Source organism: Agromyces sp. NPDC056523 (assembly GCF_042794545.1).
Taxonomy (GTDB): Bacteria; Actinomycetota; Actinomycetes; order Actinomycetales; family Microbacteriaceae; genus Agromyces.
In genome coordinates this window covers 56,618-111,417 of sequence record NZ_JBHTTM010000006.1, presented here as the reverse complement: position 1 = coordinate 111,417, position 54,800 = coordinate 56,618, and the positions used below count along the sequence as shown (strand labels likewise).

General features: G+C 72.0%; 57 protein-coding genes and 1 pseudogene (2 of these 58 running past the window's edge). 21 read left to right on the top strand and 37 right to left on the bottom strand.

All coding sequences use genetic code 11. The annotated features are described in order from the left end of the window. From ACFQ58_RS17215 to ACFQ58_RS17200, 4 genes are all read right to left on the bottom strand, one after another. Positions 1-1,195 carry the 5' portion of a M28 family metallopeptidase gene (locus ACFQ58_RS17215; protein ID WP_376952404.1) on the bottom strand. The gene continues 410 nt to the left of window position 1, outside the view, so only the first 1,195 of its 1,605 coding nucleotides appear in the window; the start codon lies at positions 1,193-1,195; its stop codon lies beyond the left edge, outside the window. A 133-nt stretch (positions 1,196-1,328) separates the two neighbouring features. Next, positions 1,329-1,949, bottom strand: a complete 621-nt coding sequence (locus tag ACFQ58_RS17210; RefSeq protein WP_376952403.1) for a hypothetical protein — start codon at positions 1,947-1,949, stop codon at positions 1,329-1,331. Positions 1,950-1,958: 9 nt separating this feature from the next. Beyond that, entirely contained in the window at positions 1,959-2,855 is an 897-nt protein-coding gene (locus tag ACFQ58_RS17205; protein ID WP_376952402.1) for an LLM class flavin-dependent oxidoreductase, read from the bottom strand. A gap of 9 nt (positions 2,856-2,864) precedes the next feature. Next, positions 2,865-3,869: a DMT family transporter gene (locus tag ACFQ58_RS17200; protein ID WP_376952401.1), complete on the bottom strand. Its 1,005-nt coding sequence runs from the start codon at positions 3,867-3,869 to the stop codon at positions 2,865-2,867. Between the two features lie 94 nt (positions 3,870-3,963). Here ACFQ58_RS17200 and ACFQ58_RS17195 point away from each other — a divergent pair, with 94 nt between their 5' ends. The 4 genes from ACFQ58_RS17195 to ACFQ58_RS17180 all read left to right on the top strand — a co-directional run bounded on the left by ACFQ58_RS17195 (position 3,964) and on the right by ACFQ58_RS17180 (position 7,158). Beyond that, positions 3,964-4,524, top strand: a complete 561-nt coding sequence (locus tag ACFQ58_RS17195; protein WP_376952400.1) for a CGNR zinc finger domain-containing protein — start codon at positions 3,964-3,966, stop codon at positions 4,522-4,524. Between the two features lie 103 nt (positions 4,525-4,627). Then, complete coding sequence (locus tag ACFQ58_RS17190) at positions 4,628-5,764, top strand: aminopeptidase P family protein (RefSeq protein ID WP_376952399.1); 1,137 nt, start codon at positions 4,628-4,630, stop codon at positions 5,762-5,764. Positions 5,765-5,792: 28 nt separating this feature from the next. Beyond that, positions 5,793-6,896, top strand: coding sequence for an NAD(P)-binding domain-containing protein (locus ACFQ58_RS17185; RefSeq protein WP_376952398.1), 1,104 nt, complete (start codon positions 5,793-5,795; stop codon positions 6,894-6,896). Positions 6,897-6,963: 67 nt separating this feature from the next. Further along, positions 6,964-7,158, top strand: coding sequence for a hypothetical protein (locus ACFQ58_RS17180; protein WP_376952397.1), 195 nt, complete (start codon positions 6,964-6,966; stop codon positions 7,156-7,158). Between the two features lie 116 nt (positions 7,159-7,274). On the opposite strand, the gene rpsO is transcribed toward ACFQ58_RS17180, so the two are convergent. Then, positions 7,275-7,544: a 30S ribosomal protein S15 gene (rpsO, locus tag ACFQ58_RS17175; protein ID WP_376952396.1), complete on the bottom strand. Its 270-nt coding sequence runs from the start codon at positions 7,542-7,544 to the stop codon at positions 7,275-7,277. 198 nt (positions 7,545-7,742) lie between these two features. Between rpsO and ACFQ58_RS17170 the strand changes: the two genes are divergently transcribed. From ACFQ58_RS17170 to ACFQ58_RS17160, 3 genes are read left to right on the top strand one after another with little or no spacing between them, the layout of a single operon-like run. Next, positions 7,743-8,576, top strand: a complete 834-nt coding sequence (locus ACFQ58_RS17170) for a hypothetical protein (protein WP_376952395.1) — start codon at positions 7,743-7,745, stop codon at positions 8,574-8,576. Between the two features lie 38 nt (positions 8,577-8,614). After that, positions 8,615-8,986, top strand: coding sequence for a DUF488 domain-containing protein (locus ACFQ58_RS17165; protein ID WP_376952394.1), 372 nt, complete (start codon positions 8,615-8,617; stop codon positions 8,984-8,986). 46 nt (positions 8,987-9,032) lie between these two features. Then, positions 9,033-9,497 carry a hypothetical protein gene (locus ACFQ58_RS17160; RefSeq protein ID WP_376952393.1) on the top strand — a complete coding sequence of 155 codons (465 nt, stop codon included), beginning with the start codon at positions 9,033-9,035 and terminating at the stop codon, positions 9,495-9,497. Positions 9,498-9,572: 75 nt separating this feature from the next. Here the strand turns inward: ACFQ58_RS17160 and ACFQ58_RS17155 are convergent, their stop codons facing one another. Both ACFQ58_RS17155 and ACFQ58_RS17150 read right to left on the bottom strand, forming a co-directional pair. Then, a complete protein-coding gene (locus ACFQ58_RS17155; RefSeq protein ID WP_376952392.1) occupies positions 9,573-10,562 on the bottom strand; it encodes an NAD(P)-dependent alcohol dehydrogenase in 990 nt (329 codons plus the stop codon). Beyond that, a complete protein-coding gene (locus ACFQ58_RS17150) occupies positions 10,559-11,401 on the bottom strand; it encodes a CPBP family intramembrane glutamic endopeptidase (RefSeq protein ID WP_376952391.1) in 843 nt (280 codons plus the stop codon). The genes ACFQ58_RS17155 and ACFQ58_RS17150 overlap by 4 nt, the downstream gene beginning before the upstream one ends. A gap of 81 nt (positions 11,402-11,482) precedes the next feature. Here ACFQ58_RS17150 and ACFQ58_RS17145 point away from each other — a divergent pair, with 81 nt between their 5' ends. Together ACFQ58_RS17145 and ACFQ58_RS17140 are read left to right on the top strand one after the other, a co-directional pair. Further along, complete coding sequence (locus ACFQ58_RS17145) at positions 11,483-12,631, top strand: M4 family metallopeptidase (RefSeq protein WP_376952390.1); 1,149 nt, start codon at positions 11,483-11,485, stop codon at positions 12,629-12,631. 10 nt (positions 12,632-12,641) lie between these two features. Further along, entirely contained in the window at positions 12,642-13,007 is a 366-nt protein-coding gene (locus ACFQ58_RS17140) for a protealysin inhibitor emfourin (RefSeq protein WP_376952389.1), read from the top strand. On the opposite strand, the gene ACFQ58_RS17135 is transcribed toward ACFQ58_RS17140, so the two are convergent. The 7 genes and pseudogenes from ACFQ58_RS17135 to ACFQ58_RS17105 all read right to left on the bottom strand — a co-directional run. Next, on the bottom strand, positions 12,946-13,653 hold the full coding sequence (locus tag ACFQ58_RS17135) for a lysoplasmalogenase (RefSeq protein WP_376952388.1): 708 nt from the start codon (positions 13,651-13,653) through the stop codon (positions 12,946-12,948). The genes ACFQ58_RS17140 and ACFQ58_RS17135 overlap by 62 nt on opposite strands. Positions 13,654-13,656: 3 nt before the next feature. After that, positions 13,657-14,436, bottom strand: coding sequence for an anti-sigma factor domain-containing protein (locus tag ACFQ58_RS17130; RefSeq protein ID WP_376952387.1), 780 nt, complete (start codon positions 14,434-14,436; stop codon positions 13,657-13,659). Then, entirely contained in the window at positions 14,414-14,983 is a 570-nt protein-coding gene (locus tag ACFQ58_RS17125) for an RNA polymerase sigma factor (RefSeq protein WP_376952386.1), read from the bottom strand. The genes ACFQ58_RS17130 and ACFQ58_RS17125 overlap by 23 nt, the downstream gene beginning before the upstream one ends. A 120-nt stretch (positions 14,984-15,103) precedes the next feature. Continuing rightward, positions 15,104-15,775 (bottom strand): class F sortase, encoded by a 672-nt coding sequence (locus tag ACFQ58_RS17120; RefSeq protein ID WP_376952385.1) that lies wholly within the window; start codon positions 15,773-15,775, stop codon positions 15,104-15,106. Between the two features lie 5 nt (positions 15,776-15,780). Next, a complete protein-coding gene (locus ACFQ58_RS17115) occupies positions 15,781-16,614 on the bottom strand; it encodes a DUF4397 domain-containing protein (RefSeq protein WP_376952384.1) in 834 nt (277 codons plus the stop codon). Between the two features lie 175 nt (positions 16,615-16,789). Further along, complete coding sequence (locus tag ACFQ58_RS17110; protein ID WP_376952383.1) at positions 16,790-17,161, bottom strand: FKBP-type peptidyl-prolyl cis-trans isomerase; 372 nt, start codon at positions 17,159-17,161, stop codon at positions 16,790-16,792. A gap of 204 nt (positions 17,162-17,365) precedes the next feature. After that, a pseudogene (locus ACFQ58_RS17105) lies at positions 17,366-17,598 on the bottom strand (aldehyde dehydrogenase family protein); the annotation flags it as partial. Positions 17,599-17,687: 89 nt separating this feature from the next. Here ACFQ58_RS17105 and ACFQ58_RS17100 point away from each other — a divergent pair. Further along, positions 17,688-18,002 (top strand): hypothetical protein, encoded by a 315-nt coding sequence (locus tag ACFQ58_RS17100; protein WP_376952382.1) that lies wholly within the window; start codon positions 17,688-17,690, stop codon positions 18,000-18,002. 14 nt (positions 18,003-18,016) lie between these two features. On the opposite strand, the gene ACFQ58_RS17095 is transcribed toward ACFQ58_RS17100, so the two are convergent. Together ACFQ58_RS17095 and ACFQ58_RS17090 are read right to left on the bottom strand one after the other, a co-directional pair. Then, positions 18,017-19,174, bottom strand: coding sequence for a PrsW family intramembrane metalloprotease (locus ACFQ58_RS17095; RefSeq protein WP_376952381.1), 1,158 nt, complete (start codon positions 19,172-19,174; stop codon positions 18,017-18,019). Positions 19,175-19,183: 9 nt separating this feature from the next. Continuing rightward, complete coding sequence (locus tag ACFQ58_RS17090) at positions 19,184-20,605, bottom strand: FAD-binding oxidoreductase (RefSeq protein ID WP_376952380.1); 1,422 nt, start codon at positions 20,603-20,605, stop codon at positions 19,184-19,186. 74 nt (positions 20,606-20,679) lie between these two features. Between ACFQ58_RS17090 and ACFQ58_RS17085 the strand changes: the two genes are divergently transcribed. Together ACFQ58_RS17085 and ACFQ58_RS17080 are read left to right on the top strand one after the other, a co-directional pair. After that, positions 20,680-22,173: an AlkA N-terminal domain-containing protein gene (locus ACFQ58_RS17085; RefSeq protein ID WP_376952379.1), complete on the top strand. Its 1,494-nt coding sequence runs from the start codon at positions 20,680-20,682 to the stop codon at positions 22,171-22,173. Between the two features lie 95 nt (positions 22,174-22,268). Beyond that, a complete protein-coding gene (locus tag ACFQ58_RS17080; protein WP_376952378.1) occupies positions 22,269-23,144 on the top strand; it encodes a fumarylacetoacetate hydrolase family protein in 876 nt (291 codons plus the stop codon). A 31-nt stretch (positions 23,145-23,175) separates the two neighbouring features. Here ACFQ58_RS17080 and ACFQ58_RS17075 read toward each other — a convergent pair whose 3' ends face one another. From ACFQ58_RS17075 to ACFQ58_RS17065, 3 genes are all read right to left on the bottom strand, one after another. Beyond that, the gene (locus tag ACFQ58_RS17075; RefSeq protein WP_376952377.1) at positions 23,176-24,687 is read right to left on the bottom strand and encodes an aspartate ammonia-lyase; all 1,512 of its coding nucleotides are present in this window, start codon (positions 24,685-24,687) and stop codon (positions 23,176-23,178) included. Positions 24,688-24,837: 150 nt separating this feature from the next. Beyond that, complete coding sequence (locus ACFQ58_RS17070) at positions 24,838-26,193, bottom strand: adenylate/guanylate cyclase domain-containing protein (protein WP_376952376.1); 1,356 nt, start codon at positions 26,191-26,193, stop codon at positions 24,838-24,840. Between the two features lie 104 nt (positions 26,194-26,297). Then, complete coding sequence (locus ACFQ58_RS17065; RefSeq protein ID WP_376952375.1) at positions 26,298-27,902, bottom strand: amino acid permease; 1,605 nt, start codon at positions 27,900-27,902, stop codon at positions 26,298-26,300. Between the two features lie 222 nt (positions 27,903-28,124). Here ACFQ58_RS17065 and ACFQ58_RS17060 point away from each other — a divergent pair, with 222 nt between their 5' ends. The 5 genes from ACFQ58_RS17060 to ACFQ58_RS17040 are packed head-to-tail and all read left to right on the top strand — an operon-like array spanning position 28,125 to position 33,307. After that, positions 28,125-29,492, top strand: a complete 1,368-nt coding sequence (locus ACFQ58_RS17060) for a glutamine synthetase family protein (protein WP_376952374.1) — start codon at positions 28,125-28,127, stop codon at positions 29,490-29,492. Next, a complete protein-coding gene (locus ACFQ58_RS17055; RefSeq protein WP_376952373.1) occupies positions 29,473-30,282 on the top strand; it encodes a gamma-glutamyl-gamma-aminobutyrate hydrolase family protein in 810 nt (269 codons plus the stop codon). The genes ACFQ58_RS17060 and ACFQ58_RS17055 overlap by 20 nt, the downstream gene beginning before the upstream one ends. After that, on the top strand, positions 30,279-31,652 hold the full coding sequence (locus ACFQ58_RS17050) for an aldehyde dehydrogenase family protein (RefSeq protein WP_376952372.1): 1,374 nt from the start codon (positions 30,279-30,281) through the stop codon (positions 31,650-31,652). The genes ACFQ58_RS17055 and ACFQ58_RS17050 overlap by 4 nt, the downstream gene beginning before the upstream one ends. 41 nt (positions 31,653-31,693) lie before the next feature. Then, positions 31,694-32,485 carry a 3-oxoacyl-ACP reductase gene (locus tag ACFQ58_RS17045; protein ID WP_376952371.1) on the top strand — a complete coding sequence of 264 codons (792 nt, stop codon included), beginning with the start codon at positions 31,694-31,696 and terminating at the stop codon, positions 32,483-32,485. A 9-nt stretch (positions 32,486-32,494) separates the two neighbouring features. After that, complete coding sequence (locus tag ACFQ58_RS17040; protein WP_376952370.1) at positions 32,495-33,307, top strand: FadR/GntR family transcriptional regulator; 813 nt, start codon at positions 32,495-32,497, stop codon at positions 33,305-33,307. A gap of 58 nt (positions 33,308-33,365) precedes the next feature. Here ACFQ58_RS17040 and ACFQ58_RS17035 read toward each other — a convergent pair whose 3' ends face one another. From ACFQ58_RS17035 to ACFQ58_RS17005, 7 genes are all read right to left on the bottom strand, one after another. Next, entirely contained in the window at positions 33,366-33,680 is a 315-nt protein-coding gene (locus tag ACFQ58_RS17035) for a hypothetical protein (protein ID WP_376952369.1), read from the bottom strand. 160 nt (positions 33,681-33,840) lie between these two features. Further along, positions 33,841-35,352 carry an NCS2 family permease gene (locus ACFQ58_RS17030; protein ID WP_376952368.1) on the bottom strand — a complete coding sequence of 504 codons (1,512 nt, stop codon included), beginning with the start codon at positions 35,350-35,352 and terminating at the stop codon, positions 33,841-33,843. Positions 35,353-35,451: 99 nt separating this feature from the next. Next, positions 35,452-35,793 carry a peptidase gene (locus tag ACFQ58_RS17025; protein WP_376952367.1) on the bottom strand — a complete coding sequence of 114 codons (342 nt, stop codon included), beginning with the start codon at positions 35,791-35,793 and terminating at the stop codon, positions 35,452-35,454. Continuing rightward, positions 35,790-36,968, bottom strand: a complete 1,179-nt coding sequence (locus ACFQ58_RS17020; RefSeq protein ID WP_376952366.1) for an anion permease — start codon at positions 36,966-36,968, stop codon at positions 35,790-35,792. The genes ACFQ58_RS17025 and ACFQ58_RS17020 overlap by 4 nt, the downstream gene beginning before the upstream one ends. 90 nt (positions 36,969-37,058) lie before the next feature. After that, complete coding sequence (locus ACFQ58_RS17015) at positions 37,059-37,568, bottom strand: 8-oxo-dGTP diphosphatase (protein ID WP_376952365.1); 510 nt, start codon at positions 37,566-37,568, stop codon at positions 37,059-37,061. Positions 37,569-37,571: 3 nt separating this feature from the next. Continuing rightward, entirely contained in the window at positions 37,572-38,603 is a 1,032-nt protein-coding gene (locus ACFQ58_RS17010) for a 6-phosphofructokinase (RefSeq protein ID WP_376952364.1), read from the bottom strand. Positions 38,604-38,711: 108 nt separating this feature from the next. Continuing rightward, complete coding sequence (locus ACFQ58_RS17005; RefSeq protein ID WP_376952363.1) at positions 38,712-40,835, bottom strand: DEAD/DEAH box helicase; 2,124 nt, start codon at positions 40,833-40,835, stop codon at positions 38,712-38,714. A gap of 264 nt (positions 40,836-41,099) precedes the next feature. Here ACFQ58_RS17005 and ACFQ58_RS17000 point away from each other — a divergent pair, with 264 nt between their 5' ends. Beyond that, positions 41,100-41,312: a hypothetical protein gene (locus tag ACFQ58_RS17000; RefSeq protein WP_376952362.1), complete on the top strand. Its 213-nt coding sequence runs from the start codon at positions 41,100-41,102 to the stop codon at positions 41,310-41,312. A gap of 17 nt (positions 41,313-41,329) precedes the next feature. Here the strand turns inward: ACFQ58_RS17000 and ACFQ58_RS16995 are convergent, their stop codons facing one another. After that, positions 41,330-43,222: a DUF2207 domain-containing protein gene (locus tag ACFQ58_RS16995; protein WP_376952361.1), complete on the bottom strand. Its 1,893-nt coding sequence runs from the start codon at positions 43,220-43,222 to the stop codon at positions 41,330-41,332. Positions 43,223-43,305: 83 nt separating this feature from the next. On the opposite strand from ACFQ58_RS16995, the gene ACFQ58_RS16990 reads away from it, so the two are divergent. Together ACFQ58_RS16990 and ACFQ58_RS16985 are read left to right on the top strand one after the other, a co-directional pair. Continuing rightward, on the top strand, positions 43,306-43,584 hold the full coding sequence (locus ACFQ58_RS16990) for a metal-sensitive transcriptional regulator (RefSeq protein WP_376952360.1): 279 nt from the start codon (positions 43,306-43,308) through the stop codon (positions 43,582-43,584). A gap of 3 nt (positions 43,585-43,587) precedes the next feature. Next, the gene (locus ACFQ58_RS16985; RefSeq protein WP_376952359.1) at positions 43,588-44,157 is read left to right on the top strand and encodes an O-acetyl-ADP-ribose deacetylase; all 570 of its coding nucleotides are present in this window, start codon (positions 43,588-43,590) and stop codon (positions 44,155-44,157) included. A 12-nt stretch (positions 44,158-44,169) separates the two neighbouring features. On the opposite strand, the gene ACFQ58_RS16980 is transcribed toward ACFQ58_RS16985, so the two are convergent. From ACFQ58_RS16980 to ACFQ58_RS16950, 7 genes are all read right to left on the bottom strand, one after another. Then, the gene (locus tag ACFQ58_RS16980) at positions 44,170-45,129 is read right to left on the bottom strand and encodes a glycerophosphodiester phosphodiesterase (RefSeq protein ID WP_376952358.1); all 960 of its coding nucleotides are present in this window, start codon (positions 45,127-45,129) and stop codon (positions 44,170-44,172) included. Positions 45,130-45,195: 66 nt separating this feature from the next. Next, complete coding sequence (locus ACFQ58_RS16975) at positions 45,196-46,677, bottom strand: SDR family oxidoreductase (protein WP_376952357.1); 1,482 nt, start codon at positions 46,675-46,677, stop codon at positions 45,196-45,198. Positions 46,678-46,739: 62 nt separating this feature from the next. Continuing rightward, entirely contained in the window at positions 46,740-47,600 is an 861-nt protein-coding gene (locus ACFQ58_RS16970) for an aldehyde dehydrogenase family protein (protein WP_376952356.1), read from the bottom strand. Beyond that, positions 47,597-49,156 carry an aldehyde dehydrogenase family protein gene (locus ACFQ58_RS16965; RefSeq protein ID WP_376952354.1) on the bottom strand — a complete coding sequence of 520 codons (1,560 nt, stop codon included), beginning with the start codon at positions 49,154-49,156 and terminating at the stop codon, positions 47,597-47,599. The genes ACFQ58_RS16970 and ACFQ58_RS16965 overlap by 4 nt, the downstream gene beginning before the upstream one ends. A 22-nt stretch (positions 49,157-49,178) precedes the next feature. Further along, positions 49,179-50,186 (bottom strand): deoxyribose-phosphate aldolase, encoded by a 1,008-nt coding sequence (gene deoC / locus ACFQ58_RS16960; protein WP_376952353.1) that lies wholly within the window; start codon positions 50,184-50,186, stop codon positions 49,179-49,181. Positions 50,187-50,247: 61 nt separating this feature from the next. Beyond that, on the bottom strand, positions 50,248-51,192 hold the full coding sequence (locus ACFQ58_RS16955) for a sugar-binding transcriptional regulator (RefSeq protein ID WP_376952352.1): 945 nt from the start codon (positions 51,190-51,192) through the stop codon (positions 50,248-50,250). Positions 51,193-51,285: 93 nt separating this feature from the next. Then, positions 51,286-52,500, bottom strand: coding sequence for an MFS transporter (locus tag ACFQ58_RS16950; protein ID WP_376952351.1), 1,215 nt, complete (start codon positions 52,498-52,500; stop codon positions 51,286-51,288). Between the two features lie 22 nt (positions 52,501-52,522). On the opposite strand from ACFQ58_RS16950, the gene ACFQ58_RS16945 reads away from it, so the two are divergent. Next, positions 52,523-53,212, top strand: coding sequence for a hypothetical protein (locus tag ACFQ58_RS16945; protein ID WP_376952350.1), 690 nt, complete (start codon positions 52,523-52,525; stop codon positions 53,210-53,212). 6 nt (positions 53,213-53,218) lie between these two features. Here ACFQ58_RS16945 and ACFQ58_RS16940 read toward each other — a convergent pair whose 3' ends face one another. The 3 genes in view from ACFQ58_RS16940 to ACFQ58_RS16930 are tightly spaced (at most 28 nt apart) and all read right to left on the bottom strand, a layout consistent with a single transcriptional unit that may run on beyond the window. Further along, positions 53,219-54,148, bottom strand: a complete 930-nt coding sequence (locus ACFQ58_RS16940; RefSeq protein ID WP_376952349.1) for a bifunctional riboflavin kinase/FAD synthetase — start codon at positions 54,146-54,148, stop codon at positions 53,219-53,221. Then, a complete protein-coding gene (locus ACFQ58_RS16935; RefSeq protein WP_376952348.1) occupies positions 54,145-54,597 on the bottom strand; it encodes a hypothetical protein in 453 nt (150 codons plus the stop codon). Before ACFQ58_RS16935 ends, ACFQ58_RS16940 begins: the two co-directional genes overlap by 4 nt. Before the next feature lie 28 nt (positions 54,598-54,625). Beyond that, a protein-coding gene (locus ACFQ58_RS16930; protein ID WP_376952346.1) for a hypothetical protein crosses the window boundary here: on the bottom strand, positions 54,626-54,800 show its 3' end. The gene runs 194 nt beyond the window's last position; 175 of the gene's 369 nt are visible here — the last part of the coding sequence; its start codon lies beyond the right edge, outside the window; its stop codon occupies positions 54,626-54,628.

Genomic DNA, 54,800 nt, shown 5'->3' with positions numbered 1-54,800 from the left:
AGACGTCCTCGATCTCGATCGAGCCCTCGGGAACGACAACCGGAGCCTCGAAGCTCGACTCGTCGCCGTCGTACACCATGTAGATGAAGTTCGGCGAAGCGACCATGTCGAAGTTCAGGTAGAGCGCGATCCGGTCGAGTTCACCGGGCATCGTCGCGAGCTCGTCGACGTAGGCCTGGGAACCCAGGAGTCCGGACTCCTCAGCACCCCACCACGCGAAGCGCAGCGTGTTCTCCGGCTTGAGCTTGGAGAGCGACTCCGCGATCTCGAGCAGCGCGGCCGACCCGCTGCCGTTGTCGTTAATGCCGGGGCCCGCCTGCACCGAGTCGAGGTGTGCGCCGGCCATCACGACGTTGTCGTCGTTCTTGCCGGGCAGCTCGGCGATCACGTTCTTCTGCGGACGCTCTTCCGGCTCGGGCACCACGATGCGCGCCGTCGAGCCGGCCTGCGCCAGCGCCACGCCCTGCTCGTAGCTCGCGCCCACGACCGGGATCGTGATCGGCAGCGTGTTCGCGCCGATCAGCGTGCCGACGATCAGGCCCGAGCGCTCGGGCGTATTGCCCTGGTTGAAGATGATGACTGCCTCGGCACCGGCCTGCTCGGCGAGACCGGCCTTGATCCCGAACTCGCACGTGCCGCGCTGGATGAGCGCGATGTCGGCGTCGCCGCTCCAGTCGATGCCGGCGTAGTCGGATGCCTCGCAGCCGCTGGTCACGACCGTGTCATTCGGCTGGCCGAGCACGATGTCGATCGGGATCACGTTGCCCTCGACCGTGCCCGAGCCGGACGCCGTGAAGGGTCCCGTCTCGTAGGTGGCGTTCACCGGGTCGAGCTGCTGCAGCGTGGACGGGCCGACGAACGTGAAGTCGAACTCGTCGATGGTGACGTTCCATCCGGCGGCCTCGAGGCGCTCGACGACGTAGTCGACGCTGTCCTCGTAGCCCTCGGTGCCGGCGGCGCGGTTGCCGCCGTTCGCGTCGGCGATCGCCTGGAGCGCCTCGAGGTGCTCCCACGCGCCGTCGGCGTCGATGCACTCGAGCGCCTTCGCGACCGTGTTGTTGTTGCGTGCGTCGCACGTGTTCGCGGGTGGCGCGGCGAGCGCACCCCCGGCAGGGACGAGTGCCAGTGCGCCGACGACCGCGGTTGCGGTCGCGAGCACTCCGGCACGGCGGGAAATCCTTGCTGTTCGGGACATCGTCACTCCTGTTCAGGGCATCCTCGTCGACACCCCTGAGGCGAAACCCTAGTTCTTGCGTCACCAGCAGCAACAGACTTGACAACCGCTCACATCCGGCATAAGGAGGGACGTCTGGCCCGAAACTGGCGGGTCATTCCGGACGCGCGTCCTCGACTCCGAAGAGCGCGGCGAGCCCGCTGAGGTCGAGGTCCACGCGGAACGGCCGTGCAGCGCCCTCGATCCGTGCGGGAACGCGCACGTACACCCCGCGCACACTGAGCGCGTCGAGGTCGTCGCGCCAGCGCGCGTCGGCGGCATCCGCGACGAAGCCAGCATGCCGTGGGTGGTCGAAGCCGACGAGCTGCACGCCTATCCGGTAGCGAGGCGACAGCCAGCGCCGCGCGCGCGGAACGAGTACCGCGTGCTGGTCGATGCCGCCGTGCACTCGTGCGATCTCGATCGCGGCCTGGTGGCGGTACACGTCCGCGACCGGCACGACCATGCGGACCGCGCCGGCCGCCGACGACGCGTCGACGATCTCCAGGCCGTCGAGGCTCGTCAGGTCACCCATCGGGTCGGGGTTCCGCATGCGCCGCTCGCGGAGGAAGCCCATCACCAGCCATGCAGCGGCCAGCCCGATCCCCGCGAGGAGGAGCACGTAGCCGAGCCCGGACTCTGGCCGCACGGCTCCCGTCAGGACGAGCAGCATGACGAGGACGAGGTACGGTAGCGGCTCCCAGCGGAGGGGCGACACGAAACGGGGCGCGGACACCTCGACAGGCTAGCGGAGCGCCTCCAGGCGGGACCCGACCTCCTCCAGCACGTCCTCGCTGCCGGCGTAGATGCCCTGCTCGCGCGGCCGGTGGACCACCACGTCGGTGAAGCCGAGTTCGCGCGCCTGCCCCACCGCATCCTCGAACGCGCCGACGCTCCGCATCGAGTACCGGGCCTCGTCGTCGAGCGAGAGCACGCGGTCGAGGTCGGCCGGGTCGCGTCCCTCCGCCACGCATGCGTCGTCGAGTCGCGTCACCAGCTCGGCGACGCCCGACCACCACGCGTCATCGGCATCGGCCTGCGGACCGGTCGTGACCCAGCCCGACCCGAAGCGTGCGGCGAGGCGCATCGACCTCGGCCCGTTCGCGGCGATCAGGAACGGCGTGCGCGACTCCTGCGCCGGCGCGCCGACCATGCGCGCGTCGACCGCCGAGAACCAGTCGCCCGAGTAGGAGATGCCGCGTCCCGAGCCGCGCGACCCGCCCTCGAACCGGAGCAGCACGTCGAGCGCCTCGGTGAACTCGCGGAAGCGGTCGAAGCGCTCGCGCGCGGTGAGTTCGCCCCGGCCGAGTACGAACGCGTCGAACCCCGTGCCGCCCGAGCCGAGCCCGAGCACGACGCGGCCGCCCGAGATCTGGTCGAGGGTCGCGACATCCTTCGCGAACGGCACCGGATGCCGGAAGTTCGGGCTCGCGACGAACGTGCCGAGCCGGATCCGGTCGGTCGCGATGGCCGCGGCAGTGAGCGTCGGGATGGTCGCGTGCCATCGCTCCCCCGCCAGCCCGCGCCACGAGAGGTGGTCGTACGTCCAGGCGTGGTCGAAGCCGAGCCGCTCGGCATCGCGCCAGAGCCGCGCCGCCTCGGGCCACTCGTACTGGGGCAGGATGACGAGTCCGAAGCGCATGGCGCGAGCCTACGGCGTGCGCGCGCCGATCGCGTCGGTCGGCCGGCTCGGAGTGGGATCGACGGCCACGGGCACCAGGTCGATGTCGAGGGCGACGGATGCCGCGTCGGCGGGCTTGCGCTCCATGCGCACGAGCACGATCCCGCCCAGGATGAGCGCGCCGCCCAGGATCTGGAGCGGTCCGAGCGCCTCGCCGAGGAGGATCCATCCGATGATCCCGGCGAACACCACCTCGGACAGGCCGAGGAACGACGACAGTCGCGCCCCCAGCATGCGGATCGCCGCGATGCCGGCGAGGTACGCGAACGCCGTCGAGATCGCGCCGACGGTGAGCAGCAGGACCCACCACGGCGCGGTGCCGCCGAGGAACGGCACGTCGGTGAACGTGGCCTCCATCGGCAGCAGGCCGACGGCGCCCGTGATCGCGAGCGCGACGGCGCCGACCACGAATCCCGCGGCGACGAGGGCGACCGGCGGCAGCTGGTCGCCGGCGCGCTCGCCGATGGCGTAGTACACGCACACGCCGATCATCGCCGCGGCCGCGAATGCGAGGCCGAGCGGATCGAGGTCGCCGCCGCCGGGGCCGATCACGAGGACGAGGCCGCCGATGGCGAGGACGGAGCCGCCCAGCACGATGAGCTGCGGCATCCGGCGCGTGCGGGCCCACGCGAAGAGGACGAGCGCGATCGGCGCGAGGTACTCGATGAGCAGCGTCATCGACACCGGGATGCGCTCGAGCGAGGCGTAGAACGCGAACTGCACGCCCGCCACGGCGACGAGGCCGTAGAGCAGGATGGTCCAGCGGGCGCGCCAGAGGGGACGCAGGTCGAAGCGCAGCGCGATGAGACCGGGCACTGCGAGGAGCAACGCGGCGATCGAGATGCGCGCGAGGACGGCGGCGCCGGGCGACCAGCCGCTCTCGAGGAGCGGCTTGACGAACACGCCGCCCGCGCCGAACGCGAGGCCGGCGCCGAGGCCGAGCACGATGCCGACGAGTCCCCGTGATCCGCGCACGGCCGCCCCCTTCCGAGTCCGCATTTGTTCGGCCACGTCATGCCCGAACAACGTTATGCTCGTGACAGTACTCGCCAGCAGTGTCAGGAGTCAAATGATTTTCACTGATGACACGGTCGCGTCGCTCGGGTTCGTGGCGGCACTGTCCGACACGGTCGAGGGCGCCTCCGAGTCCGGCGAGGACGAGCTGGTCGAACCGGCCCAACTGACCGCGCTCCTCGACGCGTGGTACTACTCGGGACGACGGGACGACGACGCACGCGAGCTCGCCCAGGTCCGCTCGGCCCGCACGCGGCTCCGCGGCATCTGGGACCTCAGCCGCGACGACATGGTCGACGAGGTGAACGCGATCCTCGCCGAGGCGCGCGCCGTGCCCCGCCTCGTGCGTCACGACGAGCTCGACTGGCACATCCACGCGACCTCGCTGCAGGCACCCCTCGCCGAACGGATCCTCGTCGAGGCCGCCATGGCCCTCGTGGACGTCATCCGCGCCGACGAGACGCGTCGGCTGCGGCACTGCGCCGCCGACGACTGCACCGGCGTCTACCTCGACCTGTCGAAGAACGCGTCACGTCGCTTCTGCAGCACGCGCTGCGGCAATCGCATGGCGGTGCGCGCCTACCGTGCCCGTGCGGGCGACGGCGTCGCCTCCTGAGCCACGCGGACGCCGAAGACCCGGGTCGGCGGGCCGAAGTGCCCGACACGGGCCGGCACGTCTTGCTAGCGTCCGTCGCGTCGCCACGCGAGGAGGACGAGAGATGACCGATTCCCTGGGCTCGGACGAGCCCGTCGCCTTCACCATCCACGACTTCGCCGCCCGGCTGCGGCGGGCCGCCGACGCCGCGGCCGCCGAGGGCCTCGATGGCGTGCTCGTCACACCGGGACCCGACCTGCTCTACCTCACCGGGTACGCACCCGTCGCGATCACCGAGCGGCTGACGCTCCTCGTCGTGCCCGTCGACGGCGAGCCGAGCATGGTCGTACCGAAGCTCGAACGGCCCGACGCCGAGGAGGCCGTGGGCGCTCCGGCGCTGCGCCTGCTCGACTGGACCGACGGCAGCGATCCGTATGCCACCGCCTCCCCGCTGCTCGGACCCGGACGCTACGCGGTGTCCGATTCGGCGTGGGCGATGCACCTGCTCGGACTGCAGGATGCCCTGCCCCGGACCTCGTACGCCGCGATGACGGCCGTGCTCCCGATGCTCCGCGCGATCAAGGACGACGACGAACTGGCACGGCTCGCTGCCGCGGGCGCCGCGGCGGATGCCGCGTACGGCGAGATCCTCAAGGTCAGGTTCGCGGGTCGCAGCGAGCGGGAGGTCGCTGCCGACCTCGCAGGGCTGCTCCTGCGGTTCGGGCACTCGCAGGTCGACTTCACCGTGGTCGGCTCCGGCCCCAACGGCGCGAACCCGCACCACGAGATCGGCGACCGGATCATCGAGGAGGGCGACATGGTGGTCCTCGACTTCGGCGGACTCAAGCACGGCTACGGTTCGGACACCACGCGCACGGTGCACGTGGGCGAGCCGACCGACGAGGAGCGGCGCGTCCACGACATCGTCCGGGAGGCGCAGCAGACGGCGTTCGAGGCGGTGCGCCCGGGCATCGCGTGCCAGGAGATCGATCGGGCCGCTCGCGCCGTGATCGCCGATGCCGGATTCGGCGAGTTCTTCATCCATCGCGTGGGTCACGGAATCGGCCTGACGACGCATGAGCCGCCCTACATGGTCGAGGGCGAGGAGCACCTGCTCCAGCCCGGCATGTGCTTCTCGATCGAGCCCGGCATCTACCTGCCGGGGCGGTTCGGCGTGCGCATCGAGGACATCGTCACGGTCGAGCCCGACCGCGGCCGACGGCTGAACGGCACGCCGCACGAGATGGCGATCGTGGAATAGCGGGACATGCCGCGCCGTTTCCATGCACATGGATACGACGCTGGTGGAGGTCGCCGTCATCGGCGCCGGGCAGGCCGGGCTGTCGGCCGCCTATCACCTGCGACGTCGCGGCTTCGTGCCGGCCACGACCGATCCGACCGCCCCCGAGACGTTCGTCGTCCTCGATGCCGATTCGGCGCCGGGCGGTGCCTGGCAGCACCGCTGGGCGTCGCTGCGCATGGCCACCGTGAACGGCATCCATGAACTGCCGGGTTTCGCGGTGCCGCCGGCCGACCCGCGGGCGGCGAGCCGTGACGTCCTGCCGCCGTACTTCGCCGAGTACGAACGACGCTTCGGCCTCGACGTCCAGCGGCCGGTGAAGGTGCGGGCCGTCCGCCGAGCCGGCGACGACGTCGACGGCCGCCTGCTCGTCGAGACCGACCGCGGCACGTGGGCCGCCCGCTACGTCATCAACGCGACCGGCACCTGGACCCGCCCGTTCCGCCCCTACTACCCCGGCATGGAGCGCTTCCGCGGCCGCCAGCTGCACGTCGCCGACTTCGTGTCCGCCCACGAGTTCGCCGGGAAGCGGGTGGTGATCGTGGGCGCCGGGGTCTCGGCGGTCCAGCTGCTCGAGGAGATCTCGCACGTCGCCGAGACCGCCTGGATGACGCGACGCGAACCCCACTGGATCGACGAGGGCGGGTTCGACCTCCCCGCGCGCAGCGCGGCGATCGCGGGCGTCGAGGCACGAGTGCGCCAGGGCCTCCCGCCCGGCAGCGTCATCTCGGTGACGGGCATGCACTGGACGCCGTGGGCGCGGGCGGCGCAGGCGCGCGGCGTGCTGGTGCGCCATCCGATGTTCACCTCGATCGAGGAGCACGGCGTGCGGATGCCGGACGGCTCGTTCATCGAGGCCGACGCGATCCTCTGGGCGACCGGCTTCCGTCCCGCCGTGGACCATCTCGCCCCGCTCAAGCTCCGCACGCCGGCCGGCGGGTTCCGGGTCGCCGACACCCGTTCGCTCGACGAGCCGCGGCTGTTCCTCATCGGGTACGGTCCCTCGCAGTCGACCATCGGCGCCAACCGAGCGGGGCGAGCGGCCGTGCAGCAGATCGTCGCCGAGCGGCAGGCCCAGCCGGCCGCCGCCTGATCCTTGTGCGCGCGGTGCGCCCGGCGTAGCGTGCGGCGCACCCGGTCCAGGAGAAGGGAGTCCCCACGTGCGCAGACCCGTCCTCGTCGCCGTCGGCGTCATCGTCGCACTGATGGGTGCCGTCTTCACGTTGCAGGGGTTCGGCATCATCGGCGGCAGCCCGATGACCGTGTCCACGCTCTGGGCACTCCTCGGCCCGATCATCGCGCTGCTGGGGATCGTGCTCGTCGTGTACGGGCTGCGGAGCGGTCGTCGGAGGTGATCCGCGCATGACGAAGGCCCCCGGCCTGCGTGAGCAGGGCGGGGGCCTTCGCAAGAAGTTCGCGTTGTCGTCGAAGACTCACGACACAGTGTCGAGAGCCGCGCGGAGTACGTCGCTTAGCGGCGCAGCCCGAGACGCTCGATGAGCGAGCGGTAGCGCGCGATGTCGACGTCGGCGAGGTAGCCGAGCAGTCGACGACGCTGACCGACGAGGAGCAGCAGGCCACGACGCGAGTGGTGGTCGTGCTTGTGCGCCTTGAGGTGCTCGGTGAGGTCTTTGATCCGCTTGGTGAGGATCGCGATCTGGACCTCGGGGGATCCAGTGTCACCGGGGTGCGTCGCGTACTCTTCGATGATCGCCTTCTTGTTCTCTGCATCCAGAGCCATAGATGGGATCCCCTTCCTTCTCGTTGCGCGCTGCCCGGGGCCTTGTGCCTGGGCTCTCTTGATGCGCGGCCGATTCACGGCAACCTCAAGAGTTTAGCAGAGCGGATGGCGCGGCCTGACCGCGTGGCGACCTGCGTTGCGGCCCGGCCTGTCGTCTCGCCCCGGCCGGGTGTACCGTGCGAATCGGATGGTTCGGGCATGGCGATCGACGACGTGGAACGGTCGGAGCTCGAGGCCCGGGTCTACTCCCGGGCCGGGGCCGCTGATGCGCGCGTCGAGCACGTCGACCCGCTGACGGGGCAGACGAGGCTCGTCACGGAGAGCGAGTGGCGGCTGCTCCAGGCGGATCGCGAGGAGGCCGCCGCCGCTGCTGCCGCTGCGCGGTCCGCGCCTGCGGACCGGAGCCGGAGCGATCCCGCACCCTCGCCCGCTCGCGACGACGCGGCATCCACCCGAGCCGCGGTTCGCGGTCGCCGGAGGGCGGTCCCCTGGCGAGCTGCGGTCGCAGGCGCCGCGACAGCGACGGCGATCATCGCCACGTGGTCGTGGATGGCCGACGCCGCGGCACGAGTGCCCGACGTCGAGGTCACGATCGAGCCGGATCCGTCCGCGGCGTTCGCGGTCGCCGCCGGGATCCCGGATGGTGCCGCCCTCGACGTGTTCCGCGATGCGGATCGGGTCTACGGGGACCTGCCCGGATGGCTGAACGTCGTCTTCCCCGTCACCCGGGTGGCGCAGTTGGTGGGGCCGGAGGAGCCGATCCGCGGCGCGTCCGTGTACGCCGCGATCGCCTACGACGAGGTCGCGTGCCTCATCGTCAGGCTCGAGGCGACGGGCATGTCGTGGAACTGCACGTCCGTCGAACGCCTGGTGGGACACGGCATGACGATGCGGACCTCGATCCCCTCGGACCTCGCATCCGGTGAGGACCCCGACGGCGACGGCGTGGCCGGGGTGGCGGAGCGCACGGCCCTCCTCGAGATCGAGTGGAACGCCGACGGCACGTTCCGGATCGCGAGGTCAGCCGGCTGAGGGATGCCTCGGCCGGGCCGGCGCGGCAGACTGGTCGCATGGCATTCGCGATGAAGCGCGTGTACGACGCCCCCGAGGCATCCGACGGCTACCGCGTCCTGGTGGACCGGCTGTGGCCGCGCGGCGTGTCGAAGGAGCGCGCCGAGCTCGACGAGTGGGCGAAGGATGTCGCGCCCTCCCCAGAGCTGCGGACTGAATGGCACCACAGCGGCGACGCAGCCCGCTTCGACGAGTTCGCCGCGCGGTACCGCGACGAGCTCGACACGAACCCCGCCGTCGAGGCGCTCCTCGGGACCGGACGCGCGCACGACCGCGTGACGCTGCTGTTCGGCGCCCGCGACGAGCGGGTCAACCACGTGACGGTGCTGGTCGACTGGCTCGCCGCGCACGGGGCCACCGTCGAGCCCTGAGCCGGGCGGATGGCGCGACGACCCGGGAATGCGGAAGGAGAAGGCGATGACCGCCGGCCGACGCACGGGGGACCGCGAGGGATATCCGCCGCCCGCGCTCACCGTCGTCGTGCTCGCCCTCGGCGCCGTCGTGTTCGCGGTGCTCGCGGTCGTCGCGATCGGCGAGACCACCGCGCGAGCGTTCGCGTCGTATGCGGCGGTCGAAGCGACCGTCGTCGACGCGCACGACGAGGCGCGGGTGGTCGCCGACCGGCGTGGCAGCAGCACGGAGATGGTCCGCGTCGTGCGCGTCGAACTGCCCGACGGCACGCGTGCCGACCTGCGCAACGAGGATCTCGAGGTCGGGGCGACGGCGGAGGTCTACGTCAGCGACTCCGGGGCGGTGTTCGAGGCTCCGCCCGCGCGACCGGGACTCCTCGAATGGGCGCTGTGCGCCGCCATTGCGACGGCGGCGGTCGTGCTCGCGACCCTGTCGGTTCGGGGCGCGCTGCGACTGCGGCCCGGGTCGTGACCCGACGTCACCGACGGTGGTCGAGCGGCGCGACGTGACCCGACGCCGGAGGCGTGAGTCGACTCGGACTCCGCCCTACGGCACGATCACGAGCTTGCCGTGCACCGTCCCCGCGCCGATGCGCGCGAGCGCCTCGGGCACGCGCTCGAGCGGCAGCACCTCCTCGATCACGGGCGTGAGGTCGCCGGATGCCACGAGCGCGCCGAGTTCGTCGAGCCCGCCGTTCGGCTTGGCCGCGAGCAGCCGCAGGGTCCGGCCCTCGGCATCGGGCCGACCGCCGGTGGCTGCGACCGATGCGATCGTCCGCGTCGAGCCGCCGACCACGACGAGCCGGCCACCGGGCCGGAGCGAGCGGCGATAGGTCGAGCGCGGATGCGTCGCGACCATGTCGACGATCACGTCGTAGGCCGCGGCATCCGCGAACGGATCGTCGGCGTCGGCGTCGAGCGCCTCGCCTGCGCCGAGCCGGCGGAGCAGTTCCAGCTTGCCCGCGCGGTCGACCCCGACGATCTCCGCGCCGAGGCGGCGCGTGAGTGCCACCGCGAACGTGCCCGCCCCTCCCCCGGCGCCGACGACGAGCACCCGCTCGCCGGCCGCGACGTGGGCGATGTCCATGAGCGCCTGCCATGCGAGTCCGCCGGCCTGCGGCACGGCCGCGGCGACCGCGGCATCGATGCCCTCTGGTCTAAGCCGGAGCCCCGCAGCATCCACCACCGCGAACTCGGCGAACCCGCCCCATCCGGCTGCGGACACGTCGCCCCACACGTCGTCGCCGACGCGGAACGACGCGACCTCCTCGCCGACCTCGACGACCTCGCCGACCAGGTCGGCGCCGAGCACCGGGCGCGCCGGACGGAACGGGCCCGCGATCCGCGCGTACCACGGACGGCCGCGGAGCAGGTCCCAGTCCCACGAGTTCACCGACGACGCGCGCACCCGCACGAGCACCTGCCCGCTCGCCGGACGCGGCACGTCGACGTCGACCAGGCGCAGCCGTTCGGGACCGCCGTACCGGTCGTACCGCACGGCTCGCATGCGGCGCGGCCGCCCCGCGCCATCCGTCATGCCGGCACCAGCGGGAAGATCGCGGGCCAGCCGTTGTGCGCGTACACGATGACGCAGAACACGACCGCGTCGAAGATGAGGTGCACGACGAGCACGTACGTGAGCGACTTGGTGAGCTTGAACGTGTAGCCCTGGATGAGCGCGAACGGGATGGTCAGCAGCGGACCCCACGCCTGGTAGCCGAGCTCCCACAGGAACGACACGAACACGATCGCCTGCAGCACGTTCGCCTGCCACGTCGAGAAGTGGCGGCGCAGCAGCGCGAACACCGTGCAGATGAAGAACAGCTCGTCCCACGTGCCGACCGCGTTGACGCCGACGAAGAGACGCGCGATCTCGCTCGGCTCGGTGACCGTCGGCCAGTTCTGGTAGACGCCCGAGGTGATGAAGTAGAACGGCAGGATGAGCCATCCGGCGATGGTCACGCCGAGCAGGTAGAGCCACTGGGTGCGCGTCCAACGGCGACCCGTGCGCCACGGGAAGCGGATGACGCGCTCGCGGTACAGGAAGCGCGAGATCAGGAACGGCACCGCGACCGCGAGGCCCAGCACGATCGCGAAGCGCGCCATCGCCGGGAACGAGATGTCGGCCTCGAGCGGCATGGTCGAGATGATCGCCTGGCCGATCGCGATGAGCGCGAGGTCGGCCGTGAGCCGATCGGTGCGGCCCGAGCGGTCGACGAGCCACGCGACCAGGAGCCCTGCGACGAGCATCGCGTACCCGGCCAGGTTGAGCTGGAAGCCGAAGAGCAGCACCGCGGCCGAGCACACGAGCGCCGCGGGCACGAGCGCGATCGGGTGCGTGCGCACCTCGAGGGCGGCGGTGGCGGTCGCGGACACCCTCCTACCTTCGCACGCCGACCCCGTCGACGCGTGGGCGCGGCGCGCGGTCCTGTCGGCGGCGCGTGCCACGATCGACGCATGACCCGGATGCCGCAGGCCCCTGCACCCCGCGACGCCCGACCGCGGCACGGCATCGTGCCGCCCTGGCTGCTCCGGCGGATCGCCGAGGCGGCCGACCACTACGACGTCGCCGCCGACGCGGCGCGACGATCGCTCGGGCGCGACCGGCCGCTGCGCGAGCTCCGTGCCGAGGGTGCGGCCCCGCCGTTCGTCGCCCACGAGCACGAGCGTGCGGAATGGCCCACGCTTCGCGAGGGCGCCGCAGTGGAGGTCGAGGCTCCGGGCGAGGTCACCCCCGCCTCCCCCGATCGTCGCATCTCCGACGCCGAGCACGTCGAGACGCTGCCCGGCCGCCTCGTCCGCCGCGAGGGCGAGCCCGAGGCCGGCGACGCCGCGGTCGACCAGGCGTACGACGGGCTCGGCGAGGTGTTCCGGCTGTTCCACCGCGTCTACGGCCGCGACGCGATCGACGGCTGCGGCGGCGCGCTCGAGGCGACGGTGCACTTCGGCGACCGCTACGACAACGCCTTCTGGGACGGCGAGCGCATGGTGTTCGGCGACGGCGACGGCGAGGTCTTCCGCGGGTTCACGCACTCGATGAGCGTCGTCGGCCACGAGCTCGCGCACGGCGTCACCGAGGCGACCGCGCGCCTGCGCTACCGCGACCAGTCGGGTGCGCTCAACGAGCACGTGTCCGACGTGTTCGGCTCCCTCGTCGAGCAGTACGCGATGGGGCAGGATGCCGCGGCCGCGAGCTGGCTCATCGGCGAGGGCGTCTTCACCGAGCTCGTGCAGGGCCGCGCGCTGCGGTCGCTGATCGAGCCCGGCACGGCGTACGACGACGACGTGCTCGGGCGCGACCCGCAGCCCGCCCACATGCGCGACTTCGTGCGCACCGACGACGACAACGGCGGCGTGCACCTGAACTCCGGCATCCCGAACCGCGCGTTCGCGCTCGCGGCGACCGAGCTCGGAGGGTTCGCGTGGGAGCACGTCGGACGCGTCTGGTATGAGACGCTCACCGGCGGGGTGCTGAGGCCGAACACCGGGTTCGACGCCTTCGTCGCCGCGACGGTCGATGCCGCGACGGCCCGGTTCGGCGCGACCTCGCCCGAGGTGCGTGCGGTCGCCCGCGGCTGGCGCGCCGTCGGACTCGACGCCGAGTAGCATCGGCCCCATGGACGTCGAGGTCGTGCGCAGCGGCGGCATCGCGGGGCTCCGGCTCTCGTGGACGGTGAACGTCGACGACCAGCCCGACCCCGAGGAATGGGTGCTCCTCATCGAGCGCCTCCCGTGGGGCGAGACCCCCGAGGCTCCGCTGGAGCCCGATCGCTACACCTACCGGATCCGCTGCGAGCCGCACGAGGAGACCCTCGCCGAACGCCAGGTCACGGGCCCGTGGCGCGACCTCGTCGATCGCGTCCGCCACGTCGCCGAACCCGAGCGCGCACCCCGGCGCAGCGCAGACGACCGCCCGCCGACTACCTCGGATCCGTCGTCCGCACCGCCGTCGACGCGACGTCGTCGGAACCCGGGCTGCTGATCGCACGCGCTCGATCGCGCGAACGACCCAGCACGCCGAGCGCGATCAGGCCCTGCGCGCCGAGGTACGTCGACATCACGACGAGGTCGTGAAGCGCGAACTCGTAGCCCGGCAGGAAGCGACCCAGTGCCAGCACCGTGTCCGACACGACGAACAGCGCACCCCCGACGGCGACGAGCCCGCCGACGCGACCCGCGAGCACCGCCATCGCGCCGAGCACGAGCCCGTACACGGCGACCGGAGCGCGGAGCGCGCCGAGGTGCGGCGCAAGGAGGGCGAGGAAGCCCGCGTACCAGCCGACGTACACCGCTGTCCACGCCGGGAACCGCCGACCGCGGGACTCGCGTGCGAACAGCACGACGTAGGCGATGTGCGCGGCCAGGAAGCAGAGCAGGCCGGCGACGAACCAGATCGCGCCGGAGCCGGTCAGCGCGGCATCCCCCGCCCACGAGAGCACGATCGCCGCGAGCAGCAGCGCGATCGTCGCGGAACGACGACCTCGCCTCGCAGACCAGAGCACTGCGAGAGCGAGCGCCGGCATGAGCACGAGCTTGGTGGCGGTCACGGCCGCGCCGCCGAACCCTCCGACGAGCACCACGAGGTGCACTGCCGAGAGCGCGAAATAGGGCAGGAATGCGAGCGGCATGCGTCAGGTCTCCGTCAACTCGCCGCGCACGATGGAATCGCCCGAGTGGGCAGGATCGCCGTCGACGGGTTCGGCGGACACGTCCACGAGCGAGTACTCCGCGAGGTCGATGCCGTCGGGTATCGCGAAGCGCCCCGATGAACCCTCGAGCAGCCCCAGGCTCACGAGCCCCGAGGCATCCGACCGGATGAGCCAGACCTCGCGGACGTCGCCGGCAGGCGCCGTCGCGTCGAGGTCGACGACGATCGATCGAGCGCCGTCGGGATCCTCCTCGACCGTCGCCTGGCCGGTCGCGTCGTCCCAGCCCGGGAACGCGGCGAGGTCGGCACTCGCGAGCACCGCGGGAGTGGGCTCGGGTGCGGGCGCACCGTCGTTCGTGCCCAGCCCCGCGAGCGCGACGCCGAGTCCGACGCCGACGAGGACGCCACCGACTGCGGCCGCGAGCGCGACCGGCCACCACGCGCGACGCCGTTCGCCGATGTCGGCGACCGGGGCCGGCTCTGGAGGCTCCTCCGCGAGCGGGTCGGCCGCGAGCTCGGGCGCGAGGCCCAGCTCGGCATGGATGCCCGCCCAGACGGACGACGGCGGCGCCTCGAATCCGGCGTCGGCCGCGCCGACGCGACCGGGCACGCCGCTCCGCCCCAGCGCGACCGTCCGCGCAAGTGCGTCGTACTCGGCGCGGCATTCCCCGCAACCGTCGAGGTGTGCGCGGACCGCGTCGTCGGGTTCGTCGCCGTCGAGCGCGAGCACGGCGAGCTCGTCAGGCTCGATGTGGTCCATCATCCACCTCCCATCGGGTGCGCAGCCGAATCAGGCTGCGTCGGACATGACTCTTCACCGTGCCGATCGGAAGCCCGAGGGTCTCCGCGATCTGCGAGTGACTGAGCTGGTCGTAGAACGCCAATTGCATCACGCGTCTCGGCACGGGCTCGAGCCGGTCGAGTTCCTCGGCCACCATGACGCGTTCGGCGAGGTCGTCGTCGCCGACCGGCGGCGCAACCGACGCCTCCGAGACCAGCGTCTCCTCGAGGCGGCGGGTTCGGGCGCGGGCCTCGTGGGCGTCGGCGATGCGGTGCTTCGTGATGCCCACGAGCCACGCGCTGAGGCTCGCGCGCGTGAGGTCGAAGGTGTGCCGGCCCCGCCACGCCGAGATGTACACCTGCTGCGTGACGTCCTCTGCATCGGCGCGATCGCCGAGCGACCGGAGCGCGAGACGGAACACCAGCGCCGACCACCGGGCGTACGCCTCGCGGAGCGCGCGTTCGTCACCCGAGGCGAACGCGCTCGCGAGCGCGTGATCGTCGAGGTCGGCGAATGAGGTCGTGGTCACCGCGTGACGTTCACTCCTTCGTGGACCGTCGAGATGCCCCGCGTCGGGGGCGACGGGCGCGGGCGGTGCGGGCAGTCTCGCCTGCGGCACCGGCACCAGCATAGCCACGCTCCATCCGGTTCAGGCGAGGGGGATCGCGGTGACGACGACGTTCGAGAGGTAGCGGCGATCGGCATGGTCGAAGTCGCCGCCGCAGGTCACGAGGGTCAGCCGTGGCGCCCCCGATCGATCGAACGCGGCGTCCCAGTCGACGTCGGCCTTCTCGATGACCTGCACCGAATCCACCGCGTACGCGCGACGCTCGCCCGCAGCATCCGTGACGACCACCTCGGTGCCCGGCGCCGCGTCCTTCAATCGCGCGAATGGGAGCACGTCGTACGTGAGCGAATCGACGTGGGCCGCGATGACGGTCGAGCCCGACGCGCTCGCGGGCGCGGGCCCCCACCGGTACCAGGCGGCGATGGCCGGATCGTCGAGGAGGCCCATGCGCCCCTGGCCGTCCAGGCCGACCGGTCGCACGGCGACATCGATGCCGAGTGCCGGCACCTCGAGACGCGTCGGCTCGGGCGGCGCCGTGGGCTGGTCCTCGAGTGCAGCCGAATGACGCGGGATGTCGGGCAGCGGAGCCGGCGACGCGACCGCCGCCCGCTCCGAGGCCTCGTGCGGCGGGTCGGATGCCACCGCGCCGCCGATCCCCTCGGGCGACGCGGTGCACCCGGCCGTCAGGCCGACCATGACGGAGACCGCGACCAGGGACCCGATCCCCGCGGCCGCGACCCCCGGACCCGGCATGCGGATCAGCGCTCCGCCTTCGCGGCCGCGATCCGCCGGACGCCCGCCACAGCGAGCGCGAGCACGGCGAGCACACCGAGGCCGATCGCCGCCCAGAGCCGCATCTGCTGCTCGGGCGAGTTCGCGGCGACCAGTCCTGCGGAGCCGGCCGGAACACCGTCGGGGCTCGAATGCATGCCCGTCACGGTCTGCACCGCGAGGGCCAGGTTGCCGTCATCCAGGCTGCCCCACGCGTAGGCGATGGTGAGCGCGCCTTCAGCGACCTCGACGTCGGCGGGACCGAGCACGGGCTCGGTCGTGCCCGCCGCGGCGATCGACGCGGAGACGGTGCCCGTCGGCAGGTCGAGTGTCGCCTCGTCCGGGTTCTCGAGGCCCGAGACGACGGCCTCGCCGCCGGCGAGGACGTCCACCGCCGGAGCGGCGGCGACATGCCGCACCGTCAGCCGGCCCTGTCCGGCCGGGATCTCGGACACGTCGTTGGTGAAGAGGGTCGCCGTCGGGTTGCCCTCGGCGTCGAGATGCGCGACCGCGGTGTAGTTCCCGCCGGCATCGAGCGGGAGGTCGACGGGCCCGATCGCCGGCTCGGACGCGTTCGTGGCGTCCGCTGCCGTGATCGCGACCGAGTAGGTGCCCGCGGGCAGTTCGAGCGGGCCGGCGAGGTCGCCGGGCGCGAAGTCGTCGAGCGTGAGCTCATCGTCGACGTACACGTCGACGGTCAGGTCGGGCACGCCGTGGAGCACCGAGAGCATCGCCGCATCTTCGGCGGCGTGAGCCGGTGCGACGGCACCCAGCGCGACGAGCGCGCCCGCACCGATCCCGGCGATGAGGATCTTGTTCATGGTTCCCTCCAGGTCGGCTCCGCGATGCGGAGCATCGAGATTGCCTGTCACCACCTCCTTCCGGAGGGCGTGATGGATCGGATGCACCTGGATGGACGCGATGTCGTGAACACGACGGAGGCCGGCGGACCATCTGGTCCGACCGGCCTCCGGATGAAGCGGATGTCGCGGCGCGTCAGCTCACGCCGAGCAGGTCGATCACGAAGATCAGCGTCTTGCCCGACAGCTGGTGCCCGCCGCCCGCAGGGCCGTACGCCTTGTGCGGCGGGACGGTGAGCTTGCGGCGACCGCCGACCTTCATGCCGGGGATGCCCTCCTGCCAGCCGGAGATGAGCGCCTGCAGCGGGAAGTTGATGGACTGGCCGCGGCTCCACGACGAGTCGAACTCCTCGCCGGTCTCGTACTCGACGCCGAGGTAGTGCACGTCGACCGTCGAGCCGGGCGTCGCCTCGGCGCCGTCGCCCACGACGATGTCCTCGATGACGAGGTCGGCGGGGGCCGGGCCCTCGGGAGCGTCGACCTCGGGCTTGCTGTTGGTGTCAGTCATGCGCACCATCCAAACGGAAACCGGACCCGGCGGACAACCGTCCACCACGCTCTTGCGCCAACCGCGAACATCTTGCAGTCTGAAGCCCTAAAGACTCGTCGCCCCGTAGAGATGTCGGCATTGCCACACCACAGGGCGACGAGTTTTTTCGTGTCGGAAGAACAGGCAGGCGGGCGATCGCCGCCCCGTGGTGCGGTGTCTGGATCAGAAGAACCCGAGCGGGTTCTCGCCGTAGCTGACGAGCAGGTTCTTCGTCTGCTGGTAGTGGTCGAGGGCCTGCTTGTTGTTCTCGCGGCCGATGCCCGAGGACTGTAGCCGCGGAAGGCCGCGCCCGCGGGGTACGCGTGGTAGTTGTTCACCCACACCCGGCCGGCTTGGATGTCGCGGCCCGCGCGGTACGCCTCGTTGCCGTTGCGGCTCCACACGCCGGCGCCGAGCGGTCGGCATGCTCACGCCGCCTCCGATCGCCCCCGATTCCGGATGCGGCAAACCGAGACCGCGCATCCTCGCGAGTAGGCTGCGCCGCATGATGCGAATCGTCGCTGCCGGTGCCCTGCTCGCCGTGCTCGGCTTCACCGGATGCTCCGGGCCGGCCGCCGAGACCGAGCCGACCGGTCCGTCGACGGAGTTCGGCGGCAGCGGGACCTTCGTCGTCGGCGAGGACGTCGCACCCGGCTACTACCGGCAGGACGAACCGGAGCCTGCGTGCCGTTACACACTGGAGAACGCGAACGGCGAGGCGATCACGTACGGGCGCGGCGACGCCGTACTCCTGGCGGAGGACGGCCAGGCGGTCACGCTCGAGGGCTGCGGCACCTACGAGTGGTATCGAGAGCCCTGAGCGCCCGATACGACTCAGGCGGAGATCGCCTGCCGGTCGCGGGTCACCGCGTCGAGCAGCACCCGCTCGTCCTCGAAGCGGCGGACGTCGCCGCGACCGGTCGCCAGCGCGTTCCGGGTGAACGCCAGGCGCGTGGCATCCGCGATGAAGCGCTTCACCTCGGCGGTGCGCGGCGGGCGCTGCGCCCGCGCCCAGGCGAGTGCGGCACGGCGCCCCGCCGGAGTCGACAGCCCGGCGACCTCGTCGGCGTTGAACCATCCGGCCGCGGCGTACTCGGCGAGTCTCCGCCGCGTGACGGCCTGCTCCTGCCGGCGCAGCAGGATCGTGACCACGATCGCGGCGATGAAGATCGGCACCTGGATCGTGAAGTAGAGGGCGAACGCGTCGGCGAAGGCGAGCGAGCCGTTCCAGAAGGCGTGCAGCAGGATGGCGGCGATCAGGCCGAGGAGGAACCAGCCGATCACGCGCGGCCCACCGCCGCGGCTCGCGGCGATGCCGATCGCGATGCCGGTGCAGGCCGTGAAGAGCACGTGCGCGAACGGCGAGAAGATGCCGCGCACGAGGAAGGTCATGCCGAGCTCGCCGGCGCCGCCCTCGATGAGCGCGACGCCGAAGTAGAGGATGTTCTCGGTGAAGGCGAAGCCGGCCGCGACCGTCGCGGCGTACACGAGTCCGTCGATGGGGCCGTCGAAGTGCGATCGCGAGAACGCGTAGATGAGCAGGATGCCGACGCCCTTGGCGAGTTCCTCGACGATCGGCGCCTGCACGACCGCTCCGATCGCCTCGTCGCCCGTGGCGCCGGCCGGTCCTGACATCGCGGTGAACAACTGGACGCCGAGGTCGACGACGAGCGCGATCGCGACCGACACCGCCGCGCCCCAGAGGAACGCGAACCAGAGCGCCCAGCGCGGCTCGGGCTCCCAGCGGTCGATCCAGCGGACCGCGAGGAGCACGATCGCGAGCGGGACGAACGCGAGCAGCGTGCCGGTCGCGACGACCGAGAGGCCGAGCGCGACAGCCAGGTAGCCGAGCACGAGGAGGCCGACGAGCAGCGCGATCGCGAAGGCCACGATCCATCCGGCACCGACACCACGGCGCCGCGGCGCGGCGGGCGGCCACGCGGGCACGTGCGACTGCGGACCGGGGGCGGGGCTCGGCGGCGTGAGGCTCACGCCCGAAGCCTAGCGAGGGCCGCCCACCTCGGCGCCGGACTCGACCGGACCGAACATCACGCCGGGGTTCAGGATGCCCTGCGGGTCGAACACCCGCTTGATCCGGCGCTGCAGGTCGACGGAGGCGTCGCCGACCTCCTCGGCGAGCCAGCGGCGCTTCAGCAGGCCGACGCCGTGCTCGCCGGTGAGGGTGCCGCCGAGCCGGACGCCGGTGCGGAACAGTTCGTCGGCGGCTGCCCAGATGCGCTCGGGCACCTCGTCGCCCTCGAACACGAAGTTGGGGTGCAGGTTGCCGTCGCCAGCGTGTGCGAGCGTGGGGATCTCGACGTCGTAGCGCGCGCCGATCTCGGCGATCGCGCGGAACATCTCGGGCAGGCGCGAGCGCGGCACCGCCACGTCCTCGATGAGCACGTTTCCGCGCGAGGCGAGCGCGGGGTGCATGGCGCGCCGGATGTCGAGCAGCCGCTCGCCCGTCGCCGCATCCGTCGACCGGGTCACGCGCCCCCCGGCGGCCTCGAAGACGCGGGCGACGGTCTCGGCCTCCGCGGCCGCGTCACCGGCATCGCACTGGGCGAGCAGGAAGGTCTCGCCGGGCGCGAAGTCGGCCAGTGGCGTGCCGACGAGCGCGGCGGCGCCGAGGTGCTCGGTGACGCGTGCGAGGCCGATCGGGTCGATGAGCTCGAGCAGGGCGGGCCGGATGTGCGCACCCGCGACGCCGCCGACCGCGGCACCGGCGGCCTCGACATCGGGGAACGCGGCCGCGACCGTGTGGGTCTCGCCGCGCACGAGCGGGCGCAACCGCACGGTCGCCTCGACGATGACCGCGAGCGTCCCCTCCGAGCCCGTCAACAGCGCCGTGAGGTCGTAGCCGGTGACGCCCTTCACCGTGCGATGCCCGGTGCGGAGCAGCGTGCCGTCGGCGAGCACCGCGGCGAGGCCCAGGACGGACTCGCGCGTCACGCCGTACTTCGCGCAGAGCAGGCCGCCCGCGTTGGTCGCGATGTTGCCGCCGACGGTCGAGATCGCGCGGCTTGCCGGATCGGGTGCGAACCAGAGGCCGCGCTCCCTGGCGGCGCGGTCGAGGTCGCCGTTGAGCACGCCCGCCTCGACGACCGCGAGCTCGTCGACCTCCGATATCTCGAGGATGCGATCCATCCGCGTCAGGTCGAGCACGATCGCGCCGTCGCTCGAGATCGCGCCGCCCGCGAGCCCGGTGCCGGCCCCGCGCGGGACCAGCGGGGTCCGCGTCGAGCTCGCGATGCGCATCACGGCCTGCACGTCCTCGACGGATGCCGCGTGCACGACCGCGAGCGCCGGGTGCGGGCTGCGCCAACCGGACCGGTCCTCGCGCACCGCGGCGAGCTCGGGCCCGTCGGTCACGACCGCGTCGCCGAGGAGGGAGGTGAGCTGGTCGACGGCGGCGGTGGGCATGCCGCCAGCGTAGCCGCCGCAGTCATGTCCGATTTCCGCTACTCCACGTCGGCGGCACGTGCGACGCTGGAGTCATGACGACCATGACGGCCGAGCCGATCGCCGACCCGCTCGCCGACCCCGCCTTCGCGGAGCGGTACCGCGCGATGCTCGCACGCGACGACCGGTTCGACGGATGGTTCATCACCGGCGTCCACTCGACCGGGATCTACTGCCGGCCGAGCTGCCCTGCTGCGCCGCCGAAGCCGGCGAACGTGACCTTCTACCGCACCGCGGCGGCGGCCCACGAGGCCGGGCTGCGCGCCTGCAAGCGATGCCTGCCCGACGCCGTGCCCGGATCGCCCGAGTGGGACCTCGGGGACGACCTCGCGGCCCGGGCGATGCGCCTCATCGCCGACGGCGTCGTGGAGCGCCAGGGCGTCCCTGGCCTCGCCGCGCGACTGGGCTACACGCCCCGCCACCTCACTCGGGTGCTGGCGGCCGAGCTCGGAGCCGGACCGCTCGCGCTCGCGCGCGCCCACCGGGCGCAGACCGCCCGCGCGCTGCTGACGTCGACCTCGATGCGGGTGTCCGACGTCGCGTTCGCGTCGGGCTTCGGCAGCATCCGGCAGTTCAACGACACCATCCGCGCCGTGTACGAGCGCAGTCCGCTCGAGCTGCGCGCGACGGCTCGGCGCGCGGCCCCCGTCGCGGACGCCGGCACGGTTCGTCTGCGGCTCCCGGCCAGGGCGCCGTTCGATGCGGAGAGCGTGTTCGCGTGGCTGGCCGACCGCGCGCTCGCCGGCGTCGAGGAGGCCGAGCCCACGCAGTACGAGCGCACGCTCGCCCTTCCCGCGGGCCCGGCGCTCGTGCGGCTGGCCGCGGTGCCCGACTCGCCCGCGCTCGACGTCGAGGCGCGGCTCGCGAGCCTCACCGATCTCGCACCTCTCGTCGCGCGCGTCCGACGGCTGTTCGACCTCGACGCCGATGCGACCGCGATCGACGCGGCGCTCGCCGCCGATCCCGTGCTCGCGCCCTCGGTGGCGGCGGCGCCGGGGCTGCGCATGCCCGGCACGCTCGACCCGCACGAGCTCGTCGTACGGGCGCTCGTCGGCCAGCAGGTCTCGGTCGCCTCCGCACGAACCGCCCTCACGCGGCTCGCGGCCGAGCTCGGCGAGCGCGTCGAGTTCGACGGCCGCACGCGCACGCTGTTCCCCACGCCCGAGGCCATCGCCGAGCGCGGCACCGAGGTCCTGCGCGGTCCCGCCGCGCGCATCCGCACCATCATCGACGTCTGCACGCGACTCGCCTCGGGTGAGCTCGTCGTCGCCTCCGAGTGCGAGCGCGCGCAGCTGCGCGCCGACCTGCTCGCGATCCCTGGCATCGGCCCCTGGACCGCCGGCTACCTCGCGATGCGCGTCACGCGCGAGCCCGACGAGCTCCTCGTGTCCGACCTCGCGCTGCGCAACGGGGCCGTTCGGCTCGGACTGCCCGGCGAGGCCAAGGCGCTCGCGGCCCATGGCGAGCGATGGGCGCCGTGGCGGAGCTACGCGTCGATGCACCTGTGGCGGGCCGCGGCATCCGCCTGACGGGGCGGGTGGTTGTCGCCATCGAGGAGCGTGGGGGAGGTTTCGTTGTACGTCTCGCACAGGATGGCCGTTTCCGCGGCCGATAGCCTAGACGGGTGAAGTTCGCACACCTCCGAGTCGAAGGCCAGACGACCCCACGACTCGCGGCGGTGATCGACGACGACGCGCTCTTCCTCGACGAGGTGATGGACGACGCCCCGGTCGACCTGCAGTGCCTCATCGAACGCGGCCCCGACGGGCTCGACGCGGTCCGCGCCGCGGTCTCCGGTGCGCTCGCCGACCGACCCGCGACCACGCCCGTCGCGGAACTGCGCCATTCCTCGGCCGTGCTGCGCCCCGCGCAGGTGCTGGCGATCGGCGCGAACTACGCGGCGCACGCGTCCGAGCTGAAGCTCCGCTCCGAGACGGCGATGACCATCTTCTCGCTCTGGCCGAACTCGCTCTGCGGGCACGGCGCCACGACCACCTGGGCGGGGGATGTCGCGACGCAGGTCGATTACGAGGCCGAGCTCGGTGTCATCATCGGCCGTCCCGCGAAGGACGTGGCCGTGCGGGACGCCCTCGACTACGTGTGGGGCTACACGGTCGTGAACGACATCACGGCACGCGACATCCAGTTCAGCGAAGCGCAGTGGTCGCGCTGCAAGTCGTTCGACGGTTTCACGCCGACCGGGCCGGTCGTCGTCACGGCCGACGAGATCGCCGACCCGCAGGACCTCTGGCTGACGACCAACGTCGACGGGCACGTCCTGCAGGACGCCTCGACGAACGAGATGGTGCGCAGCGTCGCCGAGATCATCGCGTACCTGTCGCGCACCTCGACCGTGCCGCCCGGAACCCTGATCTCGACCGGCAGCCCCGGCGGGGCGGGCTACTCGCGCAACCCCCAGGTGTTCCTGCACGACGGCTCGACCGTCACGGTCACGATCGAGGGCATCGGGTCGCTCACGACGCACTGCCGCGTCGTCTGATCCCCGCCCGTCGAGCGCCGGCTCAGGCAGCTCAGTCGCTCGGCTCGCCCTTGCGCTCGATCACGGGGACGGCCTGCGTGATGGGCTGCGCGCCCGACAGGCGCGACGGCGCGAGGTGACGCGTGACGTCCTCGCGCGTCATCAGGTTCGCCTCGACGACCAGGTCGGCGACCGGACGCCCCGTCGCGAGCGCGGCCTTGGCCAGCTTGGCCGCCTCGGTGTAGCCGATGAACGGGATGAGCGCGGTGATCACGCCGACGCTCGACGCGACCTGCGCATCGAGGTGCTCGACGTTCGCGCTGATGCCGTCGACGCAGTTGACGCGCAGGGTCCAGCAGGCCTGGCGCATCCACGTGATCGACTGCAGCAGCGAGTGCGCGATCACGGGCTCGAACGCGTTCAGCTGCAGCTGGCCGTTCTCGGCCGCCATCATGACCGTCACATCGGCACCGGCGACGGCGTAGGCCACCTGGCTGACGGCCTCGGGGATCACCGGGTTCACCTTGCCCGGCATGATGCTCGAGCCCGCCTGCCGCGGCGGCAGGTGGATCTCGCCGAGACCCGCCTGCGGGCCCGACGACAGCAACCGGAGGTCGTTGCAGATCTTCGACAGCTTGATCGCGCTGCGCTTGAGCGCGCTCGAGAACGTCATGAACACGCCGGTGTCGCTCGTGGCCTCGACGAGGTCGGGTGCGGTCTCGAGCGGCTGGCCCGCGATCTCGCTGAGGTGCCGAACCACGGCGGCGGCGTACCCCGGGTCGGCCGTGATGCCGGTGCCGACGGCCGTGCCGCCGAGGTTCACCTCGGAGAGCAGCTTGATCGTCTCGCGGAGCCGCGCGATGTCCTCGCCGAGCGTCGTGGCGAACCCGTGGAACTCCTGGCCGAGCGTCATCGGGACGGCGTCCTGCAGCTGGGTGCGGCCGACCTTGAGGATGTCGTGGAACTCGCGGCCCTTGCGGCCGAAGGCGATGCGCAGCTTGTCGAGCTCTGAGAGCATCGTCGTGAGCGACGCCGTCATGGACAGCTTGATCGCGGTCGGGTACGTGTCGTTGGTCGACTGGCTGCGGTTGACGTCGTCGATGGGGTGCAGGACGTCGTAGCGGCCCTTGGGGTACCCGGCGATCTCGAGCGCGACGTTGGTGATGACCTCGTTCGCGTTCATGTTGGTCGAGGTGCCCGCGCCGCCCTGGATCACGCCGACCACGAACTGGTCGTGGAACTCGCCGTCGATGATGCGCTGGCACGCCTCGTCGATCCAGACCTGCTTCTGGGGCTCGAGTGCGCCGACCTCCTTGTTGGCGCGGGCCGCCGCCTGCTTGACCTGGGCGAACGCGATGACGAGCTCGGGATAGACCGAGATGGGGCGCTTGGAGATCGGGAAGTTGTCGAGCGCCCGCTTGGTGTGCACGCCCCAGTAGGCGTCGGCCGGCACGTCGACCGAGCCGAGCGAGTCGGTCTCGGTCCGCACCGGTCCGTGGCTGGTCTGGAACACCTCGTCCTCCCGTCCTTGGCTCAGCTTGGTCTGGTGGTCAGGTCGGGTCATCGACACGGTGGCTCCATCGCCTCGGGTGTGCACGGGATCGCCGCGCGGTTCCCCTCGAGCCTACCGCCGGGCATTCCGGCGCGTTCCGGCCCCGCACAGTCGGTTCGTGCGCGGATCCGGCGGCGACCGCACGATTCGTGCGCCGGCCGATCAGGAAGGCCCTGCCACCTCGAAGAGCCGCCACTCATCGGGCACGCCCTTCAGCGCATGCGATCCGCGGTCGACGAACTGGATGCCGGATCCGACCACCAGGTCCTTCACGGTCCCCGACACGAGCACGCGCCCCGGACCGGCGAGCGCGAGCACCCGCGCGGCGATGTGCACCGCGATGCCGGCGACCTGGCCATCGCGCAGCTCGACCTCGCCGCTGTGCAGGCCGGCGCGGATGTCGATGCCGAGCGACGGCACGGCCGCCGCGATGTCCGTGGCACAGCGCACGGCGCGCGCCGGCCCGTCGAAGATCGCGAGGAAGCCGTCGCCCGTGGTCGCGATCTCCCTGCCGCGATACCGTTCGAGCTGCGCGCGGACCAGTTCGTCGTGCGCCGTCTTCAGCTCGAGCCAGCGCTGGTCGCCGAGCCGCACCGCGGCGTCCGTCGAGCCCACGATGTCGGTGAAGAGCACCGTGGCGAGCACCCGGTCGTCGGCGGGCGCCGGCCGATCGCCGGTCAGGAACTCCTCGACCGCGTCGAGGATCCCGTCGGAGTCGACGAACGCCGGGTACCAGTCGGCTCCCGGGACCTCGACGTACTTCGCGCCCGGGATGTGCTCGGCGAGGTATCGACCCATCGGCGGCCGATAGTGCCGATTGCCCGCCTTCTGCACGACGAGCGTCGGCGCCTTGATGCTCGGCAGGATCGACCGGACGTCGACGTGCAGCACCCACCGGTAGATGCGCGTCGCGGTCCCGGGCGAGGCCGACAGCCGGCCGTAGCGCGCGATCCAACGCTGCAGTTGCGGATCGTCGGCGACGCTCGGTGCCGCGAGGCGGAGCACCCTTCCCGTGCCCCACGCGGGCAGCCACTGCTCGAGCAGCTTCTCCGACGAGGCCTCGGGCATCCCGATCGCGTAGTCGTCGGCGCGCAGCATGCGTGCGAAGGAGTTCACTAGCACCAGCGCCCGGGTCCGCTGCGGATGGGTCGCGGCGAACATCATCGCCATGGGACCGCCCTCGGCATCGCCCAGGATCGCGGCCTGCTCCGAGCCGACCGCGTCGAGGACGCCGCGGGCGTCGTCCACCCACTGCTCGAGCGTCGGCAGGGCGCCCATCGGCACCGGATCCGACAGCCCCGCCCCGCGCTTGTCGAAGCAGATGACGCGCGCGAACCGGCCGAGGCGCTCGAGGTAGCGCACCATCGAGGGGTGCTCCCACATGATCTCGATATTGCTGGCCCAGTTGCCGATGAGCAGCAGGTCGCGAGGGCCGTGCCCGAACACCTGGTACGCGACGTCGCCCTCCTCGCTGCGCGCGTACCGCGGCTCCGGTCCGCCGGCGGACCACATCGCCATCGCGTCCCCCTCCCGCCGCCAGCGTAGCGCCGAGGCGGCGGGACGCCCCCACGTCCCGCCGCCTCGGTCCGGCGCGCCGCGCCGGTGGGTCGAAGCCCGGCCGGTCAGCCCTTCGTCTCGTCGGCCGGGGCGTCGACGCCGTCGGAGAACTCGTCGGCCGGTGCGTCGACGCCGTCGGAGGCGAGGAGCTCCTCCTCGACCCGACCTCCGTAGCCCTCGGCCTGCGGGTCGCCGTGGAGGCCGCCCGAGACCGCATACTCCTCCTCCGGCGACAGGACGAGCCGGTGCCGGCCGTAGACGCCGAAGCCGATGAGCATCACGGCGTACACGACCGCGATGGCGATGATCGCCGGCACGAACGTCGGGTTGAGCAGGAAGCCGAGGAAGATGAGCGCCGCGATCACCGCTGCGGCGACCGCACCCGGCACACCCCACGGGCTGCGGTACGGCCGCTTCGCGTTCGGGTACTTCCGTCGCAGGATCACGAACGCGACCATCTGCAGGAGGTACGCGAGCACCGCACCCCACACCGCGATGTTCAGCACGATCGCGCCGGCGACCGCCCCCGCGCCCTCGGCGTCGGCCTGCGCGAGGAGGTCGAGCACCACCAGGGCGATGAAGCCGATGACGGCCCCGGCGACGAGCGCCACCCACGGCGTCTGCCGCTTGCCCGTGAGCGAGAGGAACTTCGGGTAGTAGCCGGCGCGTGAGAGCGAGTACATGTTGCGCCCGTAGGCGAACATGATGCCCTGCAGCGAGGCGAGCAGGCCGATGAGCGCGAAGAGCGCCAGCAGGGCCGCGAGCTCGTCGCCGACGATCGCCCGGAACCCGTCCAGCAGGGGCTCGCCTGCGACCCCCGTCGCCTCGGCGCCGAGCACTCCGGTGTTGAGGAACAGCACGAGCAGGCCCGTGACGATGAGCGTCGCGCGCGCGATGATGCCCGCGCGCGGGATGTCGCGCACCGGGTCGTGCGACTCCTCGGCCGCGAGCGGAAGCTCCTCGATGCCGAGGAAGAACCACATCGCGAATGGCAGCGCGAACAGGATCGGCAACACGCCGTGGGGCAGGAACGCGGTCTGGCCGGGGTCGGGCGCAATGTCGAACAGCTTGTCCCACGAGAACTGGCCCGAGAACATCGCCATCACGCTGAAGACCAGGAGGATCGCGATCGAGATGATCGACACGACGATCGCGAACTTGAACGAGATGTTCGCTCCCGCCGCATTGATGCCGATGAATGCGGCGTAGAGGATGATCCACCAGAGCCAGCCGGGCATCGAGAACCCGAGCAGCTCGCTCGTGATGGCGTCGGCGTACGAGGCGGAGAAGAACACGATCACCGCGGTCGTCGCGACGTACTCGATGGTCTCGGCGAGACCCGTCACGAAGCCGCCCCACGGCCCCATGGCGGCCCGCGAGAACGAGTAGGCGCCGCCCGTGTGGGGCATGGCCGACGCCATCTCGCCGATCGAGAAGATCAGGCCGTAGTACATGACGACGAGGATGGCGAATGCGATGAGCATGCCGCCGAAGCCCGCGAAGTCGATGCCGAAGTTCCAGCCCGAGAAGTCGCCGGAGATGACCGCGGCGACGGCGAGGCCCCACAGGCCCCACACGCCCGCCGCGCGGGTGAGCTTGCGTTTCTCGAAGTATCCCTGGTCGGCGGTCGTGTACGTCACGCCCGAGACCTTCAGGGTGTCTTTCGCCATGGCGCTCCTGTTCGTCATCGCGCGGGCCTCTGGGGGCGGGCGCGGGTGCGATGGTGGGTGGGCCACATGATAGGGGCGTCAATGGTCGCTCGTACAGACCTTTTTCGGGCGTCATGGCAAGTCGGCCCCCGAGATCGCGCGAATCGCTGCTGGTCTTGGTGCGCCGACGCGTGATGTAATGGTCGCCGAATCCGACCATTCCCCACGCGAGGAGGCGCCGAGATGGCGGCACCCACCGGTTTCCTGACGCTCGACGGCCTCCGCTCGGCCGTGGCCGACGGGCACGTCGACACCGTCGTCGTGGCGTTCACTGACATGCAGGGCCGGCTCGTCGGCAAGCGCACGTCGGCGCGCCTGTTCCTCGAGGAGATCGCGCTGCACGGCGCGGAGGCCTGCAACTACTTGCTCGCGGTCGACGTCGAGATGAACACCGTCGACGGGTACGAGATGTCGAGTTGGGAACGCGGCTACGGCGACATGGCCCTCGTCCCCGACCTCTCCACGTTGCGCATGGCCCCATGGCTCGAGGCCACCGCGCTGGTCACGGCCGACCTGCAGTGGCTCGACGGCCGCCCGGTCGAGGCCTCGCCCCGTCGCATCCTGCAGCGGCAGCTCGAACGCCTCGCCAAACGCGGCCTCACGGCCTACGTCGGCACCGAGCTCGAGTTCATCGTCTTCGACGACTCCTACCGCGACGCCTGGCGCAAGGGGTATCGCGACCTCACGCCCGCGAGCGACTACAACATCGACTACGCGCTGCTCGCGTCGACCCGCATGGAGCCGCTGCTGCGCGACATCCGGAACGCGATGGACGGCGCCGGCATGTACTGCGAGGGCGTGAAGGGCGAGTGCAACCTCGGTCAGCAGGAGATCGCGTTCCGCTACACCGACGCGCTCGCCACGTGCGACAACCACTCGATCTACAAGAACGGCGCCAAGGAGATCGCCGACCGGCACGGCAAGTCGCTGACGTACATGGCGAAGTTCAACGAACGCGAGGGCAACAGCTGCCACATCCACATCTCGCTGCGCGGCGAGGGCGGCAGCGCCGTATTCGCCGACGACGCCGACGAGCGCGGCATGTCCGCGATGTTCAAGCACTTCATCGGCGGCCAGCTCGCCGTGATGCGCGAGCTGACGCTGTTCTCCGCGCCGAACATCAACTCGTACAAGCGCTACGTCGCCGGCAGCTTCGCCCCGACCGCCATCGCCTGGGGCCTCGACAACCGCACGTGCGCACTGCGCGTGGTGGGGCACGGCCACGGCATGCGGGTCGAGAACCGGGTGCCCGGCGGCGACGTGAACCAGTACCTCGCGGTCGCCGCGCTCATCGCGGCGGGCCTGCACGGAATCGACCACGAGCTCGACCTCGGCGACGTGTTCGTCGGCAACGCGTACGAGAGCGACGTCGCGCGCGTGCCCCCGACGCTGCGCGAGGCGGCCGACCTGTTCGCCGACTCGGCCATCGCCCGCGAGGCGTTCGGCGACGAGGTCGTCGAGCACTACCTGAACAACGCGCGCGTCGAGCTCACCGCCTACGACGCTGCCGTCACCGACTGGGAGCGGGTCCGTGGCTTCGAGCGGCTCTGAGGCCGGCCGGGCGACGGATGCCGCGACGCCGACGCCGCCCGCGACCGCGCCGCTCATCGGCGTCACGACCTACCTCGAGCGCTCGCAGACGGGAGTCTGGGACCTTCCCGCCTCGTTCCTGCCCAAGGTGTACCTCGACGCCGTGACGGAGGCCGGCGGCATCGCCGTGCTGCTGCCGCCGCAGCCCGCGAGCCCTGAGATCGCCCGCCGCGTGCTCGGCTTGCTCGACGGACTGATCGTCTCCGGCGGCGCCGACGTCGATCCGCGCCGGTACGGCCAGGAGCCGCACGAGCGCACGGGCGCCCCGCGCGCCGACCGCGACGCGTGGGAGGACGCGCTGCTCACGGCGGCGATCGAGCTCGACGTTCCGTTCCTCGGCATCTGCCGCGGCGCCCAGATGCTCAACGTCGCCCTCGGCGGCACGCTCGTGCAGCACCTGCCCGACGTCGTCGGCCACGAGGGCTACCAGCCGGCGCCCGCGGTCTTCGGCGAGACCGTCGTCAGCGTCGCGCGCGGCAGCCGCCTCGACGCGATGCTCGGCGCGGCCGACGACCCCGACGGCACCGTCTCCGTGCACGTGTACCACCACCAGGCGATCGACCGGGTCGCCGACGGCCTCACCGTGACGGCGCGCACCGACGACGGGGTGATCGAGGCAGTCGAGCTCGCGGGCGCCGCGTTCGGCGTCGCCGTGCAGTGGCACCCCGAGGAGGACGCCGCCGATCGCCGCCTGTTCGCCGGCCTCGTCGAGGCCGCGCGCGACCACCGCACCGGAAGGACGCCCGAGTGACCCACACCATCGTCAATCCCGCCGACGGGACCGTCGTGACCACGGTCTCCGCCGCGACCGTCGAGGAGACGGATGTCGCGATCGAGCGGGCCGCGCGCGCCCAGCGGGAGTGGGCGCGCGCCGCTCCCGCCGATCGGGCGAAGGTGCTGCGGCGATTCGCCGACGCGGTGGACGGCGCGCTCGAGGAGCTCGCGTCGCTGGAGGTCGTGAACTCGGGCCATCCCATCGCGCAGGCTCGCGGCGAGGCCGGACACGTGCGGAACGTGCTCGAGTACTACGCCGCGGCGCCCGAGCGGCTCTCAGGACGCCAGATCCCGGTCGCGGGCGGACTCGACGTGACATTCCACGAGCCGCTCGGGGTCGTCGGCGTGATCACGCCGTGGAACTTCCCCATGACGATCGCGTCGTGGGGGTTCGCACCCGCGCTCGCGGCCGGCAACGCGGTCGTTCTCAAGCCCGCGGAGTGGACGCCGCTGACGAGCCTGCGCCTGGCCGGACTCGGCCTCGAGGCCGGGCTTCCCGAGGGCCTGTTCCAGGTGATCCCCGGCAAGGGCTCGGTCGTGGGCGAGCGGTTCGTGACGAACGAGACGGTCCGCAAGGTGGTCTTCACGGGCTCGACCGAGGTGGGCCGGCACATCATGGCCGGATGCGCCGCGCAGGTGAAGCGCGTGACCCTCGAACTCGGCGGCAAGAGCGCCAACATCGTGTTCGCCGACGCCGACCTGGAGCAGGCGGCCGCCACCGCGCCGTACGGCGTGTTCGAGAACGCGGGGCAGGACTGCTGCGCGCGCAGTCGCATCCTCGTCGAGCGCAGCGTGTACGACCGCTTCATGGAACTGCTCGAGCCCGCCGTCCGGGGCGTCAAGGTCGGCGACCCGGCCGACGACACGACCGAGATGGGTCCGCTCGTCGCCCGCGAGCACCTCGACCGCGTGGCGTCGTTCGTGCCGGATGACGCCGACGTCGCGTTCCGCGGCAGCGCTCCGAGCGGCGGGGGGTTCTGGTTCCCGCCGACCGTGCTGACACCCGCGCGCGATGCCCGAGTCGCCCGCGAGGAGGTGTTCGGCCCTGTGGTCTCGGTGTTCCCGTTCGACGACGAGGCGGATGCCGTCCGTTTCGCCAACGCCACCGAGTACGGCCTGTCCGGCTCGATCTGGACCCGCGACCTCAGCCGCGGCATCCGCGTAGCACGGGCCGTTGAGTCGGGCAACCTGTCGGTCAACTCGCACTCGTCGGTGCGGTACGCCACGCCGTTCGGCGGGTTCAAGCAGTCCGGGCTCGGCCGCGAGCTCGGCCCGGACGCACCGCTGGCCTTCACCGAGACCAAGAACGTCTTCTTCGCCGTCGACCAACCGCCGCTGGTCGACTAGCGACGTCGGCGCGTCCCGAACCCTACGAACAAGGAGCACCCATGGCAGACCTCAGCCCCGTCGACCTCACCCAGCGGCTCGCGGGCCGCGTCGCTGTCATCACCGGCGGCGCGTCGGGCATCGGACTCGCGACCGCGAAGCGCCTCGCCGCCGAGGGCGCGAAGGTCGTGATCGGCGACGTCGACCGAACCTCCGGCGAGGCCGCGGCATCCGCCGTCGACGGACTGTTCGTACAGGTCGACGTCACCGACCAGGAGCAGGTCGACCACCTGTTCGACGAGGCCGCACGCGTGTACGGCTCGGTCGACATCGCGTTCAACAACGCCGGCATCTCGCCGCCCGACGACGACTCGATCGAGACCACCGAGCTGCCCGCGTGGCAGAAGGTGCAGGACGTGAACCTCACGTCCGTCTACCTCTGCTCGCGTGCCGCGCTGCGTCACATGGTCGCGCAGGGCCGCGGTTCGATCATCAACACGGCCTCGTTCGTCGCGGTGCTCGGCTCGGCCACGTCGCAGATCTCGTACACGGCCTCGAAGGGCGGCGTGCTCGCCATGAGCCGCGAGCTCGGAGTCCAGTTCGCACGCCAGGGCATCCGGGTGAACGCGCTGTGCCCAGGGCCGGTGAACACCCCGCTGCTGCAGGAGCTCTTCGCGAAGGATCCCGAGCGCGCGCAGCGCCGCCTCGTGCACGTGCCGGTCGGCCGGTTCGCCGAGCCGGAGGAGCTCGCCGCCGCCGTCGCGTTCCTCGCGAGCGACGACGCGTCGTTCATCACGGGCTCCACCTTCCTCGTGGACGGCGGCATCAGCTCCGCCTACGTCACCCCGCTCTAGGCTCGAAGGATGAAGACGGGCGCGGACGACGACCGGGCCACGGCGGATGCCGGGGCCGCAGCGCCCGCGCCCATGCCCGCCTCGCCCGAGCCGGCCGAGGTGCTGAGCGCTGGCCTGCTGCTCACGCCCGCCCGGCCCGCGAACGCGTTCGAGGAGACCGTGCAGCGCCTGCTGCAGTCCATCCGGCTCGGGCTCATCGGTCCGGGCGACCGGCTGCCGCCCGAGCGCGAGCTCGCCGGCATGCTCGAGGTCAGCCGAGACACGCTGCGCGAGGCGATCGCGTCGCTCGCCGAAGCGGGGTGGGTGGTGTCGCGGCGCGGCCGGTACGGCGGCACCTTCGTCGCCGACACGCCCCCCGAGCGCACTACGCCGCGCTCCCCCGGCCCGCCGGGCGATCCGACGGCGCTCGCGGCCGAGCTCGAGGACACGCTCGCGCTCCGCGCAGTCATCGAGGTGGGCTCGGCCCGCCGCGCCGCGGAACGGCCCCTCACGGCCGGCGACCGCGAGCGCCTCTGGCAGGCCTACCGCGAGTGCCACGACGCGGCGGCCGAGCAGTACCGCGTGGCGGACTCGCGATTCCACCTGCTCATCGCCGAACTGCTCGGGGCTCCGAGCGTGATCCCGCTCATGGCCGACGTGCGCATGCGCGTGAACGCGTTCCTCGACGGCATCCCCCTGCTCGCACCGAACATCGCGCACTCCGACGAGCAGCACCGCGCCATTGTGGGTGCGATCCTGCGCGGCTCAGGCGACGATGCCGCCCACGCGATGGCCGAGCACCTCGAGGGCACCGAGGCGCTGCTGCGCGGCTTCTACGGGTGAACGCGACGACGCCCCGGCCGCGAGGACCGGGGCGTCGTGAGGCGCGGTGCGTCGACGATCAGACGAACGCGAGCGGGAGGAACGGCAGCATCGCGAGGCCGAACACGGCCGCGGCGAGACCGGCGATCACGATCCCGGCGAGCATCACGCCGTTGAGGACGATGCCCCAGATCGCCATCGTCCGCGCCGACGGCTCGCGCCGGAGGGCGAGGATGCCGAGCACGAGGCCGGCCACGGGCACCACGAAGGTGAAACCGGCGACGATCGAGACGAGTCCGAGCACGAGGCTCGAGACGGCGAAGCCGCGCTGCTCGACCTCGGTCGCGGCGGTGCCGGTGGAGACGGGCGCCGGTGCGGGGGTGACGGTGGTCATGGTCTGGTTCTCCTGTTCATGCGGATGCCTCCACGCTACGGACGCACGACCCGGAGCCGGTATGGGGCGAACCCCCCGATCGGCGGGGCGGCTGACGCCACCGTCGGCGGGCCGGTGGCGTCCGTCGGCCGGCAGCACCGGTACGCCGCGGCGCGCCGAGTCAGCCCGCGAGCAGCGCCTCGACGGGTCCGCGCGCGAAGTACACCAGGAACCCGGCGGCGACGATCCACAGCAGCGGGCTGATCTCGCGCGCCTTGCCGGCGAGCGAACGCACGACGACCCAGCCGATGAAGCCCGCGCCGATGCCGTTGGCGATCGAGTAGGTCAGCGGCATCACGGTCACGGTCAGGAACACCGGCAGCAGCACCGAGAAGTCCGACAGGTCGATCGAGCGGATCTGCGCCATCATGAGCGCACCGACGATGACGAGCGCGGCCGCGGCGACCTCGGACGGCACGATCGACGTGAGCGGCGTGAGGAACATCGCGAGCAGGAACAGGCCGCCCGTCACGAGGTTCGCGAGGCCCGTCCGCGCGCCCTCGCCGATGCCGGAACCCGACTCGATGAAGACGGTGTTCGACGAGCTTGAGGTGAACCCGCCCGCGACCGCGCCGACGCCCTCGACCACCAGCGCCGACCGGAGGCGCGGGAACTCGCCCTTCGCGTCCGCCAGGCCGGCCTCCTTGGACAGGCCGGTCATGGTGCCGAGCGCGTCGAAGAAGTTGGTGAACACGAGCGTGAAGACCAGCATGAGCGCGGCGAGGACGCCGATGCGCTCGAAGCTGCCGAGGCTCACCTGGCCGACGAGCGAGAGGTCGGGAAGGCTGACCCACTGCGCGGGCAGCTCGGGCACCGACAGGCCCCAGCCCTGCGGGTTCACCGAGCCGTCGGCGCCGACCTTCGGCCCGAGGTCGAGCACGGCCTCGAGCACCAGCGCGAGCACCGTGCCCGAGAGCAGGCCGATGAGGATGCCGCCCTTGACCTTGCGGGCGACGAGCACGCCGGTCAGGAGCAGCGTGAGGACGAACACGATCGTCGGCACGGTCGCGACGGAGCCGTCGACCCCCAGCCCGACCGGCGGCGACGCAGCGCCCGTCGCGGTCACGAATCCCGCGTCGACGAATCCGATGAACGCGATGAAGAGGCCGATGCCCACGGTGATCGCGAGCTTGAGCTGCATGGGCACGGCGGTGAAGATCAGCCGGCGCAGCCCGGTCGCGGCCAGCACCACGATGATCAGGCCGTTGACGAGCACGAGGCCCATCGCCTCGGGCCAGGTCACCTGTCCGACGACCGACACCGCGAGGAACGAGTTGATGCCGAGCCCAGCCGCGAACGCGAAGGGCAGGCGGGCGACCAGTCCGAAGAGGATGGTCATCACGCCCGCCGTGAGCGCGGTCACGGCCGCGACCTGCGGGAACCCGAGCGTCTGCCCCGCGACATCCGTGCCGCTGGACAGGATGATCGGGTTGAGGATCACGATGTAGGCCATGGTGACGAAGGTCACCACGCCGCCGCGGACCTCGGAGGCCACGGTCGATCCGCGTGCCGTGATGCCGAAGAAGCGGTCGACCGCCGATCGTGGGGCGGCGGGGGCCTCGATCGCGGCGGCGGCCTGAGTCTCCGTCTCGGTCTCGGTCTCGGTCGGGGTGTCGGGTCCGTTCGGGTTCATCTCATCCACGGGGGTCGGGGGTGCGCACGCACCCGGCGGGTCCGCTCAGGCGAGCGGGATGTCGGGTGGGACGGCAGCGGCCCGTGGGTCGCGGCCCGATCAGGCCACGAGGGAGTGCAACGCGGGCACGATGAGGAAGATTCCGTACAGGACCGCGAACCCGCCGAGGACGAAGCAGACCCAGGCGCCGAGGTGCGCCGCGCGCTTCTGGCCGTCGGTCAGCGGGCTCTTGCGCGCGGCCTTCTCGGCGCGCCTCGCGGCCTTGGCCGCCTCTTCGGGCGTGATCACCGTGATCGCATCGGTGAACTCGGCAGGTGCCACGACGGGCGTGCGTCCGGAGAGCGTCAGCAGCCGGAGGCCGAACGAGTACAGGCTGACGACGACGCTCGCGCCGACCAGCGCGGCGACCAGCACGATGACGAATGCGATCCAGTCGATCACTTGGCCACCTTCTTCTTCGGCTTCGGGTTGCGCTTGATCTTGACCGCGCGGCCCGAGTCGGCCACCTCGCTGAGCACGTTGTGGTGCGACACCTCGTCGCGACGCGACCACAGGAAGATGCCGCCGATGATCACGGCCGCCCCGATCGCGTCGATGATCACGCCGGCGGGCCCGGTCAGCGCGATGAACGCCGCCAGGGCCCCGACGATGCCGGACGCGGGCAGGGTGAGCAGCCAGCCCACGCCGATCCGGCCGGCCGTGCGCCAGCGCACCTTGGACCCGCGCCGCCCGAGCCCGGAGCCGATCACCGAGCCCGACGCGACCTGCGTGGTCGACAGCGCGAACCCGAGGTGGCTCGAGGCCAGGATGACGGCGGCGGTGGACGTCTCGGCCGCGAAGCCCTGCGCGGGCTTGACATCGGTCAGGCCCGTGCCGAGCGTCTTGATGATGCGCCATCCGCCCATGTAGGTGCCGAGCGCGATGGCGATCGCGCACGTGACGATGACCCACGTCTCGGGGCCGGAGCCGACGGGCTGGGCTCCGACCGAGATGAGCGTGAGCGTGATGACGCCCATGGTCTTCTGCGCGTCGTTCGTGCCGTGCGCGAGCGCGACGAGCGAGCTCGAGTAGATCTGGGCGTGCCGGAAGCCGTCGCGCCCGTCGGGCTTGCCGTCGTAGCGGCGCGTGATCGCGTACGCGAGCTTGGTGGCGGTGAACGCGATGAGGCCCGCGGTGAGCGGCGCGAGGATCGCGGGCAGGATGATCTTCGACAGCACGACGCTGCCGTCGATGGCCTGGACGCCGAAGCCGACGATCGCGGCGCCGATGAGTCCGCCGAAGAGCGCGTGGCTCGACGAGGAGGGCAGGCCGAGCAGCCAGGTCACCATGTTCCACGTGATGGCGCCGATGAGGCCGGCGAAGATGAGCTCGGGCGTGATGAGCACACCGCCCTCGCCCTCGCGGATGAGGCCGCCCGAGATGGTCTTGGCCACCTCGGTGGAGAGGAACGCGCCGATGAGATTCAGGACCGCAGCAAGCGCGACCGCGACCTTCGGCTTCAGCGCACCCGTCGCGATCGGCGTCGCCATCGCATTCGCGGTGTCGTGGAAGCCGTTCGTGAAGTCGAAGAAGAGCGCCAGTGCGATGACCAGCACGACGATGAGGGTGAGATCCACCGGCGTCTTTCTGTGCGATCGGCGAGGAGTTCGCCTGGTGTTCACGGAAGGTGGGTATCGAATCCGGCGCTCGCCGAACCTCGCACGATCCTACGCGACGTGATTGCGCTCCTGCACCACCGTTGACAGGTCAGCCCCGAACACGAAGGTCCGGCGGACGCGACCCCCGGCGAGCACGCCGGGAAGCCACCGCTTGGCGTCGTCCCACATCTCGTCGAGGGGGACCGCGTCGAGCGCGAACCATTCGGGGTCGAGCTCGTCGGATGGCGCGGGGTCGCCCGTGAACGTCCGGGCGACGAACACGCTCGACTCCTGGCTCCACGCCTCGCGATGCGGGAAGTGGTACGTCAGCAGTCCGCGCGGCTCGAGGTCGGCCGCGAGCACGGTGACGCCCGACTCCTCGTGCACCTCCCGGACCGCGGCGTCCGTCGCGGACTCCCCATCCTCGAGCTTGCCCCCGAGGCCCACGAAGTAGCCGCGGCCGAGTCCGTGCTTCTTGCGCCCGAGCAGCACCTCGGTGCGCCCGTCGGACTCGCGCAGCAGGTAGCAGACACACACCTGCGGCAGCGCCGTCCGCGGCCCCGACACCGGCTCGCCCATCGGTCAGCCGAAGAGGATGCGGGCCTCGTCGTAGCGCGACTGCGGCACCAGGTTGAGGCCGCCGGTCGCCTCGGCGATGGTGACGCGGGCGATGTCGGTGCCGCGCAGCGTCACCATGCTGCCCCACGCGCGATCGACGGCCGCGTCGACGGCCGCCATGCCAAGGCGCGTGGCGAGCACGCGGTCGTACGCCGACGGCGCGCCACCGCGCTGGATGTGCCCGAGCACGGTGTGGCGGGACTCGATGCCCGTGCGCTCCTCGATGATGGGCGCGAGCTTCTCGGCGATGCCCCCGAGGCGCGGACGGTCGAACGCGTCAAGCCCGAGGTGCGAGTGCGCCTCCTCCATCGTGTCGAGCTTGAAGCCCTCGGCGACGACGATGAGCGGGGCACGCCCGCGCTCGCGGACCGACTCGACGTAATGGCAGATCTCGTCGATGCCCATCGGCTGCTCGGGGATGAGGATCGCGTGGGCGCCACCGGCCATGCCCGAGTGCAGCGCGATCCAGCCCACGTTGCGGCCCATCACCTCGAGCACCATGCAGCGGTTGTGCGACTCGGCGGTGGTCCGGAGCCGGTCGATCGCCTCGGTGGCGATCTCGACGGCGGTGTCGAAGCCGAAGGAGTAATCGGTCGCCGCGAGGTCGTTGTCGATGGTCTTCGGCACGCCGATGACGGGTAGCCCGCCCTCGTCGACGAGCCGGCGGGCGGCGGTCAGGGTGCCCTCGCCGCCGATCGCGATGATCGCGTCGATGCCCTCGGCCTCGAGCATCCGTCGGATGTTGTCGGGGCCGCCGTTCTCGCCCTCGAACGGGTTGGTCCGGCTCGAGCCGAGGATCGTGCCGCCCTGCTTGGACAGGCCGCGCACGTCGTGGCGTGTGACGGGCATGATGTCGCCCTCGACGACGCCCTTCCAGCCCCACCGGAAGCCCACGAACTCCGCCTCGTGCGTGATGACGCCCTTGAGGACCGCGCCGCGGATGACCGCGTTGAGGCCGGGGCAGTCGCCGCCGCTCGTGAGAATGCCGATCTTCATGACCACTGGGTGACTCCTCGTGAGGTGGACGTTCGCGGGGTGGCCGCTTCATCGAGGCGCGAACGTCCGGAGTCTAGCGGGGCCCGACGCCGCCGTCCCAACCCCGACCTACAACGCACCGTCCAGCGCCTGCCGGAGCAGGTGCTGCAGCGCGTCGAGCTGCACGGAGTCGGCGGAGCCCGGCTCGACGTCGCTGCCGTCCAGCGCCCGGAGCGCGAGCCCCTGCTTCTGGTCGATGAGCTCGGCGATGCGGGCGTCCACGGTGTGCGCGGCGATGATGCGCCAGGCGGTCACGGGCTCGTCCTGTCCGATGCGGTGGACGCGGTCGATCGCCTGGGTCTGCTCGGCAGCGGTCCAGCTCAGCTCGGCGAGCACGACGTTCGACGCGGACTGCAGGTTGACGCCCACGCCCGCCGCGGTCAGCGAGCACACCGCGACCGCGACCTCGGGGTCGGTGTTGAAGGCGTCGATCGCCTGCTGTCGTGCGATGGCGTTCTGGTCGCCCCGGATCGAGACCGAGCGCAGCTCGCGGGCGGCGAAGGACGCCTCGGCCTGGTCCATGACGTCGATGTGCTTGGCGAAGAAGACGACCTTGCCGGCCGAGCGGGCCAGCTGCGCCGCGTAGTCGGCGGCGAGCCCGGCCTTGGCCTGGCCGATCCGGCGCACCATCGTGAAGACGTTCTCTCCCGACTTGGCCGACTTCGACTCCTCGAGCTCGGACATCGCGACGGCGCGGATGAACTGGTCGCGTTCGAGCTCGTCGAGGTCTCCCACCCGGAGCCGGCGCGCCTCGACGAGCGCGCGGAAGCGGTTCGCGAGGCGGTGGCCGAGCTCGCGCTCCGCGGCGCGGATGGAACGCCCGAGCTCGTCGTCGAGCTCGACGGGCAGGTCGGCGATGCGCTTGTCGGGCAGGTCGGCGGCGACGTCCTTCTTGCGGCGGCGCACGATGCCGAGGTCGATGACGGTGCGGCGGGCCTCGGCGTAGAAGCCCGGCTCGGCGGGCGTGAGGCCCGTCTCCTCGAGCCTCCCGAGCAGTTCGGGCGACGGCCGATCGCCCACGATCCAGCCCAGGAACTGCCAGATCGCCCGGAAGTCGTCGACGTCGTTGATGAGCGGCGTGCCCGTGAGCGCGAGCAGCAGCGGGTCGCCGCCGGGCGTGTTCCGGCGGATCCGCTCGGCGAGCGCGAGCACGTTCCGCGAACGCTGCGACTGGAGGTTCTTGATGAAGTGCGCCTCGTCGACGACCATGCCGCGGAAGCCCAGCGTCGACAGCCACGCCATGTGCCGGTCGAGCACGTCGTAGTTGACGACGATGACGTCGGCGAACGCGTCGACGCTGTCGCCGTCGCCGTGGATGACGGTCGCGCGGCGGTGCGGCGTCCAACGCTCGACCTCGCGCGCCCAGTTCATCTTCACGACGTTCGGCACGACCGCGAGCAGCGGGTACGCGTCGGCGACGGATGCCGCGAGCACCGACTGGGCCGTCTTGCCGAGACCGGGCTCGTCGGCGAGCAGGAACCTGCGGTGACCCTCGCGCGCGGCCTCGATGAAGCGGGCCTGGTGCTGCATCAGCTCGAGGCCGCGAGGGGCGAGCCGGTCGACCTTCGGCGCCTCGGGCAGCTCCATCGAGGCGGCCTGGCCGCCGGAACCGGTCTCGAACGACTTGAAGAGCGGGCCGAGCAGCTCCCAGTTCGCGAGCCGCCGAACGGGGACCACCGGCTTCGCATTCCGGTCGAAGTCGGGGGCGAGGAACGGATTGGCGAGCTGCCGCGACTTCACCGACGGCGGGATCACCTGGTTCTCGGCCAGCTCGGGCCTCGCCTCGGGCTCGCGGACGATGATGAGCTCGTCCTCGCTGAGGTCGGCACCGGACTCGAGCAGCCAGTCGCGGCGGAACCGCTGCGCGACCGTGGAGATCGAGGCATCCGGTTCGAGGAGCGTGATCAGGCTGGTGTCGCGCGCGGCGGTCTTGGCGAGGATCTGCGCGATGCCGTCGAGGCGCTTCAGCAGCTCGGCCCGGGCGGGATCGGCGAGTTCGCCGTCGCCCTTCACTCGGGCGCGCTCCTCGCGCATGAGCAGCGCGATGACCTGGAACTTCGTGCGGTTCGTGGGGCCCAGCTTGTTCTTCTGTGCCTTCTGCTCGACCTCGCGCACCTTGCGCGCGAGGATCGGGATGATGGGCGCGTCGTCGTCACGCGAGCGCGTGCGCTGTCGCTGCCTCGTCTGGGCCAATGGTCCTCCCCTGTCTGGGCCCGATGCGGATGGCTCCCTGGTCACCGGCGCGCGGTGACCGGCACCGCCGGACGGGATCGGACGTCGAGGCCGTCGTCGCGGTGCGCCGAATCCCGGAGCCGAGCATGGCGGAGCGGAGTTCCCCAGCCGTCGGTCCGAAGAACGGATTCGTCGGGCGCCTCGGACATTCTACGCGCCGTAGTGCCTCGGGCGCGAATGGACGCGCCCGGGCGGGTCCGGAGCCGACGCGCTACGCTCGATGCCATGGACGAGTCGACGGGCATCGGCGGCGAGATCGCCGACGATCACGAGTTCCAGGTCGCTCAGGACGGCGAGCTGCCGCCCGAGCCCGAATCGGCCGACGACGATGCGCGGCCCGTGGGCGAGGAGCCCGACGAGGACGAGGTGCAGGGCATCGACGCCGAGCGTCGCGTGCCGCTGACCGAGGAGCGTGGGGCCGCCGCCGAGGAGGGCTGAGGCCGCGAGGCCGTCCGTCAGACGCCGCCACCCCCGCCGCCGCCACCGCCGCCTCCCGAGGACCCGCCGCCGCCCGACCCGCTCGAGGACGAACTCGACGACGATCCCGACCAGCTCGTACTCGACGCGCTCGTGAACGAGCTGACCCCCGCCGAGAACGCGACGGCGTTGAAGCCGCTGCGACCCGAATACCAGTCGGGCTCACGTCCGCGCTCGGCGTAGAGCGCGGCGAGCTCGTCGCTCCACTCGCGCTCCTGCCCGAACAGCACCGCATACGGCAGCAGCAGCTCGGTGACCCGGAGGACCTGCTCGCGGTCGATGCTCGGCGAAACGGACGCCGCTCCCGCGTCGGCGACGGGAACGCGCTCGGCACCGCTCGGGCTCTGCAGCATCCGGATGCGGTCCGCCTCGGCGAGGCGGATGAACTCGCGCAGCCCGTCCAGGTGGTCGCGCAGCGCCCGCCCGCGCTCGGTGAGCGGGCGCACGCCGGCCACGATCCAGAAGGTCGCGAGCGCCGCGAGCACCGCCACGACGATCGGCAGCCACGGCCACGCGCCGCCCATCCGGTCGTCGAGCGCGACGATGCCGGACCAGACCGCGAGCACGGCGGACACGATCGCCCCCAGCGCGAGCAGCACGCGCCATCCGAGGTCGGGGCGGCGGCGCAGCCCCTCCTTCGCGACGCGGGAGTGCACCTTGCGACGGAGGTTCATCAGCGTGGTGCCGAGCGCGGTGTCGCGCGACTTGAGGTCGCGTCGCGTGCCGACCGGGGCGTACGACCCGAACAGCGCGCGGAGCACCTGCCGGGCGTCCCGGTCGCCCTCGTCGCGCCCTCCGGCGAGCTCGACGGCGTACTTCTTGCGGCCGGTCTCGACGACGCGCAGGCGGCCGGCGACGGCCTCGGCCAGGATCGTCGCGGTGATGCCCTTGCCCGGAGCGCGCACGAGGTCGGCGGCCTCCATGAGGGAGAGGCCCTCGGGCGGCTCGTACTCCGCGACGATGATCCCGCGGCCGGGATGGTTGCGCCACCGCGCGGCGCGCATCACGACCGCCGCGATTGCGATGGCGACCGCGAGGAGGGCCGTGACCGCCGAGGTCATCGCGGCCGGCGATGAGGTGAACCGCTCGTCGCGCGGTTCGAAGGTGCCCGGGCGGAAGCCGATCGCCACGGTCAGGTTCTCGTACGGTCCGAGCGAGCTCGCCTGGGCGACCACGGCGGGATCGGCGGCGGGGTCCACCTCGAGCACCTCGCACGGCGTCGACGAGCCCTCATACCCGCGATAGCAGGCGCTGTCTCCCGAGAGCGCGTCGACGAGCTCGTCCTGGAGTCGCACCTCTGCCCGAACGACGCCGAAGGGCTGCGCCCAGCCGGTGCCGTTGACGTCCCAGTAGAACTCCTGCTGCGGCGCATCATCGGGCTCGAACGTCACGTTGCGCTGGTGATACGTGATCACGTACGTCTGCTCGCCGTGCACGAAGTCGTCGGCGGCGATCGTGACGAGCTCGAACTCGCCGTCCTCGCTGCGCTCGGTCTCGTACGAGCGGGGCGTGCCCGATCCATCCGTCACGGACTCGATGCGGAGGTCGGTGGGATGCCCGTCGTAGTCGCGCGGGATGGCGCGTCGGATCCCACGGTTCTGGTCGAACTCGGGGAACACCGCGACGAGCGTCTCGGTCGTGCGGAGCTCGGAACGCCGGTCGGCGTCGAGGCCGAGCTCGTAGACGGCGTCGAACCGCGCGAACGTGAAGTCGTCGACATCGGCGGGAACGGCCTGCACGGGCGGGAGCGCGGCGGCGGGTTCCGCCGCGACGGCGGGGGCGGCGAGCAGCGCGAGGGCGAGCGAGGCGGCGCTCGCCCCGACGACGGCGACGACGGCGGAGAGGCGCGCGACGCGGCGCAGTGCGGGCATGCGCTCACGCTAGCGAACGGCGCGGCCCCGCGTCATCCGACCATAGGGCCCAGGGGTATCGCGGCGCGGCGTATCCTGACAGGGTGATCGACGACATCAAGAAGCGCGCATTGCACCGGACGAAGATCATCGAGGGCCAGCTCCGCGGTATCGAGAAGATGATCGAGAACGAGGACTACTGCGTCGACATCATCACGCTGTCGCTCGCCGTCCAGAAGTCGCTCGCCTCGCTCAACAAGCTCCTCGTCGAGAACCACCTGCGCACGCACGTGTCGCACATGTACGAGCAGGGCGGCGACCAGCGCGACGAGGCCGTGGCCGAGCTGGTGCGCATCTTCGAGCTCTCGAACAACCGGGGCTGACGGATGGCGCGGCAGCCGTTCCGCGTACGGATCGAGCTGGTCCGCGGCGACCTCACGCGCGAGCGGGTCGACGCGATCGTGAACGCGGCGAACTCGTCGCTCCTCGGCGGCGGCGGCGTCGACGGCGCGATCCATCGTGCCGGCGGGCCCGAGATCCTCGCGGAGTGCCGCGCGCTGCGCGCCACGACACTGCCCGACGGCCTGCCCACGGGCCAGGCGGTCGCGACCGGGGCCGGCCGGCTCGCCGCGCGCTGGGTCGTCCACACCGTCGGGCCGGTGTGGCCGGGCGAAGGTCCTCAGCTCGCCGGGCGCCGCGCGCTCCTCCAGGACGCCTACCGCAACTCGCTCGGCGTGGCGGCGTCGCTTGGCGCGAACTCGATCGCGCTGCCGGCGGTGTCGGCCGGAATCTACGGCTGGCCCGCCGACGATGCGGCCGAGGTCGCGCTCGGCACGGCGGCCGCGGCGACCGCCGCGCCCGCGCTCGTGCGGTTCGTACTCTTCTCGGCAGGCATGCATGCCACCTTCGCCGATGCCGCGGACCGGCTCGACATCGACGTCGTCGTGATGGACTGAGCCCGTCGCGGCTCAGGTTCCGGGCGCCGTCGTCGCGATCCACGCGTCGAGGTCGCTCGGCTGGTCGGTGATGATGCCGTCGACGCCGAGCGCACTGACCTGCGCCCACGTGTCCTGCGTGTTCAGCGTGTAGCAGAGCACGGCGATGCCGGCCGCGTGTGCGAGGTCGACCGCCTCGGGCGCGGCCGTGACGGATGCCGCGGTGGTGCCGAACCCGATGACGCCGAAGTGCTCGGCCATCGGCACCGGGTCGGCGGGCAGCTCGCGGATGAGCATGATGCGCGGCACGGTCGGCGCGACGCGCTGGATGGACTGCATCGTCTCGATGCTGAAGCTCTGCAGCACGACGCGGCCGCGAAGGCCGTGGACCTCGACGAGGTCGACGACGCGGCGCACCTCGTCGGGCCTCCAGGCGGCCTTGAGCTCGACGAGCGCGCGAGCGCCCTCGCGTTCGGCGAGCGCGGCGAGGAAGGCGTCGAGCGTGGGCACGCGCTCCCCCGACCACTCGTCGGCGTACCAGCCGCCGACGTCGAGCCGGGCCACGTCGGCGTGGTCGAGGTCCTCGATGCGTCCGTGACGACCGGCGATGCGCTCGAGGTCGGTGTCGTGGAAGAGGACGGGCACCCCGTCGCGCGTGAGGCGCACGTCGGTCTCGACGTATGCGAGGTCGTCCATCGCGAGCTCGAGTGCCGGCATGGTGTTCTCGGGAGCCATCGAACGGTCGCCGCGGTGGCCGATGATCGCGGCGGCCTCGCCCGGCTGACGGAGGGCGCCGAAGACGTCGATCGCGTAGACGTCGGTGGGCGTCGACACGGTCCAGAGCAGCGAGGCCATCGCGGCGACGCCGGCTCCCGCCAGTGCCGCGCGGACGACGGGACGCGGCGGCGCGGTGAGGTGTCCGGTGCGGGGAATCGGGGGGACTCGGGCAGGCGCGGTCGTCGCCGGATCGACCGCGTCGGGGGCGCGACGCACGGATTGGACCTTCCTCGGGTGCCGCGCGCCGTCGCGCGGACCGTGCAGGTCACTCTAGCAACGTCGTTACCGTTTCGTTACCTTCTCGGATGACGCCGCCTCGGCCTCGGCCGTGATGCGGTTCGCCATGCCCGCGAACACGATGCCATGGAACGGGAACACGGACCACCAGTACAGCCGCCCCGCGAGCCCCTTCGGGAAGAACACCGCACGCTGCCGGTAGGCGGAGCCGCCTCCATCGCTCGGCAACGCCGACATCTCCAGCCACGCCCGACCCGGCACGCGCATCTCGGCGCGCAGGCGCAGGAATCGCGGGCGTTCGAGCGCCTCGACCCGCCAGAAGTCCACCGCATCGCCGGGATGGAGCGTGTCGGGGTCGCGGCGGCCGCGACGCAGGCCCACTCCCCCGGACAGCTTGTCGATCCATCCGCGGATCGCCCACGCGAGCGGGAACGAGTACCAGCCGTTCTCGCCGCCGACTCCCTCGATCACCGCCCACAGCGCCGCCGCGGGCGCTGTGGATCGGCGGTCGCGCTCGTCGACGTACACCGTGTGACCCGCCCAGTCCGGGTCGCTCGGCAGCGGATCGCTCGGCGCGCCGGCCACCTCGGCGTTGCGCCAGCTCGTCTCGACCTCGGCGAGCCGTTCCTTCTCGAGCGCCAGCCGCACGGACCGGCGGTAGCCCACCAGCCCCTCGGGCGGCGACGGGATGACGGCGTCGATGTCGTGGTCGCGCACCACGCAGTCGAACTGGAGCGACTCGATGATCGGCACCGCGAGCCGGCGCGGGATCGGCGTGACGAGGTTGACCCACTGGCCGGCCAGCCACGGCGTGAGCACGGGGAGCGCCGCGATCGGGCGCTGTCGCAGGCCGGCCTCGAGCGCGTAGCCGTTCATGAGCTGGCCGTAGCGCAGCACGTCGGGACCGCCGATGTCGAACGCGCGGTTCACCTCGGCCGGCACGTCGGCCGCGTGGATCAGGTAGTGCAGCACGTCGCGCACCGCGATCGGCTGGATGAAGTTGCGGACCCACCGGGGCGCCGGCATGTACGGCAGCACCTCGGTCAGGTGGCGGATCATCTCGAACGAGGTCGAGCCGGACCCGATGATGACCCCGGCCTGCAGAACGATCGTCGGCGCGCCGGACGCCAGCAGGATCTCGCCCACGCGGACGCGGGAGCGCAGGTGGCGCGAGAGCTCCGCGTCATCCGGGTGCAGCCCGCCCAGGTACACGATGCGACGCACGCCGTTCGTCCGCGCCGCCACCGCGACGTTGCGCGCGATCCGCTCCTCGACGTCCTCGAACGAGCCGCGACCGCCCATCGAGTGCACCAGGTAGTACACGACGTCGATCCCGCGCGTCGCACGGTCGACGGCCGCGGCGTCGGTGAGGTCGCCCTCGACGATCTCGACCTGGGCCGACCACGGGACGTCGCGGAGCCGCTCGGGCCGGCGCACCAGGACGCGGACCTCGTGCCCCGCCTCGATGAGGCGCGGCACGAGCCGGCCACCGATGTAGCCCGTCGCACCGGTCACCAGGATGCGCATGGCCCGACCCTAGCCCGCGGGCGGCGGACCGGGCCGGGCGGGGACTGTGAATCCCCCGAGCCTCAGCGCAGGCTCTTGGTGTGCCAGACGGTCTTGGTCTCGGTGAACGCCGCGATGCGGTCGAGGGTCGGCGCCGCGGCATCCGCCCCTGCCTCGGGCCGCAGCACGCGCTTCAGCGTGTCGGCGGCCGCGATCTCGAGGTCGATCCAGTCGAGGTCGCCCGCGCCGACGAGGTCGAGCGCGTTGACGTCGGAGTGGCTCGCGAGCCACGGCGCGATCTCGGCGGGCGACCCGGTGAGGATGTTCACCACGCCCTTCGGCACGTCGCTCGTGGCGAGCACCTCGGCGAGGCTGATCGCCGAGAGCGGGTATCGCTCGCTCGCGACCACGACGACCGAGTTGCCGGCGACGAGGGCCGGCGCGATCGCGGAGACGAGGCCCACGAGCGACGAGTCCTGCGGCGCGACGATCGCGACGACGCCGGTCGGCTCGGGCACCGAGATGTTGAAGTAGGGGCCCGCGACGGGGTTGGCGTTGCCCGCGACCTGCGCGAACTTGTCGGTCCATCCGGCGTACCAGACCCAGCGGTCGATCGCCTCGTCGACCTGCGCGGTCGCCTGCGCCCGCGAGACGCCCTCGGCGTCCTCGATCTCGGCGACGAACTGCGCGCGACGGCCCTCGAGCAGCTCGGCGATGCGGTAGAGCACCTGGCCGCGGTTGTAGGCGGTCGCGCCCGCCCAGCCTCCGACCGCGCCGCGCGAGGCGAGGATCGCATCGCGGGCGTCCTTGCGCGACGCCTTCGCGGCGTTCGCGAGGAACGTGCCGTCGGCCGCCATCACCTCGTAGGTGCGGCCGGACTCGCTGCGCGGGAACGCGCCGCCGATGAACAGCTTGTACGTCTTGGGAACGGCGAGGCGGCTCACTGCGCGACCCCCTTCTTCGCGGTCTTGGCAGGTCGACGGGTGCGGCGCGCCGGCTTCTCGTCGGCGGATGTCGCGGCCGCGGCCTCGACGGCCTTCGTCGCCGCGCGACCGGACGTCACCGACGCGGGCGCCAGGTAGGCGCCCAGCCCGTGCCGGCCGCCCTCGCGGCCGTAGCCCGACTCCTTGTACCCGCCGAACGGGCTCGACGGGTCGAACCGGTTGAACGTGTTCGCCCACACCACGCCGGCGCGAAGCTGGTCGGCGACCGCGAGGATCCGGCTGCCCTTGTCGGTCCAGATGCCCGCGGAGAGGCCGTACGGCGTGTTGTTCGCCTTCGCGATCGCCTCCTGGGGAGTGCGGAAGGTCAGCACGGAGAGCACCGGCCCGAAGATCTCCTCGCGCGCGATGCGGCTCGATGTGTGCACGTCGGTGAAGATCGTGGGCGCGTACCAGAACCCGTTCTCGGGGATCTCGCACGGCGCGCTCCACCGCGTGGCGCCCTCGTCGACGCCGGCCTGTGAGAGCTCGGTGATGCGGTCGAGCTGCTCCCGGGAGTTGATCGCGCCGATGTCGGTGTTCTTGTCGAGCGGATCGCCGAGCCGCAGCGTCGACAGGCGGTTCTTCAGGCGGTCCACGACCTCGTCGTGGATCGACTCCTGCACGAGCAGGCGCGAGCCGGCGCAGCACACGTGGCCCTGGTTGAAGAAGATGCCGTTGACGATGCCCTCGATCGCCTGGTCGATGGGCGCGTCGTCGAAGACGATGTTCGCCGCCTTGCCGCCGAGCTCGAGCGTGACCCTCTTGCTGGTGCCCGCGACCTGCTTCGCGATCGCGCGGCCGACGGCGGTGGACCCCGTGAACGCGACCTTGTCGACGTCGTCGTGGGCGACGAGCGCCGCACCGGTGTCGCCCGCACCGGTGACGATGTTCACGACGCCGGGCGGAAGGTCGGCCTGCTGCACGATCTCGGCGAAGATCAGGGCGCTCAGCGGCGTCGTCTCGGCGGGCTTCAGCACTACGGTGTTGCCCGCGGCGAGCGCCGGCGCGATCTTCCACGCGAGCATGAGCAGCGGGAAGTTCCACGGGATCACCTGTGCGGCCACGCCGAGCGCGCGCGGGTTCGCGCCGAGGCCGGCGTAGTCGAGCTTGTCGGCCCAGCCGGCGTAGTAGAAGAACCAGGCGGCTACGAGGGGCACGTCGACGTCGCGCGACTCCTTGATGGGCTTGCCGTTGTCGAGGGACTCGGCCACGGCGAGCTCGCGCGAGCGCTCCTGGATGAGGCGCGCGATGCGGAACAGGTACTTGCCGCGGTCGCGGCCGGACATGCGCGACCACACGCGGTCGTGCGCACGGCGGGCCGCGGCGACGGCGTCGTCGATGTCGGCGGCGTTCGCGCTCGCGATGGTCGCGATGCGCTCCTCGGTGGCCGGGGAGATGGTCTGGAACGGCGTGCCGCGCCCGTCGACGAACTCGCCGTCGATGAACAGGCCGTAGCTGTCGCGCAGCGACAGGATCGCGCGCGACTCGGGCGCGGGAGCGTATTCGAGGAAGCTCATGGTCGTCTCTTTCGTGATCGACTCAGTCGATCGTCACGTAGTCGGGGCCGGAGTAGTGGCCGGTGGCCAGCTTCTGGCGCTGGAGGAGCACGTCGTTGAGCAGGCTCGAGGCGCCGAAGCGGAACAGGTGCGGCACGAGCCACTCCTCGCCTACGGTCTCGGCCACGGTGACGAGGTACTTGATGGCGTCCTTCGAGGCGCGGATGCCGCCCGCGGGCTTGACGCCGATGCGCTGGCCGGTCATCAGGTGCCAGTCGCGAACGACCTCGAGCATGAGCAGCGTGACCGGCAGGGTCGCGGCCGGCTGCACCTTGCCGGTCGAGGTCTTGATGAAGTCGCCGCCGGCGAGGATCGAGAGCCAGGAGGCGCGGCGCACGTTGTCGTAGGTCACGAGCTCGCCGGTCTCGAGGATCACCTTGAGCGAGGCGCTCGTGCCGTCGGGCCGGCGGCAGGCCTCTTTCACGGCGGCGATCTGGTCGAACACGAGGCTGTAGCGGCCCGCGAGGAATGCGCCCCGGTCGATGACCATGTCGATCTCGTCGGCGCCGTGCGCGACCGCCTCGGCGGTGTCGGCGAGCTTGATCTCGAGCGACGACCGGCCCGACGGGAACGCCGTCGCGACCGCGGCGACGGCGATCCTGCCGTCGTCGGGGTCGCCGTGCAGTGGGCCGAGCGCGTCGACCGCGTAGGGCACCATGTCGCCGTAGACGCAGACGGCCGCGACGCGCGGCGTCGAGCCATCCGTCGGGTCGGGCGTCATGGCCTTGGCCACGAGCGAGCGGACCTTGCCGGGCGTGTCGGCGCCCTCGAGGGTGGTGAGGTCGATGAGCGAGATGATGCGGTCGAGCGCCCACTGCTTCGAGGTGGTCTTGATGGAGCGGGTGCCGAGCCCGGCGGCGCGCTGCTCGAGTCCGACGGCGTCGACGCCGGCGATGCCGTGGAGGTAGCGCCGCAGCGTCGCGTCGTCGGGCTCGCCGCCGAGGACGGCGAGCGCGCGCTCACGCGCGGTGACGAGGGAGGTGCCTGACATGTGGAGTGACCTGGCTTTCGTGTCGCGACGGCCGGCCCGGGTGGATGGGAACCGTGCCGGGTCAGCCGTCGAGGAGGTGGAGGGCGGTGGCCTCGTCGGTGACGAGCACCGAGCACAGGCCCGAGCGCACGACGGCGTCGGCGACGGCGTGCTTGGCGCGGCCGGCGATGACCGCGATGCGCAGCGAGCCGTCGCGCAGGTCGTCGAGCGTGAGCCCGACGGTGCGCGCGTCGAGCGCGGGATCGACGATGTTGCCGTCGGAGTCGATGTAGCGGCCGACCACGTCGCCGACGGCGCCCTTCTGGACGAGCAGGTCGACGTCGGGGTCGGTGAGGTAGCCGCTCTCGATGTGCACCGAGGTGTGGTCGGCCGGGCCGGCGCTGAAGAGGTAGGCGTCGGCTGAGCGGGCGAGGTCGATGACGCCCGCGACCACTCGGTCGGACTCGATCGCCTGCTTGGTCGCGAGGTGCTCGAGGATCGCCGGGCTGGGCAGGAGGGTGGCGCTGCCGCCGCCCTTCTGCGCCATCGCCACGGCCGTGGCGGCCGCGGTGCCGGGTCGCCGGTTGAGGCTCACCCCGCCGTTGATCTGCACCACGTTGACGCCCGTCGCCCAGCCGTTCCGGAGGTGCTGCGAGATCTCGAACAGCGTGCGACCCCAGCTCACTCCGAGGGTGCGGGGCACGGGGCGCAGCGCGGTGAGGTAATCGGCCGCCGCCTGCGCGGTGCGGGACTGGAGCTCGTCGGCCGACGCGACGCCGGCGGCCGACACCACGATGGCGTCGTCGAGACCCCGCTCGTCACGCAGGCGCCGCTCGATGGGCAGCCGGCGGGCGCGCGGGTGCAGTATCTCGATGCGGATGAACCCCTGCTGCTTGGCCTGCGCGAGGAGGCGCCCGACCTTCCAGCGCGTGAGCCGGAGCGCCTGTCCGATCTCGTCCTGCGTCTTGTTCTCTTCGTAATAGAGCTCTGCAGCGCGGATCGAGAGGAGTTCGTCGGTCTCGTCCATTCGTCTCCTTCCGCCCTGTCCAGCGTAGGCAGGGTCGGCGCGTCCGGCAACATGCGCGGGCACTTCTGCTCATATGAGCAGACCCGGACCGGCTCAGCGCTCCCGCTCGTCCTCGAGGAAACGCGGCCGCGCCACCACGACGCCCGCGATCGCAGCGGGCACCGCCGAGGCCAGGAGCAGCCACAACGGCGCCGTCCAGCCGCCCGTCCACTCGTGCAGCAGGCCCACTGCGAGCGGGCCCACCGCGACGATGAGGTAGCCGGCCGACTGCACGAAGCCGCTCAGGGCCACCGCGCCGGCGTGCGTGCGCGTCCGCAGGTTGATGAGCACCAGCGCGAGCGGGAACAACAGCGGGCCGACGCCCGCCAGCGCGACCCAGAGCCAGGTCGCCACCGCCGGGGCGACGATGAGCCCCGCGTAGCCGAGGACGATCGACACCACGCCGACCGCGATGAGCGAGCGGACGCGGCCGTGGCGCTCGGCGAGGACGGGCACGGCGATCCCGGCCGGGAGTCCCATCGCCGCGTAGAGCGAGAGCAGCGCCCCGGCCTGCGCGGGCGTGGACCCGGCCGTCTGCTCGAGGATGGCCGGCAGCCACGCGAACAGCGAGTACGCGTTGAAGCCCGACACCGAGAACACGATCGCGAGCGCCCACGCCAGCCGCGAGCGGAGCGCGTGCCGAAGCATGCCCGGCTCGGCCTCCTCGGGCAGTTCGGCGAGCACCCCGCGACGCGGATGGACCAGCAACGCGATCCACGGCACGAGCGCGGTCACCGCGACGACCGCCCAGACGCCGAGCGACGCCCGCCAGCCCGCGGCGTCGGCGAGCGGCACCGCCACGAGCGGCGGCATGAACGTGCTCACCGACATCGCCGTGACGAAGACCGTCGTGAGCAGCCCGACGCGATCGGGGAAGTACCGCTTCACGAGCGGCGGAAGGAGCACGTTGCCCACGCCGATGGCCGCGAAGGTCAGCGCGCTCGCGCCGAGCAGCCACCACGCCGACGGCGCGAGTCCGCGCCCCGCGAGCCCGGCGATCAGCGCGACGAGCGCGACGATGAGCGTCGGCTCGAGGCCGAAGCGGCGCGCCAGCACGGGCGTCGCGATGCCGAACGCGGCGTAGCAGAGCGGCGGGAGCATGCCGAGGAGCCCCGCGAGCGCATTCGAGACGGGGATCTCCTGCTCGAGCTGCCCGAGGATCGGCGAGAGCGACGCGACCGCGGTCCGCAGGTTGAACGCCACGAGCACGATGCCGAGCAGGGCGAGCGTGCGACCGGCCCAGAGTGGCCTCACGGGTTCGGTCGTCACCCGCCGAGTCTAGGCTGGTCGCGTGGCCGACCTGTCCCGCTACCTGCCGCTCAGCCGCCCCGACGTCGACGAATCGGGCGTCACGGCCGACCGTCGTGCTGAGACGGCCGACGTGCTCGGCGCGCTGGCGAAGCTGGTCCGCACGGGCGGCGAGGCCCTCTGGTCGACCTCGACCGAGCGGGCCGGGTGGCACGTCGCCGACGTCGCCGCCGAGCTGCTGCACGGCTTCGACCGCACCCGCACGCGACGCGCGCTCGATGCTGCGGAGCGCCTCGTGCGCGGCGGCGAGGCCCGCCGCCTGGCCGAGCTGCCGAAGCTCGCAGGTCCGTCCGAGGCCGCCGACGCGATGGACGCGCGGGCCGGCGCCATCCGCGAACGCGCTCGTGCGACCGGCGTCGCCGAGCTCGACGACGCGGTGGTCGCGGCGCTGCTCGTCGGCGGCGCGGCATCCGTCGAGCTGCCCATGTCTCCCGTGGCCTCGGGTGCGGTCGCGTTGCGTCGCGCCGCAGCCGCGCCGACCGAGATCCGCGCCGTGATCGCGGGACACACGCTGCGCGCCACCGATGCCGGGTGGGAGTTCGGGCACGGCAGCCCGCTCGTCGACACCGCGGCCGGACTCCTGCGGTTCCTGACGGGCATCGGCACGGTCGCCCCGCATCCGCCGGGTCCGGGCGACGCGCACCCACCGGCGACCGGCCCCAAGGCCGGGTGAGCCGGGTCAGCCGAGCAGCACTCTCGCGCGATCGACGTCGCGGCCCATCTGCGAGACGAGCGCCTCGATGCCCTCGAACTTCTCCATCCCGCGGATGCGGTGCGCGAACTCGACGGCCACGACGTGGTCGTACAGGTCGAGGTCGCGGTCGAGCACGTACGCCTCGACCTGCTTCTGCGGCACGCCCTCGAACGTGGGGTTGTTGCCCACCGAGATCGCGGCCGGATACCGCACGCCGCCGTCGATGAGCCAGCCCGCGTACACGCCGTCGCCGGGGATGAACCCCTCGCAGTCGGGCGCGAGGTTGGCCGTCGGGTAGCCGAGCTCGCGACCGCGCTTGAAGCCGTGCACGACGAGCCCGCTCACGGTCGGCACGTGGCCGAGCAGTTCGGCGGCGTGCTCGACGTCGCCGTCGTCGAGCATCTCGCGGATCCACGTCGACGAGACGCGCCGCCCGCCCTCGGGCACGACGTCCTCGACGACGACGACCTCGAAGCCGTACTCCTCGCCCTGGCGGCGGAGCAGGTCGACGTCGCCCTCGTTGCCGGCGCCGTAGCGGAAGTCGCGGCCCACGAGCAGTGCGCGGGCGTCGAGCGCCTCGACGAGGTGGCTCCGCACGAAGGTGTCGGCGGACTGCGAGGCGAGGGCGCCGTCGTAGTGGAGCAGCACCGTCGCGTCGAGTCCGGTCGTGGCGAGGAGCTCGAGCTTCTGGCGCGTGCTCACGAGCTGCGGCGGGCAGCGGTCGGGTGCGTGGTAGGCGGCGGGATGGCGGTCGAACGTGATCGCCACCGCGTCGAGCCGTCGCGCCCCGGCGATCTCGCGCAGTGCCGCGATGACCGCGCGGTGACCCTGGTGCACGCCGTCGAACTTGCCGATGGTCACCGCGGACGGACCGTAGTGGGGCGGGACGGCGTCGATCCCCGTGAAGGTCCTCACTCGGCGTCCTCGGGCGCGCCGGCCGGCGCGGGACGGTGGCGGGCGAGCCACCACATGCCGAGCAGCGGCAGCACGAGCGGGATGAACAGGTATCCCCGGCCGAAACCCGACCACACCGTGTCGTGCGGGAACAGGTCGGGGCGGATGACGCTGAGCGCGCCGATCACGATGACGCCCGTGAACTCGAACGCGATCGTGGCCCACGCGATCCGGTACCACGTGCGGCCGGGTCGCACGAGCGCGATCGTCGCGACGATGTAGACCACCGCGGCGAGCGCCGAGAGCGAGTACGCGAGCGGCGCCTCGTCGAACTTCTCGACGATCTGCACGAGCGAGCGGCCGGTCGCGGCGAGCGCGAGCACGCCGTACACGGCGACGAGGACGCGGCCGATACCGCTGAGACGCCGCGGCCGCGTCGCGCCGCGTGGTTCGGTGGTGTGCGTGGTCATATGTCCGTCGATTCTCCCAGAACGCGCCTCACGCCTGCTGCACGGTCCAGATCTGGAGCATGCGGTAGACCATCACGGCGACGGCGAGCGCCGCGACGCCGCACACGACCGTGGCCCATCGGCCGCGGTCGAGCAGCGCCCAGAGCGCCGCGGCCGGCGGCAGCAGCACCGCGCTGACGAGGTACACCCAGAACTCGAGCGGG

Bases quoted from the DNA above. Each gene is read 5' to 3' on its own strand.
- ACFQ58_RS17205 (WP_376952402.1), bottom strand. From the start codon at position 2,855: ATGCGCTTCGGACTCGTCATCCTGCCCCAGTACGAGTGGCCCGAGGCG.
- ACFQ58_RS17195 (WP_376952400.1), top strand. From the start codon at position 3,964: ATGATTTTCACTGATGACACGGTCGCGTCGCTCGGGTTCGTGGCGGCA.
- ACFQ58_RS17190 (WP_376952399.1), top strand. From the start codon at position 4,628: ATGACCGATTCCCTGGGCTCGGACGAGCCCGTCGCCTTCACCATCCAC.
- ACFQ58_RS17185 (WP_376952398.1), top strand. From the start codon at position 5,793: ATGGATACGACGCTGGTGGAGGTCGCCGTCATCGGCGCCGGGCAGGCC.
- rpsO (WP_376952396.1), bottom strand. From the start codon at position 7,544: ATGGCTCTGGATGCAGAGAACAAGAAGGCGATCATCGAAGAGTACGCG.
- ACFQ58_RS17170 (WP_376952395.1), top strand. From the start codon at position 7,743: ATGGCGATCGACGACGTGGAACGGTCGGAGCTCGAGGCCCGGGTCTAC.
- ACFQ58_RS17165 (WP_376952394.1), top strand. From the start codon at position 8,615: ATGGCATTCGCGATGAAGCGCGTGTACGACGCCCCCGAGGCATCCGAC.
- ACFQ58_RS17160 (WP_376952393.1), top strand. From the start codon at position 9,033: ATGACCGCCGGCCGACGCACGGGGGACCGCGAGGGATATCCGCCGCCC.
- ACFQ58_RS17155 (WP_376952392.1), bottom strand. From the start codon at position 10,562: ATGACGGATGGCGCGGGGCGGCCGCGCCGCATGCGAGCCGTGCGGTAC.
- ACFQ58_RS17145 (WP_376952390.1), top strand. From the start codon at position 11,483: ATGACCCGGATGCCGCAGGCCCCTGCACCCCGCGACGCCCGACCGCGG.
- ACFQ58_RS17140 (WP_376952389.1), top strand. From the start codon at position 12,642: ATGGACGTCGAGGTCGTGCGCAGCGGCGGCATCGCGGGGCTCCGGCTC.
- ACFQ58_RS17135 (WP_376952388.1), bottom strand. From the start codon at position 13,653: ATGCCGCTCGCATTCCTGCCCTATTTCGCGCTCTCGGCAGTGCACCTC.
- ACFQ58_RS17130 (WP_376952387.1), bottom strand. From the start codon at position 14,436: ATGATGGACCACATCGAGCCTGACGAGCTCGCCGTGCTCGCGCTCGAC.
- ACFQ58_RS17120 (WP_376952385.1), bottom strand. From the start codon at position 15,775: ATGCCGGGTCCGGGGGTCGCGGCCGCGGGGATCGGGTCCCTGGTCGCG.
- ACFQ58_RS17115 (WP_376952384.1), bottom strand. From the start codon at position 16,614: ATGAACAAGATCCTCATCGCCGGGATCGGTGCGGGCGCGCTCGTCGCG.
- ACFQ58_RS17110 (WP_376952383.1), bottom strand. From the start codon at position 17,161: ATGACTGACACCAACAGCAAGCCCGAGGTCGACGCTCCCGAGGGCCCG.
- ACFQ58_RS17100 (WP_376952382.1), top strand. From the start codon at position 17,688: ATGATGCGAATCGTCGCTGCCGGTGCCCTGCTCGCCGTGCTCGGCTTC.
- ACFQ58_RS17090 (WP_376952380.1), bottom strand. From the start codon at position 20,605: ATGCCCACCGCCGCCGTCGACCAGCTCACCTCCCTCCTCGGCGACGCG.
- ACFQ58_RS17085 (WP_376952379.1), top strand. From the start codon at position 20,680: ATGACGACCATGACGGCCGAGCCGATCGCCGACCCGCTCGCCGACCCC.
- ACFQ58_RS17075 (WP_376952377.1), bottom strand. From the start codon at position 24,687: ATGACCCGACCTGACCACCAGACCAAGCTGAGCCAAGGACGGGAGGAC.
- ACFQ58_RS17070 (WP_376952376.1), bottom strand. From the start codon at position 26,193: ATGGCGATGTGGTCCGCCGGCGGACCGGAGCCGCGGTACGCGCGCAGC.
- ACFQ58_RS17065 (WP_376952375.1), bottom strand. From the start codon at position 27,902: ATGGCGAAAGACACCCTGAAGGTCTCGGGCGTGACGTACACGACCGCC.
- ACFQ58_RS17060 (WP_376952374.1), top strand. From the start codon at position 28,125: ATGGCGGCACCCACCGGTTTCCTGACGCTCGACGGCCTCCGCTCGGCC.
- ACFQ58_RS17045 (WP_376952371.1), top strand. From the start codon at position 31,694: ATGGCAGACCTCAGCCCCGTCGACCTCACCCAGCGGCTCGCGGGCCGC.
- ACFQ58_RS17040 (WP_376952370.1), top strand. From the start codon at position 32,495: ATGAAGACGGGCGCGGACGACGACCGGGCCACGGCGGATGCCGGGGCC.
- ACFQ58_RS17035 (WP_376952369.1), bottom strand. From the start codon at position 33,680: ATGACCACCGTCACCCCCGCACCGGCGCCCGTCTCCACCGGCACCGCC.
- ACFQ58_RS17030 (WP_376952368.1), bottom strand. From the start codon at position 35,352: ATGAACCCGAACGGACCCGACACCCCGACCGAGACCGAGACCGAGACG.
- ACFQ58_RS17015 (WP_376952365.1), bottom strand. From the start codon at position 37,568: ATGGGCGAGCCGGTGTCGGGGCCGCGGACGGCGCTGCCGCAGGTGTGT.
- ACFQ58_RS17010 (WP_376952364.1), bottom strand. From the start codon at position 38,603: ATGAAGATCGGCATTCTCACGAGCGGCGGCGACTGCCCCGGCCTCAAC.
- ACFQ58_RS17000 (WP_376952362.1), top strand. From the start codon at position 41,100: ATGGACGAGTCGACGGGCATCGGCGGCGAGATCGCCGACGATCACGAG.
- ACFQ58_RS16995 (WP_376952361.1), bottom strand. From the start codon at position 43,222: ATGCCCGCACTGCGCCGCGTCGCGCGCCTCTCCGCCGTCGTCGCCGTC.
- ACFQ58_RS16985 (WP_376952359.1), top strand. From the start codon at position 43,588: ATGGCGCGGCAGCCGTTCCGCGTACGGATCGAGCTGGTCCGCGGCGAC.
- ACFQ58_RS16975 (WP_376952357.1), bottom strand. From the start codon at position 46,677: ATGCGCATCCTGGTGACCGGTGCGACGGGCTACATCGGTGGCCGGCTC.
- ACFQ58_RS16965 (WP_376952354.1), bottom strand. From the start codon at position 49,156: ATGAGCTTCCTCGAATACGCTCCCGCGCCCGAGTCGCGCGCGATCCTG.
- deoC (WP_376952353.1), bottom strand. From the start codon at position 50,186: ATGTCAGGCACCTCCCTCGTCACCGCGCGTGAGCGCGCGCTCGCCGTC.
- ACFQ58_RS16955 (WP_376952352.1), bottom strand. From the start codon at position 51,192: ATGGACGAGACCGACGAACTCCTCTCGATCCGCGCTGCAGAGCTCTAT.
- ACFQ58_RS16935 (WP_376952348.1), bottom strand. From the start codon at position 54,597: ATGACCACGCACACCACCGAACCACGCGGCGCGACGCGGCCGCGGCGT.